This is a genomic window from Pseudomonas sp. P5_109, assembly GCF_034009455.1.
Taxonomy (GTDB): Bacteria; Pseudomonadota; Gammaproteobacteria; order Pseudomonadales; family Pseudomonadaceae; genus Aquipseudomonas.
In genome coordinates this window covers 3191394-3249064 of sequence record NZ_CP125380.1, presented here as the reverse complement: position 1 = coordinate 3249064, position 57671 = coordinate 3191394, and the positions used below count along the sequence as shown (strand labels likewise).

The window sequence follows — 57671 nt, the reverse complement described above, 5'->3', positions numbered from 1 at the left end:
CACCACGCGCCAAGGCATCGCTCGGATTGGCCTGGCGCCACCCTTCTGCGGCCTTGTACTGCGCTGGCTCGGCGGTTTGCGGGCGCTGGTAATCCGGGCCGACGGCGCAGGCACTGAGCATCGCCACGCACAGAGACAGGCTCAACAAACGCGAGCCTCGGGCCGTGATCAGCGGTGCAGCCAGGTTGAAAAGCGAACGTTCAGTCATAGCGGAGTTTCCAGAGCAGCATCGGTACGCACCCCACGCCATTTATTGAAGCGATGGCGCAGTTTGTCGAGATAGAGGTAGACCACCGGGGTGGTGTATAGCGTCAGCACCTGGCTGAAGATCAGCCCGCCGATGATCGTCAGGCCCAGCGGCTGGCGCATTTCCGCCCCTTCGGCGCGGCTGAGCAGCAGCGGCAAGGCACCGAGGATCGCCGCCAGGGTGGTCATCAGGATCGGCCGCAAACGTTGCAGGCAGGCACTGCGAATCGATTCCAGCGGTGCCATGCCCTGATGACGCTCCAGCTGCAACGCCAGGTCGATCATCAGAATGGCGTTTTTCTTCACCACGCCGATCAGCAGAAACAGCCCCAGCAACGAAATCAGGCTGAATTCGCCGCCCAGCGCATAGATCGATAGCAACGCACCGACCCCGGCCGACGGCAGCGTGGACAGAATGGTCAGCGGGTGAATGTAGCTTTCGTACAACACGCCGAGCACCAGATACACCGCCACCAGGGCACCGAGAATCATGAACGGCTGGCTCTTTTGCGTGGCGGCAAAGGCGTCGGCGGTGCCGGCCATTTTCACGATCACGTCTTCCGGCAAGCCCACCTTGGCAATCGCCCGCTCGATGGCGGCGGTGCCCTGCTCCACGGTCACGCCTTCGGCCATGTCGAAGGAAATGCTCTCCGAGGCAAACTGGCCCTCGTGGCTGACCCGGTCGTCTTCCAGGCTGTTTTCGTAATGAGCGATGGTCGACAACGGGATCCGCGCGCCGTCGGCGGTAATGACCTGGACCTGCTTGAGGGTGATCGGGTCCTGGGCGTATTTCGGATTGACCTCCATCACCACCTGATACTGGTTGAGGCTGTCGTAGATGGTCGAAATCTGCCGCTGGCTGTAGGCGTTGTTCAGCACCGCCGTGACCATGTCCATGTCGACACCCAGGCGCTTGGCCTGGTCGCGGTCGACGATCAGGGTCACTTGCCGGGCACCCCGGCCTTCACGGGCATCGATCGCCGTCAGTTCGGGCAAGGCCCTGAGCGCGGTGACGACTTTCGGATACCACTCGCGCAACGCCCCCAGATCCCCGCTCTGCAGGATGTACGAATACTGCGAGGTGGTCTGCTCGCGGCCGCCACCGAATTGCAGGTCCTGGTCCGCCATGAGCATCAGTTGCGCGCCGGGAACCTTGGGCATTTCCTTGCGCAGGCGTTCGATGACTTTCTGCGCGGAAATGTTGCGCTCCTTGATCGGCTTCAGGCGCACCAGCATGAAGGCGTTGTTGGTGCCGTTGGTGCCGCCGATGAACCCGGCAACGCTTTCCACCGCTTCGTCCTTCAACACAGCCCGGCGGAAAATTTCCATCTTCGGCTGCATCACGCTGAACGACAGGCCGTCGTCGCCGCGTACGAAACCGATCAGTTGCCCTGTATCTTGCTGAGGCATAAACGTTTTAGGAACAACAACATAGAGTGCAATGTTAACGCCAATTGTCACAAACAGACTGAGCAATGTCAGACGCTTGTGGCGCAGCACCCAGTCGAGGCTGGTGGCGTATTTGCCGACCATCCATTCATTGGCCCGTTGGCTCCAGCGTTGCAGGCGGTTCTCCTGCCCCGGCGTGTGCGGCTTGAGCCAGCGCGCGCAGAGCATCGGCGTCAGGGTCAGCGACACCACCAGCGAGACCACGATGGCCGCCGCCAGGGTGATGGAAAACTCGCGGAACAGGCTTTCGATGATCCCGCCCATGAACAGGATCGACAGGAACACCGCTACCAGCGACACGTTCATCGACAGCAAGGTAAAGCCGACTTCCTGGGCGCCCAGGTACGCCGCCTTCATCGGCCGCACGCCTGCGTCGATGTGCCGGGAAATGTTCTCCAGCACCACGATGGCATCGTCCACCACCAGCCCGGTGGCCAGGATCAGCGCCATCAGCGACAGGTTGTTCAGCGAAAAGCCGTAGAGGTACATCACGGCAAAGGTGCCGACCAGCGATACCGGCACCGCCAGGGTCGGGATCAGCGAGGCGCGGAAGTTACCGAGAAACAGGAACACCACCAGGATCACCAGTGCCACGGCGATCAGCAGGGTCATTTCCGCCTCGTGCAGTGTCGCCTTGATCACCGGCGAACGGTCCATGGCGAGGTTCAGCTTGACGCTGGCCGGCAGCACCGCCTGCAACGCCGGCAATTGCGCCTTGATCTCGTTGACCGTCTCGATGATGTTGGCACCGGCCTGGCGGTTGATCACCAGCAGCACCGCCGCGTCGTCGTTGAAGAAGCCGCTGTTGTAGCGGTCCTCGACGCCGTCGCTGACCTTGGCCACATCCTTCAGGCGCAGGGCCGCGCCGCCGTTGTAGTGGATGATCAGCGATTCGTAGTCCTTGGCTTTTTCCAGCTGGTCGTTGGCCTGGACCTGCCACAGCCGCTGGTCATCTTCGACCGAGCCCTTGGGCCGGCGCACGTTGGCATTGGCGATGGTGTTGCGCACATCGTCGAGGGCCACGCCGTACTGGTTCAGCGACTGCGGTTCGAGTTCGATACGTACCGCCGGCAGGGAACTGCCGCCGATCTGCACCTCGCCCACGCCCTGCACCTGGGACAGGCTCTGGGACAGGATCGTCGAGGCCAGGTCATAGAGCTGGCCTTTTTCCAGCACGTCCGAGGTCAGCGACAGCACCATGATCGGCGCCTGGGACGGGTTGACCTTCTTGTAGGTCGGCATGCTGCGCATCCCGCTCGGCAGCAGGGTGCGCGAGGCATTGATAGCCGCTTGCACTTCCCGCGCCGCACCATTGATGTCGCGGTCCAGGTCAAATTGCAGGATCACCCGGGTCGAACCCTGGCTGGAGCGGCTGCTCATGGTGTTGACCCCGGCGATGGTGCCGAAGGAGCGCTCCAGCGGCGTGGCCACGGTCGACGCCATGACCTCGGGGCTCGCCCCGGGCAGGCTGGCCTGGACCACGATCACCGGAAAGTCCATTTGCGGCAGCGGCGACACGGGCAGCAAACCGAAGCTCACACCGCCCAGCAGCATGATCGCCAGGCTCAGCAACATGGTCGCGACCGGGCGCTTGATGAAAGGTCCCGAAAGGTTCATCGATGGCGGCCCCCTGTGGGAGCGGGCTTGCTCGCGAAGAGGGCTTTGCATTCAACATCCCTGTCGACTGACCGGATGCCTTCGCGAGCAAGCCCGCTCCCACAGGTCACGCAGGCCGTCATACCGCCGTCTCCTGCGCACCGGTCTTGCCAAAACGACGTCCCAACCGATCGAAATACAGGTAAATCACAGGCGTAGTGAACAACGTCAGAACCTGGCTCAGCAGCAAACCGCCAACCATCACCAGACCCAGCGGCTGGCGCAGTTCCGCACCGGAACCGGTGGCCAGCATCAACGGCACGGCACCGAACAACGCCGCCAGGGTGGTCATCAGGATCGGCCGGAAACGCAGCAAGGCGGCCTGATAGATCGCCGTTTGCGGGTCCATGCCTTGGTTGCGCTCAGCGTCGAGGGCGAAGTCGATCATCATGATCGCGTTTTTCTTCACGATGCCGATCAGCAGGATGATGCCGATGATCGCGATCATGCCCAGGTCATTGCCGCTCAGGATCAACGCCAGCAAGGCGCCGACCGCCGCTGAAGGCAAAGTCGACAGAATGGTGATCGGATGGATGTAGCTCTCGTAGAGCACGCCCAGCACGATGTACATGGTCACCACCGCCGCCAGGATCAGCAGCAAGGTGCTCGACAACGAAGCCTGGAAAGCCTCCGCCGCGCCCTGGAACTGGGTCTGCACGCCAATCGGCATGCCGATGTCCTTCTGCACCTGCTCGATGATCTCGACGGCATGCCCCAGCGCCACGCCGGGTGCCAGGTTGAAGGACATCATCACCGCCGGGAACTGGCCGATGTGGGTGATCGCCAGTTGCGCCTGACGCTCCTCGACATGCGCCAGGCTGGACAGGCGTACTTGCCCGCCATCGGTGGTCTTGACGTGAATCTGGTTCAACGCATCCGGGCCGATTTTCTCGCCGGACTGCGATTGCAGCACCACGCGATATTGGCTGGCCTGGGTGTAGATCGTGGAGATCTGCCGCTGGCCGAAGGCGTCGTACAGTGCATCGGTGATGTTCGACACCGACACACCGACCCGCGACGCCGCATCGCGGTCGATCACCAGGTAGACCTGCAAGCCTTTGTCCTGCAAATCGCTGGCCACGTCGGTCAGCTCCGGCCGCTCGGCCAGGGCCTCGACCAGGCGTCCGCTCCACAGGCTGAGCAACTCCGAATCCGGCGACGACATGCTGAACTGATACTGCGTACGGCTGACCCGGTCTTCGATGGTCAGGTCCTGCACCGGCTGCATGAACAGGCGGATACCGACGAGTTTGTCCAGTTCCGGTTGCAGGCGGGCGATCACTTGCATAGCGCTCAGGTCACGGTCGTGGTGCGCCTTGAGGTTGATCAGCAAGCGACCGCTGTTGAGTGTTGAGTTGTCGCCATCGACGCCTATATAGGACGACAGGCTCTCGACGGCCGGGTCGGCCAGGATCACCTTGGCCAGTTCCTGCTGGCGTTCGCTCATGGCGGCGAAGGAAATCGATTGCGGCGCTTCGGAAATACCCTGGATAACACCGGTGTCCTGCACCGGGAAGAAGCCCTTGGGCACCACCATGTACAGGAACACCGTCAGCGCCAGAGTGCCGATGGCCACCATCAAGGTCAGCGGCTGGTGCCTGAGCACCCACTGCAACTTGCGTCCGTAGGCGGCGATCATCCAGTCGATGAACGCACCGCTGGCACGGTAGAAACGGCCCTGCTCCTCTTCCTTGGGTTCACGCTTGAGCAACCGCGCGCACATCATCGGCGTCAGGGTCAGGGAAACCACCAGGGAAATCAGGATCGCCACCGCGAGCGTAATGGCAAACTCGCGGAATAGCCGCCCGACCACGTCCGCCATGAACAGCAGCGGGATCAGCACGGCGATCAGCGACAACGTCAGGGAGATCAGGGTGAAACCGATCTGCTTGGCGCCCTTGAGCGCCGCGTTCAACGGGCTGTCGCCCTCCTCGATGAAGCGCGAAATGTTCTCCAGCATGACGATTGCATCGTCCACCACGAAACCGGTGGCGATGGTCAGGGCCATCAGGGTCAGGTTGTTGACCGAGAACCCGGCCAGGTACATCACGCCGAAGGTACCGATCAACGACAACGGCACGGCCACCGACGGAATGATCGTGGCACTGGCGCGACGCAGGAACAGGAAGGTGACCATGACCACCAGGGCGATGGCGATCAGCAATTCGTGCTGTACGTCCTTGACCGAGGCGCGGATGGTCTGGGTGCGGTCGGTCAGCACCACCACGTCGAGGCCGGCCGGCAGGTTGTCGGTGATGCTCGGCAGCAGGGCCTTGATCCGGTCCACCACCTCGATGACGTTGGCGCCGGGCTGGCGCTGGATGTTCAGCAGCACGGCCTGGTTCTCGTTGGCCCACGCCGCGAGCCGCTCGTTCTCGGCGCCGTCGACGATTTCCGCGACGTCCTTGAGCCGCAACGGCGCGCCATTGGCGTAGGCCAGGATCAGGTTGGCGTAGTCCTTGGGCGAGGTCAGTTGATCGTTTGCATCGAGCATCGAGACCCGGGTCGGGCCGTCGAAGTTGCCCTTGGGCTGATTGACGTTGGACGCGCCGATCAGCGTGCGCACGTCCGACAGGTTCAAGCCGTTGGCCGCCAGGGCCTCGGGGTTGACCTTGATGCGCACGGCCTGACGCTGGCCACCGGCAATGCTGACCATGCCGACGCCGCTGATCTGGGCAATTTTCTGCGCCATGCGCGTATCGACCAGATCGTTGAGCTTGGGCAACAGCATGGTCTTGGAGGTGATGGCCAGGGTCAGCACCGGTGTATCGGCCGGGTTGACCTTGTTGTACACCGGCGGTGCCGGCAGGTCCTTGGGCAGCAAGTTGGTCGCGGCATTGATCGCCGCCTGCACCTGTTGCTCGGCCACGTCCATGTTGATGTCGAGGCTGAACCGCAGGGTCAGCACCGACGCTCCGCCGGAACTGGTGGAAGCCATTTGCGTCAGGCCGGGCATTTGCCCGAATTGTCGTTCAAGGGGGGCGGTGACCGCGCTGGTCATCACATCCGGGCTGGCGCCGGGATACAGGGTCATGACGCGAATGGTCGGGTAATCGACCTGAGGCAGCGCCGAAACTGGCAGCAACCGATACGCGATCACACCGGCCAGAATAATGGCCAGCATGCTCAGCGTGGTGGCTACCGGGCGAAGGATGAACAGCCGCGAGAGATTCATGCGCCGCCCTTTTTCGCCTTGTCAGTGGTCGCAGGCCCTGCCGCGTTGACCGCCGATTTGCCCTGCAGGTGTTCGGTCGGCGTGGTTGGCACGTCCTGGCTATCGTTGACCACCTCCACGTCACTGCCGTCCTTCAGGCGGTCGGTTCCTTCCAATACGACCCGCTCGCCCGCCGACAGGCCTTCGGTGACCACGGTGTTCAGGCCATCGCTGGCGCCGACTTTCAACTGACGGATCTTGACCTTCTTGTCACCGTCCATGGCATAGACAAACGTGCCGTTGGTGCCGAACTGGATCGCGGCGGAAGGCGCGAGCACTACGCCTTTGAGGGTGTCGGCCAGCAGGCGCACATTGACGAACTGGTTGGGGAACAGCGACTGGTCACGGTTCTCGTAACGGGCCTTGAACTTCAGGGTGCCGGTGGTGACGTCGATCTGGTTGTCCAGGCTCTGCAATACGCCGGTGGCCTGCAGTTTGGTATCACCGCGATCCCAGGCTTCAGCCGGCAATTTGGCGCCGCTGCGATAACGCGCGAGCACGGTGTCGAGGCTGTTTTCCGGCAGGGTGAAGGCCACGCTGATCGGCTGGGTCTGGGTGATGATCGCCAGTGCCGTGGTGTCGTTGGCCGCTACCAGGTTGCCGACATCCAGTTGACGCAGGCCGACGCGACCGGTGATCGGCGCGCGGATCTTGGTGAATTCGAGGTTGAGCTTGGCATCGTTGACCGCTGCCTGATTGGTCTTGACCGTGCCCTGGAATTGACCGACCAGTGCTTCGGCGGTGTCCAGGGTCTGCTTGGCAATGCTGTCTTCGCGGTACAGGCCGCGATAGCGCTCGACGTCGACCTGGGCGTTTTTCAGCTGCGCCTGATTCTGCAGCAAGGTGCCTTCGGCCTGGAGCAAGGCGTTCTGGTACGGGCGCGGGTCGATTTCTGCCAGCAGGTCGCCCGCCTTGACCATCTGCCCTTCTTCGAAAGAGATCTTGACCAGCTCACCGCCGACGCGGCTGCGCACATTGATGGTGTTCAGTGCCGTGACCGTGCCCAGCGCCTTGAAATACAGCGGGAAGTCACCGATGACTGCCGGCGCCACGCGCACCGGTACCGGTCCGGACGCACCGCCGAACCCCGGACGCATCCCCCCCGACCGGCCGGTATGCCCGGCGACGGCTTTCTGCCCCGCAGCCTCTTTGGGTGCAGCGCTGCCGGGCCAGAATTTCCAGCACAGGGCGGCGATGACCAGCAGGACAAGCAGGCCGAACAGCCAGCGACGAGGACTACGGGAAGCGGAGGATTGCATTGAGTGATCAACCATTGGGCGCGTGGGCTTTTTTTACATGAGGCTGAACGATAAGCACTGGCGGGTCTTAAGCAAAGCGCCTTTACCGGCAATTTACCTTTGGCTTACGTAGCAGGAGTTTTGTGTAAGACACTGAAGCACAAATGAAAACGGTGTGGACAGAGAGTAATGCCGTTCAGTTGACTGTAGGAGCGAGCTTGCTCGCGATGGTCGTTAACGATAACGCGTGTCTACTGACTACACGCAGCGTTCTTGAGTCCATCGCGAGCAAGCTCGCTCCTACAACGTCTCTAACTGAACAACATTATTGACAGCGGGGGTGTTAACAATTGTAAAGCCGACTTACTTGAGAACAGCAAGGGCCGCTTCGTAGTTCGGCTCGTCAGCGATTTCGCCAACCAGTTCGCTGTGCAGCACGTTGTCGTTTTCGTCCAGCACGACCACGGCACGGGCGGTCAGGCCTTTCAGTGGGCCGTCAGCGATGGCCACGCCGTAGTTCTCGATGAACTCGGCGCCACGCAGGGTCGACAGGTTCTGGACGTTTTCCAGGCCTTCGGCGCCGCAGAAACGCGCCTGGGCGAACGGCAGGTCAGCGGAGATGCACAGTACGACAGTGTTGGTCACTTCGCTGGCCTTGGCGTTGAACTGGCGCACGGAAGTGGCGCAGGTCGGGGTGTCAATGCTTGGGAAGATGTTCAGCACTTTGCGCTTGCCGGCAAAGTCTTTGAGGGTAACGTCGGACAGATTGCCGGCAACCAGGGAAAAGGCTGGTGCCTTGGAACCGGCTTGTGGCAGTTGGCCGTTGACTTGAACAGGGTTGCCTTTAAGAGTGACTTGAGCCATGAACGGAGTCCTTCTGAACGTTGTGGTGGAGAGTTTTGACGAGGCCGAAGTTAACCACGAAATTGTCCGACGACCTATGGTCAAACATAAATTGTCATGCATCAGCGCACAAAATTGGATACACGCGCTTTCTCATTCACTCCAAGACCCTGTGGGAGAGGGCTTGCTCGCGAAAACGATGGCACATCCAGCATCGCAGTGACTGACCTATCGCATTCGCGAGCAAGCCCGCTCCCACAAGGCCAGTGCTGTCATTTGAGCAATGCCAGCATATTGCGATGCCGCGCCGCGAAAATCCGTCGCATGTAGCCGTTGACCAGCAGCCACTCCAGCGGCGCGCCTCCAATCGCCGAATACGCCACCCGGTCGGTATATAGCGTACCGCCCTCTCCTGCCTCGACCCGATGTTCATGACGAAAGGCGCGCATCGGCCCGCTGAGCATCTCGTCGATGAAATGCCGCTCGCCGACCTCGCGGATTACCACCGTCCAACTCGATGGAATCACATTGAACATCCAGTGGCGAAAGCAAAATTGCCGCCCGGCTTCAATCCGCAGGTTGCTCCGGTCGATATCGCCCAGCGGGGTAATGCGCTCGGGGAAAATCTTCGGAAAGTTGACCCCTTCCAGGCAGAAATCGAGGACCTGTTCGGGCGTGCGGCCGGGGATGAGCGTGGTGAGTTCCAGGATGGGCACGAAGGACACACTCCATGGGTCGATAATCAAGCCGGTCACAGATACCGGAGCGTGCACCGGATGTCGAAAATAAACCTACGCTTGGCGCCATCAACAACAGTTTTTTATTGGCAGTCCTGTCGATTTGCCTCGCTGCCATTCGACCAGGCAGTGAGTCACCCAATAACAACGGAGAGAACACCATGCGATTTATGATCATCATCAAGGCCAACGCCGATTCCGAAGCCGGCGTGATGCCCAGTCAGGAACTGCTGACGGCCATGGGCAACTACAACGAAGAACTGGTCAAGGCCGGCGTCATGCTCGCAGGCGAAGGCTTGCACCCCAGCAGCAAAGGCGCTCGTGTCAGGTTTTCGGGGGCGCAACGCTCGGTCATCGACGGCCCCTTCATCGAAACCAAGGAACTGATCGCCGGCTTCTGGTTGTGGAAAGTGAAATCCAGGGAAGAAGCCATCGAATGGGTCAAGCGTTGCCCTAACCCGATGCCGGGCACCGAAGCCGAAATCGAGATTCGCCAGGTGTTCGAGGCCGAAGACTTTGGCGCCGAATTCACCCCGGAACTGCGTGAACAGGAAGAACGGGTGTGGGAGCAGGCAAAGAAAAACTGACGGACAGATTCCCGTGGGAGCGGACTTGCTCGCGAAGAGGTCGTGTCAGGCAACATCAACGCTGGATGACACACCGCTTTCGCGAGCAAGCCCGCTCCCACCTTGACTAAACAGTCACTCAACTTGTTCCGGCAAGCCCTTGATCCGTATTAACTTTTTAGTACACGAAAATATCGAGAACTTGCACACAAAACGAAAGAATTAATTCATTCGACTGGCTAAGCCGTGGTTAGATGCTAACTTCATCTGACGCGTCCTACAGGCTTGATCGGAAAGGGATTACGCAGTAACGGCCTGACAAAAGTGCCGAGTAGCCAATGAGCCACCAGGGAACCGGGGGAATCATGTTGAAAAGAATGGAGATGCACGCCTTGTTATTGGTGAATCTGCGTGCGCCTGACTTTTATGCCCGGACACACCACGACTCCCCGTCAAACCTGCCGCCCGCCGCCAGGTATCCGACTGGCACGCCCTCCTTTCCCGCGCTCCATTCCGTCCGGACTGAGTGCCCGCAACATTCTCAATGTATTCGCCGAGCTACCACCGCACTACCAGCTCAGGCCATAAGGATTTTTCCATGAACGTTGCCTTTCGCGCAGCCGGCTTCAGCCTGATTGCTCTCAGCACCTGCACCTGGGCCGACTTCAGCGCCAGCCCGGAAGAAGCCCGGGCCATCGCCAGGGAGGCTTACCTGTACGGTTTCCCGGTGGTGGAGATGTACAAGACGCTCTACACCCAGGCCGTGGACAAGAAGAGCCCGAATTTCAAGGCGCCGTTCAACCAGATCGGCAATACCGCCAAGGCCTTCACCGCCAAGGACACCGCGTTTGTCACGCCGAACGCCGACACGCCCTACTCCTTTGTCTGGATGGATCTGCGCGCCGAGCCACTGGTACTGACCCTGCCGCCCATCGAAGAGCATCGTTATTACTCGGTGCAACTGATCGACGCCTATACGCAGAACTTTGCGTACCTGGGCACCCGCAGCACCGGCAACAATGGCGGGCATTTCATGATCGCCGGGCCAGGCTGGCAGGGCCAGCAGCCGCAGAACATCGATCGCTTGCTGCGCAGTGAAAGCAACATCGCCTATGCGCTGTACCGCACGCAGTTGTTTGATGAAAAGGACCTGGCCAAGGTCAAGCAGATCCAGAAGGGTTACAAGGTTGAAACCCTGAGCCATTACGTCAAACAGAAAGCGCCGCCTGCCGCAGCGAAGATCGACTGGCCAAAACCCACGCCGACCATGAGCGAAACCCCGGACCTGTTCCGCTACTTGAACTTCATGTTGTCGTTCGCCCCGACCCAGGACGTGGAAAAAGACCTGATGGCGCGCTTCGCCAAGATCGGCATCGAGGCAGGCAAGCCATTCAACGTGAACACGCTCAGCGCCGAGCAGCGCAAGGCGCTGGAAGACGGGATCAGCGACGCCAAGGCCGGGTTTGCCGAGTTCAAGAAAACCAAGGTCGATACCCACGAGGTCACCAGCGGTGATTTCTTCGGCACCCGCGATCACCTCAAGGGCAACTACCTGTACCGCTACGCCGGCGCCAACATGGGAATCTTCGGCAACTCCGCTGAAGAGGCGAACTACATCGGTTACTTCGTCGACAAGGACGGCAAACCGGTCGACGCCTCGAAAAATGACTACACCCTGCATTTCGACAAGGGCGCCCTGCCCCCGGCCGATGCGTTCTGGTCCCTGACCCTGTACGACGGCAAGAACAAGCTGCTGGTGGCCAACCCGCTCAATCGCTACCTGATCAATTCGCGCATGCTGCCTGATCTCAAGCTCGATGCCGATGGCGGCCTGACGCTTTATGTGCAGCACAAGGCGCCGGCCAAAGACCTGCAAAGCAATTGGCTGCCGGCACCGAACGGGCCGTTCTACGGGATTTTGCGCCTGTATCTGCCACAACCGGAAGTCACCAACGGTCAATGGAAAATGCCGTTGCTGACACCCGTTACCCCACAACAATAATCGGAGTCAGTCACATGATCAGGCCTTTCGTAGTGCGCCCCCTGTTGGCGCTGTGCATGGTCAGCGCTAGCCCATTGGTACTGGCGGCCGAGGGTGGTGTCGGACGGCCGATTACCGGCCAGCAAGTGTTCTCCAATGCCGGGATCGTGCCCCCGGAGCCGGGTTGGGTCATGTCCCTGACCAGCATCTGGTACGACGGCGACCTCAAGGGCAACGCCCAGATTCCTTTGGTGGGTGCCGCCAGTACCGGGCTGGACATGAAGGTTTCCTACACCATGGCCAACTTCACCCATGTCTGGGACACCGGCAAGGGCCGCTGGAACTATGCATCGGCCGTCGGCGTTCCGGTGCAGTACACCGACATATCGGCCAACATCACCGGGCCCCGCGGTCGAACGCTGGGTTCCTCCGACACCGGCACCCAGTTCGCCGACATGCTGGTGACACCGATTGCCGCCGGCTATCACTTCGACGAACTCAATCACATCGCGTTCTCCCTGCCGATCTACGTGCCGACCGGAGCCTACAACGACGATCGCCTGGCCAACCCCGGACAGAACAATTACACCTTCATGCCGACCGTGGCGTTCACTCACCTGGACGGCAAGGGCGGCGAATTCACACTGTCGAGCGGCCTGGAGTTCTACACCGAGAACGACTCCACCGATTATCGCAACGGCAATATCTACACGCTCGATGCACTGTGGACCCATGGTTTTGGCAACGGCTGGAACGCCGGTATCGCAGCCGGTTACATCCAGCAGGTCACGGATGACTCGGGGTCCGGTGCCGACAGCGGCTTCCGCGGACGTTCCGTGGGTGCCGGACCGACAGTGGGCTGGACCGGCAAGTTCGCCGACGCCCAGGCCAACTTCAATGCGCGCTGGGTGCCGGAGTTCGACACCAAGAACCGCCCTGAAGGCAACGGTATCAGCGTCAACATGACCCTGGCGTTTTTCTAGGAGACCGCATGAGCGCACTCAACGACCTCAATGCCCTGCAAGCCAGCATCGCCGAAGCGGTGCTCGGCCAGGACCAGGTGATCCGGCAGATGCTCATCGGCTTGCTGGCCAACGGGCATTTGCTGCTCGAAAGCTTGCCCGGCCTGGCCAAGACCCGCACGGTCAAGTCACTGGCCAAACACCTGGATGCGAAGATGAGTCGCATCCAGTTCACCCCCGATTTGCTGCCCTCGGACATCACTGGCGCCGAGGTGCTGCATCAGGTCGAAGGCAAGAACGAAATCCGCTTCCAGCCAGGTCCCCTGTTCGGCAACCTGATCCTCGCCGACGAAATCAACCGCGCACCGGCCAAGGTCCAGGCGGCGCTGCTCGAAGCCATGGAAGAACGCCAGATCACCGTGGCCGGCAACAGCCATGCGCTGCCGGACCTGTTCATCGTGGTCGCGACCCAGAACCCGATTGAGCAGGAAGGTACCTATCCGCTGCCGGAAGCGCAGATGGACCGTTTCCTGATGAAGGTGCTGCTCGATTACCCGAGCGCGGAAAACGAAAGCCAGGTGCTGCGCCTGTTGCGTGAAGAAGAACAGGCACTCGGCGCCAAGACGGCTGCGGTGCAGGGCTTTTCATTGTCCCAGGACGTGGTGTTCGCCGCGCGCCGGGAAGTCAGCGCGGTGCACGTATCCCCCGCCATCGACCGCTACCTGATCGACCTGATCAATGCCACCCGCCATCCCGCCGACTACGACGCCGATCTCGGCCGCTGGATCAGCATCGGCGCCAGCCCGCGCGGCGGTATCGGCCTGGATCGTTGCGCGCGGGCCGACGCCTGGTTGCAGGGCCAGGATTTCGTTTCGCCAGACAACGTCCGCGCCGTGGTGCACCCGGTGCTGCGCCATCGCCTGCAACTGAGCTACGACGCGGTGGCCGATGGCGTGAGCGCCGATCAGGTGCTCGACCGCCTGCTCGATAAAGTGGCGATTCCCGCGTGAACATTGATGGCCTGGTGTATGTCTCCCTGGCGCAGTTGATGGCCCTGGAGTTCAAGGCCCGTGACCTGAGTTTCCTGGCGCGCCAGCCCCAGGGTAGCATCCTGGCCGGCAACCACGCTTCGCGCTTGCGTGGTCGGGGCCTGAACTTCGATGAACTGCGCCGCTATCAGCCCGGAGACGATTTGCGCCATCTCGACTGGCGCGCGTCCCTGCGCACCGGCAAACCGGTGGTACGCACATTCACCGAGGAGCGCGATCGTCCGGCGCTGATCCTCGTTGACCAGCGCATGTCGATGTTCTTTGGCTCGCAACGCAGCTTCAAATCCGCCGTCGCCGCCGAGCTCGGCGCCCTGGCGGCGTGGATGGTGTTCAACGCCGGCGACCGCGTCGGTGGGCTGGTCTTCAACGATCAACGCATCGACAGCATCGCCCCGCTGCGCAGTCGCAAACGGATCGAGGCGCTGTGCAGCCGCATTGCCCAGCAGAACCAAGAGCTCAATGCCGCCAACCCGGATGCCGAAGGCGAAGACCAACTCGACAAGGTCCTGCAACACTGCCTGGCCGTGGCCGGTCACGATCACTTGATCTGTATCGTCAGCGACTTCGCCGGGGCCGGCGAACGCACCTTGCAACTGATGCGGCAACTGGCGGCCCATAACGACGTGATTGCCATGCAGGTCTATGACCCGTTGGCGCTCAACCTACCGAAAAACGGTCGTTTGCTGATCACCCAAGGGCAATTGCAGGTGGAACTGGCGGTAGATCGACGCCAGGTGCACCAGCCGCTCGGTGATTTTCTCAGCGGCAGGCTCAAGGACGTCGCGACCTTACTGCGCCGCAGCCAGGTACCGCTGATGATGTTCAGCACCGCCACCGAAGCCCACGAACAACTGCGCGCCGAACTGGGCAAGCTCAGCGGAGGGCGCCGATGAACCCCAACATCCCGAGCATCGATCAACTCAAGGAAATGGCACTGCCGGAGCCTGTCAGTTACGTGCCGCAAACCTGGGGTTGGTGGGTGTTGCTGGCGCTCTTGATCGTCGCACTGGTGGTCACAGGCGCACGGCGATACTGGCAATGGCGGCGCGATCGTTACCGGCGCGAGGCGTTGCTGCGGCTGGAGGAGTTGCAGCAGCGCAGCAATGACCTGAGCGCGCTGCGCGAGCTTCCGGAGCTGCTCAAACGCGTCGCGATCTCTATGCCGAACGCAAAACCTGTGGGAGCGGGCTTGCTCGCGAAGAGGCCATTACATTCAAAATTGATGTCGACTGAAAGGACGCCTTCGCGAGCAAGCCCGCTCCCACAGGGGTCTCCTGCTGCATTGGGGAAAGAGGACTGGCAGGCGTTTTTGCAGCGCCACAGTAAACAGCCGCTGCCCGCCGACTTCAGCCAGCAACTCTCGCTGCTCGCCTACGCCCCCGACGCAACATTGCGGGCCCTGCCCCCAGACCAGCGCCAGCAACTGTTCAACACCTGCAAAACCTGGGTGGAGCGTCATCATGTGGCAGCTTGATTACCCCTGGCTGCTGATCCTGCTGCCGCTGCCGTGGTTCGGCTATCGCTATCTGCCCGATTACCGCGAAGCGCGCAGCGCCGTGCGTGTCCCGTTTTTTGCGGCGATGAGCCGTGCGGTCGGGCAGGCCCCGAGCCAGGCCGGCACCCGCAGCAACCGCTGGCAACTACTCCTGAACCTGCTGCTCTGGACGCTGTTGCTGGTGGCGGCGAGCCGGCCGGTGCTGGTGGAAAAGCCAATCGAACGCCAGCAACCGGTGCGCGACCTGATGTTGGCCATCGACATTTCCCAGTCGATGGAAACCACTGATTTCACCGACGCCAACGGCCAGAAAATCAATCGCCTGGCCGCAGTCAAGGAAGTGGTGCACGGGTTCATCGACAAGCGTAAAGAAGATCGAATCGGACTGATCGTGTTCGGCACCGGGGCTTATCCGCAGGCGCCGTTGACCCTCGATCACGCCAGCCTGTCGCTGCTGCTGGACGACACCGGCATCGGCATGGCCGGCCCTAACACGGCCATCGGCGACGCCATCGGCTTGAGCCTGAAACTGTTGGATCAGGCCCACGAACAGGAGAAAGTGCTGATCCTGCTCACCGACGGCAACGATACCAGCAGCGCTATCACCCCGGACCACGCCGCCGCCATGGCCGCGGCCAAAGGCGTGGTGATTCACACCATCGGCATTGGCGACCCGAATGCCGAAGGCGAAGCCAAGGTCAACCTGCAAGGCTTGCAGGACATCGCCCAAGCCACGGGCGGACGCTTCTTTCGCGCCGAGGACCGCAACGCCCTGGATCAGGTCTACAGCACCCTGGACAAACTCACCCCGCATGAGGTCAAAACCCTCAGCCACCAGCCCAAACGCGACCTGTTCTGGTGGCCGCTGGGCGCTGCCATTGCCCTGCTGGCGATTTATCACCTGGGCGCCCTGCTGCTTCCTCGCCTGATGCTCGCCCGTCAACGGCAGGAGGCCTGAGATGGACATCAACCTCAGCGACTTCCATTTCCTGCGCCCGCTGTGGCTGTTGCTCGCGATCTTCGGTGCGTTACTGCCGCTGCTATGGCGGCGCAACCAGGACCTGCAACGGCGCTTGCGCAGCAACATCGCCGCGCATCTGCTACCGCACCTGCTGATCACTCCGCAAGACCAACAACGCCTGCGTCCGGTGCACCTGGTGTGCGCGCTGCTGGTGCTGGGTGCCGTTGCGGCTGCCGGGCCGACCTGGGAACAGGACCGCCCGGACTTTCTGCAAAACCGCGCGCCGCTGATCATTGCCGTCGACCTGTCGCCGTCCATGGACGCCAGCGATGTTCCGCCCAGTCGCCTGGAAGCGGTCAAGCACAAGCTCCACGACCTGATCCAGCGCCGGGCCGGTTCGCGCAACGCCTTGATTGCCTACGCCGGCAGCGCGCACCTGGTATTGCCCGCCACCGACGATCCGGCGCTGCTCGACACCTTCATCCAGGCCCTGGCCACCGACCTGATCAGCAAACCGGGAAAAAATGTCAGTGCGGTCATCGATCAGGCCAAGCGCCTGCTCGCCGCCGAGAAAACGCCCGGCACCCTGCTGCTGATCACCGATGGCGCCGACACCTCGGCACTGGCCGGGCTGGACAAACAACTGGCCGACAGCGCACTGCAAGTCCTGGTATTGGCGGCTGGCAGCACAGACGGCGGGATCATTCGCGATGCCAGCGGTCAGCCGCGCACCGACAGCAACGGTCGCCCGCAACTGGGCAGTTTCGATCAGGACGCCCTCAAGCAGCTTGCATCGACGCTGGATGCGCCACTGGGCAGCTTGACCCTCAACGATGACGATCTGGACTGGATCGAACTGCACGCCGAGCAACATTTCCAGTCAGCCAGTGACGAGCAGCGCGAATTGCACTGGAAAGACGCCGGTTACTGGCTGTGCTGGCCGCTGTTGCTGATCGCTTTCTTCAGCGTACGCAGGGGCTGGAGCGTGAACTGGATGGCTGGCTTGCTGCTGGCGCTGGGCCTGGGTCTGCAACCGGCGCCGGCACAGGCCAACGCACTGACCGATGCCTTCTTCACCCGCGACCAGCAAGGTCGCTGGGCCTTTGAACATCAGCACTACCCTCAGGCGGCGGCGCTGTTTGTCGATCCCTACTGGAAAGGCGTTGCCGCCTACAACGCGGCCGACTTCGATCTGGCCCTGGCCAGTTTCGCGCGCCTGGACACACCGCAGGCTTATTTCTACCTGGGCAACATCTACGTGCGCCGGTTCAAGTTCGATCAGGCCATCGCGGCCTATCAGCAGGCGCTGAAGTTGCAACCACAGTTCCCCGAAGCCACGGCCAACCTGGCCTTGGCTATCGCCTTGGAGAAAGACACCGAAAGCGCCGAGAAAAACGCGCCGGAGGTCAAGCCCGACGAAATCAAGATGGACAAGGCACCGGGTAAAGGTCAAAGCAAAAAGGTCGAGACCCAGCAAGCGGCATCGGATGAGCAGTGGTTGCAGAACCTGACTACATCGCCGGCGAAATTTCTCAAGCAGAAGTTCAGCTTGCAGGATCAGGCGGGGGCTAAACCATGATCAGCCTGAAAGTCCGTGTCGCGGCCTTCGCGAGCAAGCCCGCTCCCACACTGGATGTGTTTGAGCCACAGATCCCCTGTGGGAGCGGGCTTGCTCGCGAAAGGGCCCGACCACTCACCACAACACTCAGCGCCCTGCTCATTGGCCTGATCAGCCTCAACACCTTCGCCGCCGACCCTCAACTGAAAGTCCAGGCCACCCTGCAACCCGCCGACCCCGTCATGGTCGGCAGCCTGGTCGAGTTGCAGCTCGATGTCTTCACCGACACCTGGTTCACCAGCGCCCCTACCCTGCCCGACCTGAAACTGCCCGGCGCGTTGGTGATGCCGCCGGACGGCCATGCCGAGCACATCAACCAGACCTTCGACGGCCAATCCTTCAGCGGCATGCGCTACAGCTACCTGATCACTCCGAACCTGGCCCAGGGCTTCGACATTCCGGCGCTGACGGTTCAAGTCACACCGGGTCAGGCCAGCCACGCACTCAGCGCCCAGAGCCAGCCTTTGCATTTCAACGCCGCGCAACCACCAGGGTTCCAGCCCGGTGAGGCGGTGCTGGTGGCGCAAGGACTGCGGTTTACCCAGAAGACCATGAATTCGGCCACGCCGCTGAAGGTCGGCGACAGCATCACCCGGGAACTGACCTTGCAGGCCGACGGTGCCCTGGCCATGTCACTGCCGACACCGACGCTGGACGCCATCAAGGGCCTGAGCCGCTACCCGAAAGCGCCGCAGATCCGCAATCTGGATGACGGTCGCGGCAACTTCAATGGCGGCCAGCGCATCGACAGCGTGACCTACCGCATCGACCAGCAAGGCCACTACAGCCTGCCAGCCGTCGAACTGAAATGGTGGGACGCCAGCAGTCAGAAAACCCGCACGGCCATGGTGCCTGCCGTGACCTTCGACGCGGCGGCCAACAGCGCCTACAAGCCGGTGTTTTCCATCACCGAGGACCTGAAAAAACTCGGCCAGCAGAATCGCCTGCACCTTTCCGGGCACTGGTTCGGGCTATTGGCACTGGTGTTGGCCGTGGTGGCACTGGGCTGGTTCAGTCGTCCCCTCGTGCATCGCACCTACCTCAACTGGCAAGCCCGACGCCGCGCCCGACACGCCGCCTGGCTCGAGTCCGCCGACTACGCGTGGCGGCAGATTCCGGCGCAAATCGAGGATAAACCGGCGCAACTCAGCGCCTTGTACCTGTGGACCCGACGCAGCCGCCAGGGCCTGAAGCTGACGAACCTCGGCCCACGCCTGCAAACGTTCCTGCGCGCTTGCTACGGCCGTGAGCCGACCAAAGATCAGGCCCTGCGCCAAATCAAGGATTCTTTGTCTACGCTGCATAGTCAGGCCGGGCGCAACAGAGAATCAGTCTCTTGTGCACTGCATCCGCTCAACCCCGTTCACGAGAAGGACTTCCCATGACGCATTCGATATCGCTACGCCGTCATCGCGCACTCGGTTTCCTGCTGACCCTGGCCCTGAGCCTGCCGTTGCTGGTGCAGGCCGCCGAGCCACTGCCCTCGTGGAACGATGGCCCGTCGAAAAAGCAGATCATCGAATTCGTCCAGGCTGTCACCGACCAGAAAAGCAAGGACTTCGTCAAACCCGAGGACCGCATTGCCGTTTTCGATAACGACGGCACCTTGTGGAGCGAGCAGCCGATGTACTTCGAACTGCTGTTCGCCCTCGAGGAAGTCAAGCGCACCGCGCCGCAGCACCCTGAATGGAAAACCACCCAACCGTTCCAGGCAGTGCTGGAAAACGATCAAAAGGCCCTGGCCGCCACCGGCATGGAAGGCCTGCTGAAAATCGTCGCTGCCACCCACTCCGGCATGACCACCGAAGCCTTCGAGGACTACGCCAAGACCTGGCTGAGCCAGGCCCGCCATCCGAAAACCGGCAAGCCGTACACCGAGATGATCTTCCAGCCGATGCTGGAGATGCTCGACTACCTGCGCGGCCAGGACTTCAAGACCTACATCGTTTCCGGCGGCGACACCGGCTTCATGCGCGCATTCGCCGAGAAGGTCTACGGCATTCCACCCGAGCAGGTCATCGGCACCACATTCGTCACAACGTTTGACTACAAGGATGGCAAGGCCTCGATCATGCGCACGCCAAAACTGGCGCACAACGACGATGGCCCGGGTAAACCGGTCAGCATCGACGCGGTGATCGGTCGGCGGCCCATCCTCGCCTTCGGCAACTCCGACGGCGACCTGCAAATGCTCCAGTGGACCGCCGCCGGTCCCGGCAAACGCTTCATGGGCCTGGTGCATCACACCGACGCCAAACGCGAATGGGCCTATGACCGGCAGTCGCAGATCGGTCGCCTGGACAAAGCCCTGGACGAAGCAAACAAACGTGGCTGGACGGTCGTCGACATGGCGTCCGAATGGCGTCGGATCTACCCGTTCGATGCCGCCACACCCGAGCAAGTGCAATAAAAAGACGTAATGCAGGACCGCAATAAACGTTTGTCGCAGAACGCGACGCAAGTGAGCATAAGGAGCCAGTCAGATGACTCGCATACGTAAATGGATACCGAAACTCGCCCTGGTGGCAGCGTCGGTCATGGCAATTTCGGCAACTGCCGGGGCTGCCGAAAAACCCAACATTCTCGTGATCTTCGGCGACGATATCGGCCAGACCAACATCAGCGCCTACTCCATGGGTGTGGTCGGCTACAAGACTCCAAACATCGACCGCATCGCCAAAGAAGGCATGATGTTCACCGACTATTACGCGGAGAACAGCTGCACCGCCGGCCGATCGACATTCATCACCGGACAGTCGGCGCTGCGTACCGGGCTGTCGAAAGTCGGGATGCCGGGTGCACCGGTCGGCCTGCAAAAACGCGACATCACCATCGCCCAGGCACTCAAGTCCCAGGGTTACGCCACCGGTCAGTTCGGTAAGAACCACTTGGGCGACAAGGATGAGTACCTGCCGACCAACCATGGTTTCGACGAATTCTTCGGCAACCTCTATCACCTCAACGCCGAAGAAGAACCCGAGCGTCCGTACTGGCCCAAGGACGATCCTGCGTTCGTCAAGGCCTACTCGCCGCGCGGCGTGATTCACAGCTTTGCCGATGGCAAGATTGAAGACACCGGACCGCTGAACACCAAGCGCATGGAAACCATCGACGACGAAACCACCGCCGCCGCGCAAGCGTTCATCGAGAAACAGGCCAAGGCGGACAAACCGTTCTTCGTCTGGATGAACACCACGCGCATGCACCTGTTTACTCACGTGCGCGAGTCGATGAAAGGCCAGAGCGGCATGCCCGGCAACGATTACGCCGATGGCATGATCGAGCACGACGGCGACGTCGGCAAACTGCTGAAAACCCTTGATGACCTGAAAATCACCGACAACACCATCGTCGTCTACACCACCGACAACGGCCCGAACCAGTTCTCCTGGCCGGACGCGGCAACCACGCCGTTCCGTAACGAGAAGAACTCCAACTGGGAAGGTGCCTACCGCGTGCCGGCAATGGTCCGCTGGCCAGGCAAGATCAAGCCGGGTGAAGTGTCCAACGAGATGTTCTCGGGCATGGACTGGTTCCCGACCTTGCTGGCCGCCGCTGGCGATGCCGACGTGAAAAACAAGCTGCTCAAGGGTTGGGCACCGACTTCCGGCGGCAACAACTTCAAGGTGCATCTGGACGGTTACAACCAACTGCCCTACCTGACCGGCCAGGCACCCAAGGGTGAGCGCAAGGAGTTCTACTACTTCAACGATGACGGCGTGCTGGTGTCGATGCGTTTCGACAACTGGAAAGCGGTGTTCTGCGAACAGCGTGCACCGGGCGGCTTCAAGGTCTGGAGCGAACCCTTCGTATGCTTGCGCGTACCGAAGATCTTCAACCTGCGCATGGACCCGTATGAACGTGCCGACGTGGTGTCCGATCAGTATTACGATTGGCAAACCAAGAACGTCTACCTGGCGGCTGTAGCCGTTGAAAAATCGGCGACGTTCCTGCAGACCTTCATCGAGTATCCACCTAGCCAGAGACCGGCCAGCTTCAGCATCGACCAGATCCGTGCTGCGGTAGACGCCAAAATCGCTGAAAAAATGAAAGCGCAACAACCTGCACAGTAAGACCGCTGGACCGCCGCTCGCCCTCACCGGCGAGCGGACCTATTTTCGACTTGCGACCGCATCGACTTCATTCGCGAGCAAGCCCGCTCCCACAGGAGTTCGCATTCCAAGTGTGGGAGCGGGCTTGCTCGCGAAGGGGTTCACAAGGTCGCAGGCTTATTCGAATTGGAACAAGGCAATCCGCAATGACCTCACGTGTCGCCAGCAAGTCGTCGGCCATACCTGCCCCCCATGTCGCCTCCCCGGCGCTGTTGATCCCCGCCTTGTTGCTGTTCGTCTCCGGTGCCGCGGCGCTGGTGTATCAGGTGCTGTGGATCAAGCAACTGTCGCTGGTGGTGGGCGTCGAGGTCTATGCCATCACCACCGGGATCAGTGCGTTCTTCGCCGGGCTGGCCCTGGGCGGCTTGCTGTTCGGGCGCTGTGCTGACCGGGAGGCGCAACCGGTGCTGTTGTACGCCGGGCTGGAAGTGTTGGTGGCCGTGCTCGGCGTCGCTGCGACCTTCGCCATGAGCCAGGCGGCCAGCCCGTTTGCCTGGCTGGAAGAACATGCAGGCCTGCTGGCCTGGGTACTGCCCTTCGCGCTAGTGGGCATTCCCGCGCTGTTGATGGGCGGTACGTTGCCGGTGCTGGTTCGTTCATTGGCCAGCGACCCACAGCACCTGGGCAAGGCCGGCGGACAGCTTTATGCGGCGAACACTGCCGGGGCCATCGCCGGCACCCTGCTCGCCGCGTTCCTGCTGATTGCCACCCTCGGTGTGCGCGGCAGCGCGCTGGCCGCCGCCATGCTCAATCTGCTGGCCGCTGCGGGGGCCTTGTGGTTCCAGCGCCAGCGCGTGGCCCCCGTCGATGCCCCGGCGAAACATCACAGCGAAAAAGCCCCCGACCGCCTGGCCCTGTGGCTGTATTCCATCGCCGGCGGCGTGGCACTGGGCTACGAAGTGGTGTGGTCGCAATCGATCGTGCAATTCATGAGCACCCGCACCTATGCCTTCGCCGTGGTGCTGGCGACCTACCTCACCGGGCTGTTCCTGGGCAGCATGCTGCTGGCCCGCCGGGTCGATCGCCTGCGCGATCCCTGGGGTGTGTTCGGCTTGTTGATCGCCGGGGCCGGGATGGTTGCATTGCTGGAAATCGCCTTGCTGGGACGCTGGCTGGTACTCGCCCAGTCCCTGGCCGAATCCTGGGTACTGGCATTGGGCGGCAGTGAACTGGCAGGCATGAGCACACGCTTTGCCGTGGCTGCCTTGAGCATCGTGTTTGTACCGACCCTGCTGCTGGGCGCGGCATTCCCGTTGGCCCTACGCTTGAGCGTCGGCGGCGAACAGGTGGGGCGTAATGTCGGCGAAGTCGTCGCGTTCAATACCCTTGGCGGGATTGTCGGCGTGATGCTCTGCGGCTTTGTCCTGATCCCGATGCTGGGGCTGGTACGGACCCTGGGCCTGCTGGCGATGATTGCCGCCACCATCGCGTACCTCGCCGTGCGCAAGGGCCATGGGGTGAAGAAAGGCCGACGCCAGGCAGTGGTTGCCATCGGTCTGGTGTCGCTGGCACTTGCCCTGTTCACGCCGGTGAACAAGCTCGCCAGCCTGCTGCCGGGGGCGCGCAATGGCACGCTGACGTTCTATGAAGAAGGCCGTGGCGGCACGGTCGCCGTTGTCACCCAGGGCAGGGGCGAAAGAGCCTTCCAGCGCCTGTACATTCAAGGCGTGTCCAATACCGGCGATGCCATGCCGTCCCTGCGCTACATGCGGATTCAGGCGCTGCTGCCCCTGTTGATCCACAACGGTGAGCCGCGCTCGGCACTGGTGATCGGTTTCGGAACCGGCATCACCGCCGGCGCCCTGACCCGCTACCCGGGCCTGGAGCATCGCGTGGTCGCCGAGCTGCTGCCTTCGGTGGTCAAGGCGGCCCCCTTGTTCAAGGGCAATTTCAATGCCGCGACCGATCCGGGTGTCGATGTGCGGCTGCGCGATGGCCGCCAGGAACTGCTGCGCAACCCGCAGCGCTACGACCTGATCACCCTCGAACCGCCACCGCCCTCCGCTGCCGGCGTGGTCAACCTGTATTCCCGGGACTTCTACCAACTGGCTGCCAGTCGTTTGCAGAAACAGGGCCTGGTCGCCCAATGGCTGCCGCTGCCGACGCAGAACATCGACGATTCGCGCTCACTGGTGCAAAGCTTCCTTGATGTGTTCCCTTACGCGACCCTGTGGACCAGCGAGTTCCACGAGATGCTGCTGGTGGGGTCGATGGAGCCGATCGAGCTGGACGCGGCGAAGATCAACGCGCGCTTCCAGCAGGACAACGTACGCAACGCCCTGCAGGATGTGGGCGTTGGTTCGGCCGCAGCGTTGCTCGCCACCTGGGTGACTGACCGCGCGGGGCTGGAGCGCTTCGCCGCCGATGCGCAACCGGTGACTGACGATCAACCGCGCATCGAGTACGCGCCCTGGGTTCGCTCAAAAGAGATCAGCCGTGTGCTCCCGGCCCTGCTGGACCTGCATCAGCCGCCCGTGCTGCTCAATGCCGATGTCGGGTTCACCGAGCGCATGAACGTCCACCAGCAACGCCTGATGCAGTTCTACCGGGCCAGCCTGCATGCGTACGACGGCGACCGTGATGCCTGGGGCAGGGATATTCGCGAGGTGATGCGCGGGGATGCGGGGAATCCGTATTATCGGTGGTTTGTCGGGGAGTGATGCAGCGCCTTGGCGGCCGCCTTCGCGAGCAAGGCCGCTCCCACACTGGATCTGTGAGCGCCACAAGTCCCCTGTGGGAGCGGCCTTGCTCGCGAAGGGGCCGTCAGCTTCACAGCATCTGCCATTTGACAGACGCCGACCATCCGGCAAAGCTGCACCGAGCTTCAACGCGCGCCGCAAGGCAATCGCACCTGGACCATGGAAGTCGTAATGCCGAAACATAAAAATAAAGCTGCAACCACAACCCCTGATTCGCAACCGACCCTGATCAACCGTTATCTGTTCCCTGTCACCATCGGCATCTTGCTGCTCGCTGTGGCGGGTATTGGCTGGTTTTTGCTGAGCAGCACACCCACGCCGCTCAAGCCTGCCCCTGTCAGCGCTCCGGTCGTTGAACCGGCCAAGCCGCAACCGGTCGCTGTCGCACCGGCGAAAATGGTCGACGAGCAACAATGCCAGGGCTGCCACGGCGAACAGGTCAAGGACTGGCAAGGCTCCCATCACCAATTGGCGATGCAGGTAGCCAACGCCGACACCCTGCTCGGCGACTTCAACAATGTCACCTTCAAGGCCGAAAAAGAGACCACGGTGTTCTCGCGCAAAGGTGACGAGTTCTGGGTCAATACCCCGGGCATCGACGGCAAGAACGCCGACTTCAAGGTGGCCTATGCCTTTGGCATCGCCCCGTTGCAGCAATACCTGATCGAGGTCGGCGAAGGCCGCTTGCAAGCCCTTGGCATCGCCTGGGATACCGAGAAACAGCGCTGGTTTCACCTGTATCCGGGCCAGGGTGTGAACTTCAAGAACCCGCTGCACTGGAGCAAACCGAGCCAGAACGCCAACTTCATGTGCGTCGAGTGCCACACCACCGGTTTCAAACGCAATTTCGATGCGGCAAAAAACACCTTCGACAGCCACTGGAACAGCCTGGGTGTCGGCTGTCAGGCCTGCCACGGTCCGGCATCCAGTCACCTGGAATGGACGGCTAAGAAAACCGACCTGATCCATGCCGGCTTCGCCGTCGACCTCAAGGACAAGAACGCCACCGTCGAAATCGAGACCTGCGCCCGCTGTCACTCGCGCCGCGCACCGCTGGACGACGGCTTTACGGTCGGCAAGCGCCTGATGGACGACTACCTGCCGAGTGTCCTGACCCGTGAGCTGTACGCGCTGGACGGCAAGATCCAGGACGAAGTGTTCGAACACGGCTCCTTCGCCCAGAGCAAAATGTTCGACAAGGGCGTGCGCTGCAGCAACTGCCACAACCCGCACAGCACGCAGTTGAAAGCGCCGGGCAACGGCGTCTGCCTGCAATGCCATAACACCGCCGGCAAAACCACCGTGGAAGGCGTCGACGGCAAGGGCCTGCAAGCGAAAAACTACGACTCCATCGAACACACTCGCCACACCATGGGCCAACCGGGTTCGCAGTGCGTGGATTGCCACATGCCCGGCAAGTTCTACATGGGCAACGACTTCCGGCATGACCACAGCTTCAGCATCCCCAACCCCGAGCGGGCGAAAAAACTCGGTACACCGGACGCTTGCCTGACCTGCCACCAGGGCAAGGCCGGCGACAAGGTCACCGAGCAGTTCAAACTGTGGAACACCGCCAATGCCAGCGCGGTCCAGGCCCCTCGCTACGACGAAAGCCTGTGGCTGATTCGCAATGGGCAGGCCGGCGCCGCGCAGGCATTGTTCGAGCAACTGCAACGCAGCAACCTGCCAGCGATTCAACGGGCGACGCTGCTGGCCGAACTGCCGGCGTACCCGAGCGAACAGGCGTTGAAACTGGCGACCAAGGACCTGGGCAACCCGGCGCCGCAAGTCCGCGAGAGCGCCATCCGCGCGATCAGCGCATTCCTGCCGCCAGCGGAACGCGCGCCGCTGCTGACCCCCTTGTTGAATGACCCGGTGAGAGCCGTGCGCATCGCCGCCGCCCGGGATTTGCTCAGTGTCGCGCGCAACGGCCTGGGCACGGCCCAGGACAGCTGGAATGCCGCCATCGGCGAATACGAGACGGTACAGAAAAACCTGCTCGAACGCGCCGAAGCGAACCTCAACCTGGCGATGCTGTACCAGGCCAGCGGTCGCAATGCCGAAGTCGAAGGTTTCCTGCGCGCAGCCCTGCAACGCGACCCGGATTTCTTCCCGGCGCTGGTGACGCTGGTGCAGTGGCTGGAGGCCAACGGGCGCAGTCAGGAAGGCCATGCCCTGCTGGCGCAAAGCCTCAAGGACCACCCCGACTCAGGCCTGCTGCAACACACCCAGGGCCTCGCGCTGATTCGTGCGGGCCAGGCGGCTCAAGCCATGCCGTACCTGCGCCAGGCCGCGAAACTGGAACCACAGAGCGGGCAATTCGGCTACGTGCTGGCGGTGGCCCTGCATGACAGCGGCAAAATTGATGAAGCGTGCGAGGAGCTGGAACGGCTGTTGAAGGTGCAACCGGCCAACCGCAATGCCCGCTTGTCGTTGATGCAGTACTACCTGGACAACGGGCAGGAACCCAAGGCGCAGGTGCTGTTGCAGGGCTGGAAGAAAATGAACATGGGGGATCCGGCGTTGAAATGATGCGGGGCTCAAAGCGCTGTCTGATCAGCGCTTTCTATCGGCAAGCCAATGTGGGAGCGGGCTTGCTCGCGAAGGCAATCTGCCTGCAAATGATGATGATGTGGGGCTGACGGCCCCTTCGCGAGCAAGCCCGCTCCCACAGGATTTCTTGTCTCAGCCACGATCCCGGGGAATCAAGACCTGCAACTGCTGCGCGAGAAAATTCGCATCGAACGGGAACACATCCGGGTCCTTCAACCCATTGGTCTTGCGCCACTGCCAGCTATTGGAAGGCGGTTGGCAAACCAGCGAGACACTGCCGAAACGCGCAGCGGTCAATCCCATCACCGCCAATGAAATCTGCCCACCCGCCCCCATCACTTCCGGGACAAATTCCACCGGTTTGCCGGCAATCACAATGGACAGCTTCTCGGTCTTGAATGTCGAAGTCTCCACAGGAATGCTGGGGCCCGAGGCGACATACGCTTCGCGGTTCACCTCCAGCAGATTAGGCGCCTGCACCGGCTCCAGCCATTGCCCGATCTGATCGAACAGCTCACTGATACGCGCCCCCCAATTAGCCGACTGGGATTCAAACAGTTGCTTCTTGTGCGCTTCGCTTTCTGCATAGTGGCGAAGCATTTCGCCCAGTTGCTGTACGTCGTCCATTGCGGTGTTCCTTTGGTTGGAGCGATGCTGCGGACATTGAGCATGGCAGATGCGTGCCCCCGGTGTGCGACTAATAGCCAAGAGGTACGCCAGGGGTTTGCGCAATGGCGTGTTCGCGGGCACTGTAGGCACCCGTCAGCCCTGAACAGGAGCACAGCATGCGCACCATCGGCCTAATCGGCGGCATGAGCTGGGAGTCCAGCGCCGAGTATTACCGCCTGATCAACCAGCAGGTCCGCGAGCGCCTCGGGCCGTTGCGTTCGGCAACGTTGCTCATGTACAGCGTCGACTTCGGCCCTGTCGAACAGGCTCAGCACGCCGGTCGCTGGGACGATGCGGCGTTGATCCTGGTGGATGCCGCGCAGCGCCTGCAGGCCGGAGGCGCCGATTGCGTGGTGTTGTGCACCAACACCATGCACAAGGTCGCCGGGCAAATTCAGGCCGCCATCGACATTCCTTTCCTGCACATCGCCGATCCGGCCGCCCAGGCTGCGGTCGAGGCCGGGGCATTGAAGGTGGGCTTGCTGGGCACCGCGTTCACCATGGAGCAGGAGTTCCTCAAGGAACGCCTTGCCGCCCGGGGCTTGACCGTGTTGGTGCCGCAAGCCGATGAGCGCCAGGCCGTGCACCGGATCATCTACGACGAGTTGTGCGTCGGCGTGATCAGCGAAGCCTCACGCCGGGAGTATCAACAGGTCATCGCGTCGCTGGAGCAGCGCGGCGCCCAGGCGATCATCCTGGGCTGCACGGAAATCGGTTTGCTGATCAAACCCGAACACAGCGCCCTGCCCTTGCTCGACACCACCGAGCTGCATGCCCGAGCTGCGGTGGCGTTCGCCCTGGGCGACTGACTCAACCGGCCTTGGGCGGGCGACGCAGGCGCGCCATGCTCAAGGTGTCCACCAGGACGCCGTCGCGCACGGCGTAATCACGCAACAGGCCCTCGGTTTCGAAGCCGAACTTGCGATACAGCGCAATGGCCGCTTCGTTATCGGCAAATACCGAAAGCTCGACGCGTTGCAGGTTCATCCAGTTGTCGGCGATATCCAGTGCCGCCGCGAGCAGCTTCGAGCCCACGCCCTTGCCCTGCCACTCGACCGCAACGCCCATGCCGAAACTGCCGGCATGGTTGCGACGAATGCGTGAGAACTGCTCCAGGCCAATGTTGCCGATGACCGTGCCCTGATGCAGGGCCACCACTTTCACCAGGCGCTCGTTATCCAGCGCCAGGCGACTGCGCCAGAGCTCGGTGGACTGAAACGGCATTTGCAGGGTCTGCCGGGCGATTGCCGGATCGTTGTACAGCGCCGTGATGCCTTCGATATGGGATTCGTTGAAGCGTTCGAGGGTGAAAACGGGTTCGGTGGTCGGCATGGGTGAATCATCCTTGAAGCAGACATGGCCGTTCACTGTATCCCGAACGAAACCTTTGTGGGATTGCAGCTTGCCAAAACATCTTCACTCGAACCAATCGCGACGCTCGGCGAAGGTGTTTTCGATCAACTCGACGATCATCTTTACCTGCGCTTGACCCTGTGACTCGGCATTGACCGCCATCCACACCTGACGCCGCATCGGCTGGCCAAACAAACCCGGCAAGGCGATCAGTCCGCGGTCGAAGTGGCTCATGTAGTGCGGTAGCAGGCCGATGCAGGCACTGCAACGGATCATCTCCAGCATCAGCTCCCAGGATTGCAATTGCACCGCGCCGGCCAGACGCTGATCCACCAGTGCATTCCATGGCCGGAAGCTTTCTATCTGGCAATCCTGTCGCCATTGCACCAGGAGAAAGTCAGCCAGCTCATCCAGGCATTCCGGCCTGGCAGCCACCCGCGAGTAGCGCTTGGCAATGTGCGGCAGGTAATCGAGTTGCGCCAGGCGCCGCGGTTCGGTGGTGGCAAAGCTCGGCCCCGGTAACGGCGATTCAGTCTCGCCCAGCCACACCACCACGTCGGCGCTGACCGCCTGCAATGACAATTCACTGTCGAGCGTGATGATGTCCAGGCGCACGCTGGCGTTGCGCCGCAGCAGTGCAACCAGGTCACGTCCGAGAATGTCATGCAGGATGGAATCCGCCACGGCCAACCGAATCAGCGGCTGCTCGATCACTGGCAAATCACGCTCATGGGCCAGGGCGATCAATTGTGCGTGCAAGCGCAAGCCATCGCGGCTGAGACTCAAACCATTGTCGGACTGGTTGAACAGCGAGCACTGCAGTTGCGTTTCCAGCAGCACCAGTTGCCGGCGCAGACGGGTGGCCTTGATGTTGAGACTGCGGGCGGCCTGCATGAAACAACCGCAACGGGCACTGGCGGTGAAACACAGCGCCAGTTCGGGGTCGATTGCCGCCGCCATCTGGCGCCAGGACGCGTTTTTATCAATGGCTACGCGATACTCGGTAACCCCCTGGTGGGCGCTGGTTTGCATGACTGACATCGCGGACTCCCTGTCGACCAGACTGACAGTTCCATCCTGCGCATCGTTCATGAACCTGATATGACAAGGACTCAGGCGCTGGGCGTTTGCCGAAAGCTCACGGCCAGGCGATTCCAGCTGTTGATGGTGGTGACGGCGATGGTCAGGTCGACCATTTCGCATTCGCTGAACTGCTCACGGGCCTGGGCGTAGACATCGTCCGGCACGTGGCTTTCGGAGAGCAAGGTGACCGCCTCGGTCCAGGCCAGCGCGGCTCTTTCGCGCGGATTGAAAAAGTTGCTGTCGCGCCAGACCACAATGGAATACAGACGCCGGTCGCTTTCGCCCAGGCGCCTTGAATCCACCGAGTGCATGTCGGTGCAAAAGGCACAGCCATTGAGCTGGGAGGCACGAATCTTGATCAGGTGCAGCAGGCCCTGCTCGATGCTCAAGCTGCTGGTCAGGGCCTCCATGGCGATCATGGCTTTCATCGCCTTGGGGGACGCACTGTAGTAATCCAGGCGAAGGGTCATGGAGCGATCTCGTGCAGCTGTGATGTGATTCTTACGGTAATCGCAAGCGCAAAAGCAGGACAGATCCAATTACGCGATTTCCCCGTGGACCACCGCCGCCAGACCAATTGACGGTTTTTCCACTGCACAACTTCTGCACGACAAGCGGATAAGGGTAATCTTGCGCGACGCACACGCGCCTCAACATTCCCGGAGCCTCGCCGGTATGGAACTACATGTTGTCATCAATGGCCGCAAGGACCTGGCCGGCCAGTTGTACAACCAACTGCGCAGCGCCATCGAATCCGGTCGCCTGGCCGCCGGGACACAACTGCCGCCCAGCCGTCTGCTGGCCGAACAACTGGGCATTTCGCGCAAGACCATTTCCGACACCTACGCTCAACTGACCTATGAAAACTTCCTCACCGGGGTGGTCGGCAAAGGCACCTACGTCAACGCGCGCACGTCGAAGGTGTTGCGCAAACAAAGCCATGACGAGCTTGCCGGTTTCGACGTGATCGAGTCCTGGCGCAACCTGCCGGTGTTCCTGCGTCATCCGACCCTGGAAGGCTCGTTGCGCTACGACTTCATTGGCGGCGCCACCAGCAAGGGCCAGTTTCCCCAGGATGACTGGCGGCGCTGCACCTCTCACGCACTGCGCCAGATAGCCGGCTCCAAGGGCTACTACAGCCTGCCCGAGGGCTTGCCGGCCCTGCGCAATGCCATTGCGCGGCACATCGCGTTCTCCCGCGGGGTCAATTGCCAGGACGAGGATGTCGTGGTGTGCAATGGTGCGCAGCAGGCGCTGGACCTGATTGCCAGGGTGCTGATCAGCCCGGGCAGCCTGGTCGCCATGGAGGACCCCGGTTACCCGCCGGCGCGGCTGCTGTTCGGCTCCCATGGCGCCACGGTGATTGGCGTACCGGTGGACGCCGAAGGCATTGTGGTGGACAAGATTCCTCGCGGCACACGGCTGATCTACGTCACCCCTTCGCACCAGTTTCCGCTGGGCATCGCCATGAGTCAGGCGCGCCGTGTCGCATTGCTGGCCAAGGCCCATGAGTTGGGCGCGATCATTATCGAGGACGACTACGACAGCGAATTTCGCTATGAAGGCCGCCCCACCGATTCCCTGCAAAGCATGGACGAACGGGGGATCGTCGCTTACGTCGGGACCTTTTCCAAAACCCTGCTGCCGGAACTGCGGCTCGGCTATGCGATCCTGCCGCCAGCGATCCTGGAGGCCGTGGTGCGCGCCAAACAGCTCACCGACCTGCACACGTCGACCCTGCCGCAATGGGCACTGGCCAAGTTCATCGCCGAAGGCTGCCTGCTCAAGCACATCCGCCGCTGCCATACGATCTACGCCGGGCGTCGCGAGCGGATCCTGACGCGCATGGCCGACGACCTCTCGCCCTGGTTTGAGGCGGTGCCATCCACTGCCGGATTCCACATGGTGGTGATGTGCAAAGTGCCGATGGATATTCCATTAGTGATCGAACTGGCGAAAAAAGTCGAAGTCGGACTCTATGCCATCGACAGCTTTTTCTATCAGGAAGCGCCCAAGGCCGGGCTTTTCCTGGGTTTTGGCGCCATCGAAACCCTCGACATCGACACTGCCCTGGACCGTTTGCGCGACATTCTGCAGCAGGTCGCCTGACGGATTGGCCTGCGGCTTTATCCGGTGATTGGCTATTGGCGGTCCCCGGAGGCAGGCCTATCCTGCATAGGCGTTATCCCTCAATGAGCAGGATTCGTCCGGCCTGATTCAGGAGTGTGAGCAATGTCCTATGAAGTGATCAATACAGTACAGGTGCAGGCCGCCGCCGGGCGCTCGGATGAACTGGGCAAGCAACTGCAAAAAATTGTCGAAACCCTGCGTGAACTACCGGGCTGCGATACCTATATGGTCGACCGCTGCCCCGAGGACACCAATCGCTGGACCGTCAGCGCCCGCTGGCAATCGGAAGCGGCCATGCGGTCGCACTTCAACTGCCCGGAAGTCCAGGGTTTTATCAGCCTGATCGACAGCCAACTGGCCAATTCGGTGGACTTCAACAGCTTCCCGATCGTCTGACCCATTCCTGTGGCGAGGGCGATTCCCGATCCCCTGACCCACTCCTGTGGCGAGGGAGCTTGCTCCCGCTCGTCTGCGCAGCCGACGCAAAACCGGCAAACGCGGTCTGCCTGACCCAATGCGCAGGCTGGATTTGGGGCCGCTTCGCGGCCCAGCGGGAGCAAGCTCCCTCGCCACAATATTTTCCACCCTCCCCCGCTATCGCCTGTCATTGGTCCCCTCGCCTTCCCGAGTATTGGCTGTTTGATCGCTACCGCTTGCGGACTACTGTTGTTTTCAACAACTAACCCACCGCAGGTAAAGAACCATGAACGTGTTGCGCTTCCGTGCTGCCCCCCTTGCCGCCTTGGCCCTGATGTTTTGTGCATCGGCCTTTGCCCATGACCCGTCGGAAAAAGTCACTGTCCTGCAGGACGAAATGTTGAAAAACGCCCCTGGTAAAAAAGCGCTGATGATCGAAGTCGATTACCAACCCGGCCAGTCGTCCATCGCCCATAAACACGATGGCACCGCCATGGCCTATGTCCTCTCGGGCGCGATCGTTTCCCAGGTCAAAGGCGAGCCTGCGAAGACCTACAAGGCCGGTGAGTTCTGGTACGAGCCGGCCGGATCGGAACACTTGGTGTCGAAAAACGCCAGCGCGACCCTGCCGGCCAAGCTGCTGGTGTTCATGGTATTGGCCCCGGATGAAAAAGTGTTGATCCCCTTGGAACACTGATGGCTGAACCTACAGCTATAAATAAAAAGGCTCGAATCGCGAATTCGGGCTTTTTTATTTCCCGAGGCAATTAACCGCAAAGGGTTAAACCAAACAAAACTATTGGCCACCGGAGAAGCGCGAACATTGGCTATTTAATTAAATCATTCCGGGTTTAGTCTTGAGTCACCGCCGGTACAACACCGGCAACTTCAACTTTCGACTGAATTGTTTCACTGGAGAAACACCATGAAACTTGCGCTTGCCAGTACGCTGACACTAGCGGTTGTTTTAACCGGCTGCTCCGTACCCACCGCCCCGAAAGCAGTCACTTCCCTGAACAGCATCTTCACCGAACCGGTCGGTCGCAGCGGCGCCACCCTCATCACCAACGGTCGTCATGTTTCCTTGGGCGTGATCTACAGCCAATCCACTCAGACCAATCGTGCCTACCTTCAGGATTATCAAGCCAATGCCGGCACCGGCTTCGGCCAGAGCTTGCTGGTGCAGCCGATTCATGACGCCTACGTAGCCACCTCCAGGCCAGACCAGGCGGTGGATTGGGTCAAGGCCTCCCTGGAGCGGCAGTTCGGCTCGGTTATCGTATACCCGGACATGCAGAGCCTCAGGGCGGCAAAGCCGGATGTAATGGCGGTGGTCGACACCCGCAGTCAACTGATGACGTCGCGCAGTTCGGACATCCAGGCGGACGTCAGTGCGGACTTTTATGACAAAAACTTCAACTACATCGGCACTGCACAAGGGCATGACGCCAAAGCACTTAGTCCGGTATGGGCCGACTATAAACGCAGCGAAGAGATAGTTGCGGACATTAACGAACAACAGAGCGTGCAAGTAAGGGCCCTGCAAAAGTTTGACCAGTCGCTCAGCAATTTGCTGACCAGCCCGACAAGTAATGTGTCGATGATCAACAACATGCCGGACAAGAAATTGTATTAAGACGAATGGCCTCATCGCCAGCAAGCCGGCTCCTACAAGTTTTGCGTCGGTCGCATAGCGTATGAACAACACATCTCTGTAGGAGCCGGCTTGCTGGCGAAGTGGCCCGCCCAGACACCTCAAAACCTGCAGACCAAAAAAAACCCCGCATCTCTCGATGCGGGGTTTTTTCATTCAACGCCTGATCAGGCAGCCGGTTCCAGCTCGGCGGCGACAGCGGCAGGCACTACCGCCTGACCGCTCAACGCCAGGTCGAGCAGTTCGCGGTTGGCTACCGCGTACATGGCGTAGTCGGTGCCGCTGGCGGCACGGATTTCCACCAGCATGGCGCGCCAGCGTTCGATCATGCTTTCGTGCTGCGCCATCCACAGGGAGAGCCGTGTTTCCACGTCCTGGGTACCGTCGCCCTGTTGCAGGACCGAGATGGTGATTGCACGTTGCTGCCAGTCGACGTCATCACGGAACGCTTCACGGGCCAGGGCCTGCCAGTTGTTTTCAACCGGCAGAGCGCTGATCTGTTGCAGGTACCAGGTGATGTCCAGCGCGCTGCCCACCGCGAAGTAGGCCTTGGCCACGTCCGCTGCGTTCTGGCCGGTCACGTCGGAAGCCTCGATGATCGGCAGCAGGGTGTACAGGTGAGTGGTGCCTGCAACCATGCGCGCCAGCAACTCAGGCACGCCAGCCGCGACGTAGGCCTGGTAACGGGTCTGCCAGCCTTCGCGGGTCGGACCTTCCAGCAGTTCGTCGAGCTTGAGGCCCAGCGCTGCCAGGTGCGGACCGAAGTGCGCGACGTCACGGGCAGCGTTCTGCTCGTTGCGACGGGTACGCAGGAACCAGCGCGTGGCGCGACGGCCCAGGCGCATCAGCTCGTCCATCAGCTCCAGCTGAACGTCGGCGGAAACCTGGTAGTCCAGGTTCTCGATCTGACGGAACCAGTGCGGGAGGTGGAAAATGTCGCGCACGATCACGTAGGCGCCGGCCACGTTCGCCGGGCTCATGCCGGTCGACTCTTTGAGTCGTTGAACGAAGGTGATGCCCATGTGGTTGACCAGGTCGTTGGCGATCTGGGTGCTGACGATTTCGCGCTTCAGACGGTGACGACGCATGGCCGCGGAGAACTTGCTCACCAGGGTTGGCGGGAAAGCGGTTTCCATGTCGCGGGTCAGGTAATCGTCGTCCGGTACCAGGGAGCCCAGCAGCTGCTCCTTGAGGTCGATCTTGCTGTACGAGATCAGCACCGACAGCTCGGCACGGGTCAGGCCATGGCCTTCAGCGACGCGCTCGTTGATGGCTTCTTCGGCCGGCAGGAACTCGATGGCGCGATCCAGCTTGCCGCGACCTTCCAGATCGTTCATCAGGCGCTTGTACTCGGCAATCCGCGGCAAGGCACGACGGGCTGCCAGGGACAGGGCCTGGGTCTGCTTGTAGTTGTTGCCCAGCACCAGACCACCGACTTCGTCGGTCATGCTCGCCAGCAACTCATTACGTTGCTTGTCGGTCATGTCGCCGGCCTGAACCACTTCGTTCAGCAGGATCTTGATGTTCACTTCGTGGTCGGAGCAGTCCACGCCACCGGCGTTGTCGATGAAGTCGGTGTTGGAACCGCCGCCATTGAGGCCGAACTCGACGCGACCCAGCTGGGTCATGCCCAGGTTACCGCCCTCGCCCACGACTTTGCAGCGCAGTTCGTTGCCGTTCACGCGCAGTGCATCGTTGGCCTTGTCGCCGACATCGGCGTGGCTTTCAGTGCTGGCCTTGACGTAAGTACCGATACCGCCGTTCCACAGCAGATCCACTGGAGCCTTGAGCAAGGCGTTCAGCAGTTCGGTCGGGGTCAGCTTGTCGGCCTGGATGTCGAAGCGCTCTTTCATCTGCTCGGAAATCGCGATGCTCTTCGCGCTGCGCGAGAAGATACCGCCGCCTTCGGACATGATGCTGGTGTCGTAGTCCGACCAGGCCGAACGCGGCAGGTCGAACAGGCGCTGACGCTCGGCGAAGCTATTCGCAGGCTCAGGGTTCGGGTCGATGAAGATGTGCAGGTGGTTGAAGGCCGCGACCAGTTGCAGCTTGTCGGACATCAACAAGCCGTTGCCGAACACGTCGCCGGCCATGTCGCCGACGCCAACCACGGTGATGCTGTCTTCCTGGACATTGATGCCGCGCTCGCGGAAGTGGCGCTGTACGCCGACCCACGCGCCCTTGGCGGTGATGCCCATCTTCTTGTGGTCGTAACCGGCCGAACCACCGGACGCAAACGCGTCACCCAGCCAGAAGCCGTAGTCGATGGCAATGCCGTTGGCGATGTCGGAGAAGGTCGCAGTGCCCTTGTCCGCCGCCACTACCAGGTACGGGTCATCGTCGTCATGACGCACGACGTTGGCCGGTGGCACCAGCGCGCCGTCCTTCAGGTTGTCGGTGATGTCCAGCAGACCGGAAATGAAAATGCGGTAGCAGGCGATACCCTCGGCCGCGATCTCGTCACGGCTGCCGCCCAGTGGCAGGCGACGCGGCAGGAAGCCGCCCTTCGCACCCACCGGCACGATCACCGAGTTCTTCACTTGCTGGGCTTTTACCAGGCCGAGGACTTCGGTACGGAAGTCTTCTTCACGGTCGGACCAGCGCAGACCGCCACGGGCCACGTTGCCGAAGCGCAGGTGCACGCCTTCGACGCGCGGCGAGTAAACGAAGATTTCGAATTTCGGAACAGGCTTCGGCAGTTCAGGAATCAAGTGCGGGTTGAACTTGAAGCTGAAGTACGACTTGTTATGGCCGTTGGCATCGGTCTGGTAGAAGTTGGTACGCAGGGTGGCCTTGATCAGGTCCAGGTAGCGACGCAGGATGCGGTCTTCGTTCAGGACTGCAACGTCGTCCAGGGCAGCCAGAATCGCGTGCTCCAGGCGTTGTTGCTTGTCTTCCAGATCGTCGCCGGTCAGCTTGCGCGCCAGGTAGAAACGGGTCTTGAACAACCGGGTCAGCTCGCGAGCGATGTCGGTGTGGTTGTTCAGGGTGCTGGCGATGTAGCCCAGGTCGAAGCCCAGACGAATCTGCTTCATGTAGCGGGCGTAGGCACGCAGCAGCGCCACGTCGCGCCATGGCAGGCCGGCAGTCAGCACCAGACGGTTGAACGCGTCGTTCTCGGCTTCGCCACGCACGATGTGGACGAAGGCGTCCTGCAGCGTGTCGTTGAGTTGCTGGATGTCGAGTTCCAGGCCTTCGGCGGCGGTGAACGCGAAATCGTGAATCCAGAACTCGCGGCCGTTGTTGTGACGCAGGCGATACGGGAACTCACCCAGCACGCGCAGGCCGAGGTTTTCCAGGATCGGCAGCACGTCGGACAGCGCCAGCGGGGTATCGGCGTGGTACAGCTTGCAGTGCAGCATGCGCTGGCCGGACACCCCGCCCAGCGGCTGGTAGAAGCTCATCACCAGCGGATTTTTTTCGTTCAGGCTCAGCAGGTGCTGCATGTCGACCACAGCCGAGTGGGCTGCGAAGCGCTCGCGGTAACCGGCCGGGAAGCCTTTCGGGAAGTCGGCCAGCACGTTGGTGCCGTGGGCTTCGCCGAAGCTTTCGACGGTCAGGGCGGCGTAGTCGTCCTGCCAGCTGCGGCAGGCCTGCACCACTTCTTTTTCCAGCAGCAGCGGGTCGATGTCGAGACGGTTTTTCGGGTCGACGCGCAGGATCAGTTGCACGCGGGCCAGCACGGACTCGGAGAAGAAGGTCCAGAACTCGCAATCGGTCGCTTTCAGGCGATCCATCAGCACTTGCTGGATCTTCTGGCGCACTTCGGTGGAGTAGATGTCACGCGGCACGTAGGCCAGGCAGTAGCAGAAGCGGCCGTACGGGTCTTTGCGCAGGAACACGCGAATCTTGTTGCGTTCCTGGATCTGCACGATCGACATCACGGTGCTGAACAGCTCGTCCACCGGGGTCTGGAACAGATCGTCGCGCGGCAGCACTTCGAGCACCTGCGCCAGTTCCTTGCCCAGGTGAGCCTTGGCCTGGAAGCCGGAGCGGTGTTCGATTTCCTCGACCTTGCGGCGGATGTACGGGATCACCCGCACGCTCTCGCCATACACCGACGAGGTGTACAGGCCCATGAAACGGCATTCCTTGATGACCTTGCCGTTGGCATCGATTTCGCGGATCGATACGTAGTCCGGGTAAGCCGGACGGTGTACACGGCTTGGGTGCGCGGCCTTGGCGAACGACAGCAGGGTCGGTTCGCGCAGGTAGTTCACGGCGTAGTCTTCGATGCGCAGGTCATCGTAGGTCAGGCCGGCACGCAGCAGCTTGGTCAGGCCAAGGAAAGAATCCTTGTCATAGACGATGTGGCCGCCATCGGCTTCGTCGCTGACCACGAACTCTTCGTAGCCGAGGAAGGTGAAGTGGTTGCCCACCAGCCATTCCAGGAAGCTCTTGATTTCGCTCTTCTCGTCACCATCGACGGCGAACTGGCTATTGTCCAGCTTGGTCAGGATGTCCTGGACCTTGGCCTTCATCGGCTCGAAATCGCCAACGGCCACGCGGACTTCACCGAGCACCTGCTCCAGTTCCTTGCTCAGCACATTGAGCTCGGCGGTGTTGGCGCAGCGGTCGATTTCCAGGTACATCAACGACTCTTGCAGAATGTCGTCGCCCTGGGTGCCTTTTGGCAGGATTTCCAGCAACTCGCCCTTGCTGCCACGACGCACGCTCAGCACGGTGGTTTGCAGGGTATGGATGCTGTAGCCACGACGGTTCAGCTCGGTACGCACCGAGTCCACCAGGAATGGCAGGTCGTGGTGCAGCACTTCGACCGCGGTGTGGGTCGACTGCCAGCCGTGACGTTCGTAATCAGGGTTGTAGACGCGCACTTGCGGTTGCGCGTGATCAAAGCGCTCAAGCAGGCGCCATGCAGAAAGGGTGCAGCCAGCGAGGTCGGACAACCGACGCTGGGTCAGCTCGTCAAGGGAAATGATGCCGAAGAATTGTTCAGCGAACAGCGCCACTTGTGGCAGTGCCTGTTCACTGATGTGCTGCGCCAGTGCCGCTTGCAGTTGGTGCTGGAAGTCGGCTTTGCTGGCTGCGGTGAAGAACGCCATCTGTGGTACTCCGCTTGGGCTTGTTATTGATGAAAGCGTCGCGCGAAACCCCTTTCGGGGCTACGTTTCAAAGCTAGCCGTCACCCGGCTCCTGATTCTCGGGCAGAGGAAACAGGGTGACAGGTGGGTGAAGCTGGACGAGACACTCAGGTCACATTCACCTTCCGTGAATGGGCATCTGCAAAAACGACTGGGCCGGGTGCGGCGCAATGTCTTTACGGGTGCTCATCCGTTGCGCAGCTTAACGAGTGCGGCAAGGCCCATGCTTGCGGTGCTGCGACATATTCGGTCATCGGTACGCTGCTCAAGGCATGCGCATCGAACAACACTAGCATTCGCACAGAAAAATGACGGTTTTCCGTCCGGTTTTACGGGACATGCGTACCAGAAATGACCAGTAACACTCTGCCCGTTCACGACACGATCTCAGAACTCGGATGAGCAGCTTGGGGAGGGAAGAGAAACTAACCGACCGCTTCTGGAGCGGTGGCGAACGATGCCGTGTTTAACGACGATGACTTGATCACGCTTGCTGGTGGGTTCACTGAACCTCAGCGCTCCCCGCCAGTTGAAAATTTCGGTATAGGCAACAACACAAATCCGCCAATGACCTTGTTACGGGCAATCAACCCCGAGCTGCCACTCCTTGCCAAACGCAGCTGAATGGAGATCCGGTTGCTTATTGAGGTTGTGGAAGTTTTGTTTGTATTTCTTCTCCTTGTACGCCACCTCCTCTGCGTAGACGGCATAAACCTTGCCGGCATCCCACACCGGGATGTCGCCACACTCCCCCGCCCCGACAGGCGCTTTGATGGTCACATGTTCCGCCAGATTGAGGGTATGAGTGCCGTCGGAAACATCCACGGAAAGGGTGCCTGTGGTATCGGCAGTGACTGTTGGCGCGGTGAAAGACATCGACTCCCCATTCCCTATCGGCGGCAAAAACCTGGTGGCGGTCCAACGATAAGTCAGTGGTTTGTTTGAGGGAGACTCCGCATAGACATGTGCGCTAAACGTCTCGCCCGATGCTACTTCCTCTGGCAAGGCAAGCCGTCCTGTAGGTGGTTTGTCGGCCCCGTCTGCCAGCATTTTCTTGATGGCGGCATCGAGATCGGGCTGAACCCCGATTTCTGTCCGATTGCCGTTGATCTGCGGGTAGCCCGTTTCAACGAGGAGTTCACGGAGTACTTTCGGTGGGATATTGCCCAGGCCATTGGCACGGGCGACCCCTTGCAAAGAGGCAATGACACCGGCAAGGATCGGGTTGGCTGAAGAAGTACCGGCATAAGTATGGGTATATGCCGTCGTAGGATTACTTCTACGCCATGAAGTAGTTGTTACATTCTCCCCCCAACTGAACATATCCACGCGGCTACCATATTCAGAGTACCAGGCTCTAAGACCCGTCTTAGGCTCGACAGCACCAGCATAAATTGCGCCGGAATCAAAAATATTTCGGTCAAAGTAACCCTGGAAGTAATCGTGATCCAAATTTATATCACCATTCGCCGCCGCCAAAACTACATGCGCGCCCTTTTCTTCAGTGATATAGGCAACCGTATCGCGCACTACCTTATTGTACTCCAACGGCATCATACAATTTTCCGTGCAATCTATTTGTTTAAATGGCGTGTAATCATATTGCACACCCAACTGCACAACATCACCTTCGCCCAACTGCTCTGCCAGCTGGACCAATCTCTCCGACCCCCACTGCAGATAGCCTAATTTGGCGTAAGGCACGATACCGGTAGTACCAAAGCCATTTTCCTGCGAGACAATTGTGCCAGCGCTCGATGTGTCATGGGAGCCGGTCACCGCATCGACGTTAATCTCCAAATAAGGCTTTGGCAAATCAACATGATCGTAGGCCCAGTGATCAATTTCCGCAGAGACCACCTGCATTTCCTCGCCTTTCCCGCCTGAAACCTTCCAAGGTTCTACTGCATTGACACCCCCGATTTTATAGGGGGAAACGGCAGCTCTCCCTTGCAGGTAATTTTGGCGGCCCGTGTGATCAGGAATGTCTTCACGAGCAACCTCAATACCGTTATCGTTGTGCATGCCATTTACCCGCGGCTCAAAGTCAGCCTCTTCCACAACCGGATTTTGCTTGATTTTCAGCAGTAACGCCTCCGCCTGCTTTTTAGTGAGGGTGCGAGTATCAACGATGAAATAACGATCCAATCTATGTCTTTGCAGCGCCTGTAACTGGGCATTAGATCTCTTTCCGGAAACTGGAACCATCGCCCGCATATGGGGCGCAAGAAGCTTGAGCGCCTTTAGTGAATCATTACTGACACCTGCCCGCCCCTGACTTTCCGAAAATGAAACATCGCGCTTAACCAATATCATCACATGTGAATAATCAGGAGTGGCCGCACTCACCAACAAAGGCAACGAAGCAACACAGAAAACCATGGCACCCTGCCATTTACTCATCGACTTCATGTCTACACCTCACAGCTGCTGCAAATATCAAGGTCTACAGCTAATGCTTCAAACCGAAGAATGGCTACTGTCAAAAATTACAGTGCCGACGACTGGTCACACTTCCAGCCCTTGGCAATTACACTGAAAACAATTGCACAGTGATGTCTCGCTGTTGTTGCTATCGCAACGCGACACGGCCTATAGCCGAGCAGTTTTTTTTAAAGACTGGCAGAATTGCGCCCCTGTCTTTATTCGCAGCGCTCGTCGAGCCAGGAATTTCCCATGAAAATGAAAACCGCCCTCTTGATCGTCAACCCATGCGACGACGAGGAAGACAACATGGCCATGCTCTGCTGCCACAGCGACCAGGGCGAAATGTTCCTGATGAGCCGCTATCCGGATGAGGACGAGCTGGAAATCACCCTCGACGGCGAGCCTTCGACCCTCGACGGCGTGAAGATCACCCTTAGCCCTTCCCTGTTGAAGATCGAAATTGCTGCCGCCGATGCCGATGCGCTGAATGGGGATGATGTGCTGGAAATTACTCACAGCACCGATCCGAGCGATCTGGCGGAAGTGGAAGAAACCTTGCAGAACATTCTTAAGGGCACCGGCACTTATATCAGCCAGCTCTGAAATATCAGCGCACTGACTGACGCCTTCGCGAGCAAGCCCGCTCCCACAGTCGACCGCGCTCTTCCAGTAAGAATGCGATCAAATGTGGGAGCGGGCTTGCTCGCGAAGAGGCCCTGAAGAACACCGCCATTCTGTGACCTATAGAAAATCCCTACAGCTATTGCCACCCATTTCCCGCACTTTGCGCAAAATGCCGTTAGTCGCCGCCCCCCGCGATGGATTAAAGTAACGCCCCCAGCCCTGGCGTCATTCAAACGTCCTCGGCCACCCTTTTGCAGGAACAGTCATCGATGGAACATCGTGAAGCGCTGCTCGCGCTGCGAACCTTTCTTTCAACGCAGATTCTCGGCCAGGAAAAGCTCGTTGAGCGCTTGCTCATCGCCCTGCTCGCCGACGGCCACATGCTGGTCGAAGGCGCCCCTGGCCTGGCCAAGACCAAGGCCATCAAAGAACTCGCCGAAGGCATCGAAGCTCAGTTCCACCGCATCCAGTTCACCCCCGACCTGCTGCCGGCCGACATTACCGGTACGGAAATCTATCGACCGGAAACCGGCAGTTTCGTGTTCCAACAGGGCCCGATCTTCCACAACCTGGTACTGGCGGACGAAATCAACCGCGCCCCGGCCAAGGTGCAGTCGGCGCTGCTCGAAGCCATGGGCGAGCGGCAAGTCAGTGTCGGACGCAGCACCTATGAGCTGTCGCCGCTGTTTCTGGTGATGGCCACGCAGAACCCGATCGAGCAGGAAGGCACCTACCCGCTGCCGGAAGCCCAGCTCGACCGTTTCCTGATGCACGTGAAGATCGGTTTCCCGGACGCGACCGTTGAACGCAAGATCCTGCAACAGGCCCGCGGCGAAGCCCTGAACGGTGAAGCCAAGCCTGAGCGTCGGGTTACCCAGCAGACGATCTTCGCCGCGCGCAAGGAAATCCTCGGTCTGTACATGGCCGACGCCGTGGAGGAATACCTGGTGCAACTGGTCATGGCCACCCGCATCCCGGCCAAGTTCGACCCGGAGATGGCCGAGTGGATCGCCTACGGCGCCAGCCCGCGCGGCTCGATTGCCCTGGACCGCTGCGCCCGTGCCCACGCCTGGCTGGCCGGCCGCGACTTCGTCAGCCCGGAAGATATCCAGGCCGTGCTGTTCGACGTGCTGCGCCATCGCATCATTCTTTCTTTTGAAGCCGAAGCCGCTGGCATCGATCAGGACCGGGTGGTCCAGCGGATTCTCGACGTCGTAGCCGTCGCTTGACCCCGATGAACGCCAGCCTGCCGCCCGAGCCGGGCATCCGTGTCAGCCTCGCCGACCTGATCGAGATGCGCCATCGCGTGCGCGAAGTGCAGCTGTTTTCCACGCCGAGCCAGCGCAGCCCGCTGATCGGCCTGCACCATTCCAAATTGCGCGGGCGTGGCGTCGACTTCGATCAGGTGCGGGTCTATCAGGCTGGTGACGACGTGCGCACCATTGACTGGCGCGTGACCGCGCGCACCCAGGAGCCTCACACCAAACTGTTCCACGAAGAACGCGAGCGGCCGATTTTCATCATGGTCGAACAAAGTCGGCGGCTGTTTTTCGGCTCGGGCCTGATGTTCAAGTCGGTGCTCGCCGCCCAGGCTGCGAGCCTGATCGGCTGGGCTGCCCTGGGGCACAACGACCGGGTCGGCGGGCTGGTGTATGGCGACAACGAGCATTACGAAATCAAGCCTCGGCGTAGCAAGCAAAGCCTGCTGCAGTTGCTCAACCGACTGGTGCGGGTCAACCAGTCGCTGAATACCGAAAGCGAACCAGACCGCGACGCCTTTGGCATTGCCTTGCGCCGAGCGCGGGAGGTGTCACGTCCGGGCAGCCTTGTCATTGTGATTTGCGATGAACGCGCGCTATCGGAAAGCGCCGAGCAACAGCTGAGCCTGTTATCGCGTCATTGCGACCTGTTGTTGCTCCCGGTGTCCGATCCACTGGATCATGCCCTGCCCGCCGCCGGCCTTCTACGTTTCGCCGAACGCGGTGCGCAACTGGAACTCGACACGCTGAATTTCGACCTGCGCCAGACTTACCGGGCCCAGGCCGAAGCACGCATCGCTCGCTGGGAGCTGCTCGCGCAGAAACTGCGGGTGCTGATGATGCCTTTGAGCACTCAGAGCGAAATGGTCGAACAACTGCGCGAGTACCTGAACCCACAGAAACCGGGGAAAGGTCGATGAGCAGCCTTGATCAACTGCAACCCCTGATATCCCCGCCTCCGGTGGAATTCTGGCCTCCGGCACCGGGTTGGTGGTTGCTGCTTTTGTTGGTGCCGCTGATCGGCCTGGGCCTGTGGAAGCTGCGTAGCTTTATTCCGAGAAAACGCCCCGTGGTGCGTGCCGAGCAGCCGCTTGACCCGGTGCGCCTTGCCGCCCTGGCGGAGCTGGCGCTGATGCCCAAGCCTTACGATGGCGCCCCCGCCGGTGCCTGGCTGCAGCAACTCAACGGCTTGCTCAAACGCCTGTGCCGCAACCACTACCCCTACAGCCAGAGCCATACCCTCAACGGCCGCAAATGGCTGGCGTTCCTCGACAATCGCTGCCCGGCGGCCGGTCTGACCCGCTGGATGGTGCTGGTCGAAGGCGCCTACAAACCCGAATGCAAACTCGACGACAAGGCCATCGCAGGCCTGACCCAGGCCATCGACACATGGATTCGCAAGCATGTTTGAATTCGCCTGGCCGTGGATATTCGCCCTTCTGCCGCTGCCGTGGCTGATGCGGATCGTATTGCCAGTGGCCGACAGTGGCGAACCGGCGCTCAAGGTCAGCTTCCTCAGCGATCTCGAAGGCCTCGCCGGGCGTCGCGCCCGGGCCAACCTGCCGGCATGGCGCCAGCAGGCACCGTTCATTTTGCTGTGGCTGTTGCTGCTGGTCGCGGCGGCGCGTCCGCAGTGGCTCGGCGACCCGTTGCCGATCGCCGCCAGCGGCCGCGATCTGCTGGTGGCGGTGGACGTTTCCGGCTCCATGGATTTCCCTGACATGCAGTGGCAGGACGAAGAGGTGAGTCGCCTCTCACTGGTCCAGCATCTGCTCGGAGACTTTCTCGAAAGCCGCGAAGGTGACCGTGTCGGCCTGATCCTGTTCGGCAGCCAGGCCTATCTGCAGGCACCGCTGACATTCGACCGGCACACCGTGCGCGTCTGGCTCGACGAAGCGCGCATCGGCATTGCCGGCAAAAACACCGCCATCGGCGATGCCATTGGCCTGGCCCTCAAACGCCTGCGTTTGCGTCCGGCCACAAGCCGCGTACTGATACTGGTCACCGACGGCGCCAACAATGGCGGTGAAATCGCCCCCCTCACTGCCGCACGGCTGGCAGCCAAGGAAGGCGTGAGAATCTACCCGATCGGCATCGGGGCCGATCCGGAGCAAAGTGGCACGGTCGGTTTTCTCGGCGTCAATCCAAGCCTGGACCTCGACGAACCCGCCCTGCGGGCCATTGCCGTGGCCACCGGCGGCCAGTACTTCCGCGCTCACGATGGCAAGGAACTGCAGGCAATCAAGGACACCCTTGACCAACTGGAGCCAGTGGCCCAGCAACCCACCCAGGCCCGCCCGACCCAAGCACTGTATCACTGGCCACTGGCCCTGGCGCTGTGGTTGAGCATGCTGCTGGTGGCCCCCGTACTCTGGCCGGACAACCCCTTGCAACGCCTGTTTACCAAGGATCTGTTCTTGCAAACCCAACTGCTGCCTGACTGGCGCCAGCGCCTCAAGCGTCTGCGCCTGCGGAGGCGTCGATGAGTGTGCTGTGGCCCTACTGGTTCCGCCCCTGGTGGCTGCTGTTGCTGCCGGTGCTTGGCTGGTTGCTCTGGCAACTCTGGCACCGCAAGAAGCGCGCCGGGCGCTGGCAGATGATTCTGCCGCCGGCCTTTCACGCAGCACTGCTCAGCGGTGGTAGCGGACGTGACAGCAAATTGCCCTGGATCGCCCTCGGTCTCGCGTGGCTGTTGACCGTGCTCGCCCTGCTGGGTCCGAGCTGGCAGCGTGTCGAGCAGACCAGTCAAAAGCCCGCCGACCCGCTGGTGGTGATTTTCGAGCTGACCCCGGAAATGCTCGCCACCGACGTCATGCCCAACCGACTCGAACAGGCGCGACGCAAGTTGTTCGATCTGCTGCAGATTCGCAGCGACGCGCAAACCGCCATCGTAGTCTACGCCGGCAGTGCCCACACGCTGGTACCGCTGTCGGATGATCTTTCCACCAGCCGCAATCTGCTGGATGCACTGAAACCGTCGTTGATGCCAGAGGCTGGCCATCGCGCCGACCTGGCGGTGATCAAGGCCCTGGCGCTGCTCAAGCAAGCGGCTCTGGGTGACGGCCGGATCCTGCTGATGGGTTCGTCCCTGACCGAACAGGAGCGGCTGGGCATCCGTCACGCACTGAACGGCAAATCGACTCAATTTCTGATGCTCGGCATCGGCACCGCCGAAGGCTCGCCCATCACCCAGGAAGACGGCAGTTTCCTCAAGGATGAACAAGGCGCCATTCTCGTGCCGCGCCTCGACGAGCCAGGCTTGAAAAGCTTTGCCAGCGACCTCGATGGACGCTTTCGCCAGGCCCGCCTGGACGATAGCGACCTGCATGCCCTCGGCCTGTTCGACGGCCCACGCAACGTGCGCAACGACGGTCAGACCCTGCGCCTGGACACCTGGGCCGATCAAGGTTACTGGCTGCTGCTACCGCTCCTGTTGCTCGCGGCCTGCGCCGGACGTCGCGGCTGGCTGCTCTGCCTGCCGCTGCTCTTGGCGCTGCCACAGCCAAGCTACGCCTTCGACCTCGCAGACCTGTGGCTGCGTCCTGATCAACAAGGCCTGCACTTACTCAAGCAAAAGCGCCCGGCCGAAGCCGCCCGGCGTTTCGAAGACCATCAGTGGCAAGGCGTGGCGCTCTATGAAGCCGGGGACTACACCGGCGCCGCCGAGCGGTTTGCCGAAGGCAACGATGCCCACGCCCACTACAATCGAGGCAATGCCCTGGCCAAAGGCGGTGAGCTGGAGGCAGCCTTGGACGCGTACGAACAGGCACTGGAACGACAACCGGATTTACGCCCGGCGCTGACCAACAAAGCGCTGGTGGAACGTCTGCTCAAGGAAAAAAACACGCCCCCCCCTGCCGAGCCAGACAAAGCCGCCGACGCCCGGCCCGAAGCCCAATCACAGGAACCACCGCCCGGTGTTGCTGCCCAACCCGAGAGCAGCGGCGAACCGAACACCAGTGAGCAACCGGCCAGGCCAGGCGAGGCGCAACCGCCCACCACACCGCCAAAACCGGGGGCCAACGAAGTACCGGGCAGCGAATTGGGTGACGAACAACACACGACACCGCCCTTGCGCCCGGCCACCGACAGCATCGAAGGCGAGCAGCGCCAGGCACTGGAACAGTGGCTGCGGCAAATCCCGGATGACCCTGGTGAATTGCTGCGGCGCAAATTCTGGTACGAACAGCAACAACATCAGGATCAGGAAGAAACACGATGACCCGCTTCACCGTTTTATTGCTCGCGCTGCTGCATGGCCTGTTGTTCTGCACCGCCCAGGCGCAGGCGGCAGAGCTGGTCGCCAGTGTCGACCGCAGTCGCCTGAGTTCAGGCGAGACGGTCGAGCTGACCCTGGAATCCACCGATGTCACGCAGTTCGGCAAACCTGACCTGACGCCGCTGGAGCCGCTATTCGAAGTGCGCGGCACACGCCAGGTCAACCAGTTGAACACCCTCAGCGGCGATAACCAGGCCGCCACGCGGTGGATCGTCACGCTCCTGCCCCGGCAAAACGGCAGCGTGGTGATTCCGCCCCTGCAACTGGGCGAACTGCAAAGCCAACCGATCACCCTGCAAGTGGTCGAGAGCGAAACACCGGACAACCCGAACAAACGCGCCGCGGTGTTCATTGATGCCAGCCTCGATCAAACCAGTGTGTACGTTCAGGCTCAGGCCGTGCTGACCCTGCGCATCTACCATTCGGTGTCGCTGTATGACGACAGCAGCCTGCCACCCTTGCAGATCCCTGATGCGCGCATCGAACAATTGGGCGACTCACGCACCTACGAAAAAGACATCGATGGCCTGCGCCACGGCGTGATCGAAATGCGCTACGCGATCTACCCGCAACACAGCGGCGAACTGATCATTCCGCCTCAGATCTTCAACGCCGCGCTGGTTGATGCGCAGCCAACACAGGACGCCGTCCAGGGGCCGAAATCCGGCAAGCTGATGCGCGTCACCTCGACCGAACTGCTGTTGACGGTCAAGGCCAAACCCATCACCTACCCGGCCGACGCGCCCTGGTTGCCTGCGCGCAGCCTGACCCTGAGCGAAAGCTGGAACCCGGAGCCGGATCACGCCCAGGTCGGCGATTCATTGACCCGCAGCCTGACGGTGAAGGCCGAAGGCCTGTCCAGCACCCAACTGCCACCGCTGCCCGGTACCGATGTCGGCGGTCTGCGTCGCTACCCGGATCAACCAGTGCTCGGCAACCAGAACAGCGAACGCGGCCTGGTCGGCAGTCGTGAAGACCGCGAGGCGCTGGTGCCGACACGGACCGGTGCCATCGAGTTGCCCACGGTCGACGTGGTCTGGTGGAACACCTTCGAAGACCACCTGGAACACAGCAGCCTGCCCGCCCGCACGCTGCATGTGTCGGCCAATCCGAGCCTGGTGGTCGACACCCCGGCCGGCGCCTTGCCGGTCGATGCCAGTGCCGACAGCGAAGCACTCTGGCGCTGGAAGCTCAGCACCTTGATCCTGGCCTGCACCACCCTGCTCGGCTTCGGCCTCTGGTGGCGCGGCCGCTGGCAACCGGCGGTGGCGCGTGTCGCCCAAACCGGCCCGAGCCCGCGCACCGTGCTCGACGAGCTCAAGCGTGCCTGCCAGGCCAACGATACCCACGCCACCCGCCAGGCCCTCGACGCCTGGGCCCGCCAACAACCGGAAACCCTGGCCGACATGGCTGCCCGCTTCGTGCCGCTGTCCAACGCCCTCGACGGCCTGAACGGCGCGCTGTACAGCGAAACCGGCCAGTACTGGCAAGGTGACGAGTTGTGGCGGGCGATCAAGGCGATCCCGATGGCCGAACGGGTCCAGGACCCGGTGGGTGACAGCGGGTTGCCGCCGCTTTATCCGAAGTAAACACCAACCGTTGAGGCAAGGATGCATTTGTGGCGAGGGGGCTTGCCCCCGTTCGGTCGCGAAGCGGCCGTAAGTCCGGGCAGCTCGGTATGCCTGAAGGAATTAGGGGGCCGCTTCGCAGCCCAACGGGGGCAAGCCCCCTCGCCACAGAACAATCCATCGCGCGATCGGGCCTTTTTGCCAGTAAACTCTCCCCCCTTTCGCCGCCTTCATTTTTCCCGCGGCCATCACCTATTTTCTCGCGGAGTCCGCCTTGCGCTTGTTTCACACCTCCGACTGGCACCTTGGGCAGAACCTGCACGGCCAGGATCGCGATTTCGAACACGGCTGTTTTCTTGAGTGGCTGTTGCGCCAGCTGAAACTGGATCAACCGGACGTGCTGTTGATCGCCGGCGACATCTTCGACACGGTCAATCCGCCGGTCAAAGCGCAGGAACGCCTCTACGACTTCATCGTCAGCGCCCACGAACAGCAGCCCTTGCTGACCATCGTGATGATCGCCGGCAACCACGATTCCGGCTCGCGGATCGAACTGCCTGCGCCGTTGATGCGGCGCTTGCGCACTCATGCGCTCGGTCGTGTGTTGTGGCTGGATGACGGGCAACTGGACGCCGAGCGCCTGTTGTTACCGCTGCCCAACGCCAAGGGTAAAACGGTCGCCTGGTGCCTGGCGTTGCCGTTCCTGCGCCCTGCCGAAGTCACCGGCGCGCATCTGGGTGACAACTACCTGCGCGGCATTGGACAGGTCCACGAGTGGCTGATCGAGGCCGCCAACGCCAAGCGCAAGAAAGGCCAGGCGCTGATCGCCATCAGCCACGCGCACATGGCCGGCGGCTCGGTGTCGGAAGACTCCGAGCGCAGCCTGATCATCGGCAACGCCGAAGCCCTGCCCGCCAGCCTGTTCGGGCCGAGCATCAGCTATGTGGCCCTCGGTCATCTGCACAAGCCGCAGAAGGTCAACGGCGAGGAGCGCATTCGCTACTGCGGTTCGCCAATTCCCCTGTCGTTTTCCGAAATCAGCTATCAGCACCAGATTCTCGACATCAAGCTCGACGGCGAAACCCTGGTCAGCGTCGAGCCGAAACTGATCCCCCGCGCGGTCAACCTGCAACGCATCGGCCCGGCGCCATTGAGCGAGATCCTGCTGCAACTGGCGGACCTGCCGAACGTCGACCTGTTGGCCGACATCCAGCGTCAGCCATGGCTGGAGGTGCGGGTGCGCCTCGATGAACCGCAGCCCGACCTGCGCAATCAAGTGGAAACCGCCCTGCAAGGCAAGGCCGTGCGCCTGGTGCGCATCGCCGCCGAGTACGCCGGCAACGGCGGCCGGGACGGTGCCGACGAAGGCAGCACGCTGATCGAACTGGACCAGCTCACGCCGCAGGAACTGTTCAGCCGTGCCTGGCAGGACAACTACGGCAGCGAGGTCGACGAGCAGACCCTCAAGGACTTTGCCGAGCTGTTGCAAGACGTGCAGATGGAGAGCGAACAACCATGAAGATCCTCGCGATCCGCCTGAAAAACCTCGCCTCCCTGGCCGGGCCGTTTGAAATCGACTTCACCGCCGAACCCCTGGCCAGTGCCGGACTGTTCGCCATCACCGGCCCCACCGGCGCCGGTAAAAGCACCCTGCTCGATGCCCTGTGCCTGGCGCTGTTTGGCGCCGTACCACGCCTGAACAACACCGGCCGTGACGCCAAGGTGCCGGACGCCGATGGCGAAATCGGCACCGGCGACCCGCGCACCCTGCTGCGTCGCGGCACGGGCGAAGGCTATGCGGAGGTGGATTTCGTCGGTGTCGACGGCCGTCGTTACCGCGCCCGCTGGGAAGCCAATCGCGCCCGGGACAAGGCCGGCGGCAAGCTGCAGGCCAGCCGCCAGAGCTTGCGCGACATCGATCAGGATCAATTGCTCGCCAGCCAGAAAGGCGAGTACAAGACTCAACTCGAAGCCGCGCTGGGCCTGAATTTCGAACAGTTCACCCGTGCCGTGCTGCTGGCGCAGAGCGAGTTCAGCGCGTTCCTCAAGGCCGACGACAACGACCGCAGCGAACTGCTGGAAAAACTCACCGACACGGCGCTCTATACCCGTCTCGGTCGTCGCGCCTTCGACAAGACCAAGGAGGCTCGCGAGGCGCACAAGCTGCTGCAGGATCAGGCCAGCGGGGTGACGCCGCTGTCGCCCGAGGCCCGTGCGGAACTGGATGAGCGCTTCAGCCAGGCGCAGCAGCAGCTCAAGACCCAACAGGCGCAACTCAAGCAGCTTGAACTGCAGGACACCTGGCTCAAGGACCTGCGTCGCTTGCAGGACGAACATCTGGCCGCGACCGAGCAACTGCAATCGGCGCAGAGCCACTGGGAAGCCCTGGCCAGCGAGCGCTTGCGGCTCACCCGCCTCGAACAGCTGGCCCCGCAACGGCACCAGTTCGCCCGTAAAACCGAAGTCGATGCGCTGCTTACACCCTTGGCGGCGCACATTGCCTTGCATACGCAGCAACATGGCGAACTCGGCGAGCGCCAGACGCAGCTTGAGCAACAACTCAGTGCCGCCCGGATCGCCCTAAGCGAAACGCAACAGCGGCAAGCCGATAGCACGCCGTTGCTGCGTCAGGCCTTCGAAGCGCAAAGCACCCTCGCCCGCCTGGCCAAGGATGCCGCCCGCAGTGCCGAAGCCAAGCAACAGGCGCAACAGGCCTGCACCCAGGGCCAGAACACGATTCAGACCTTGCTCGATCAGCAGACCCGTGGCGCCGGGGACTTGCAGCGCATCGCCACCGAGCTGGAACAAAGCGCTCACCTGGCACCGTTGAGCGATGCCTGGAATGCCTACCGTGATCGCCTGCAACAGTTGATGTTGATCGGCAACCGCCTGAATCAGGGCCAGGCCGAACTGGCCAGCCTCGAACAAAACGCCACGAACGCCGAACAAACCCTCAGCGCGCAGAAGCAGCAACTGGAGGTGCTGTTCAAGGAGGCCGGCGCCGAACCGGATGCCGTCGCCGAGCAGATCGGCATCCTCGGCAGCCTGTTGCAGGACAACCGCAAGCAACTGCGTGCCATCGAAGACCTGACGCGTTTGTGGGCCAGTCAGCAGGAACTGGACCAGCGCGGCGCCGAGCTGCAACAGCGCCAGCTCACCGCGCAGCTGGAGCGTGAGCGCCTGACCCAGGACGGAGTCAAGGCCAAGGCCGATCTGAGCGTTGCCGAACAAACCCTCAACGTCACGCGCGAACTGCTGGAGCGCCAGCGTCTGGCGCGCAGTGCCAGTGTCGAAGAGCTGCGCGCGCAGTTGCAGGACGATCAGCCATGCCCGGTCTGCGGCAGCAACGAGCATCCCTATCATCAGCCGGAAGCCCTGCTGCAAAGCCTCGGGCGTTTTGATGAAAGCGAACAGGCCAATGCGCAGAAGGCCGTCGACCTGCTCAAGGAAAAACTCACCGACTTGCGCGCCGAAGTCGGCGGGCTGATCGCCCAGCAAAAGGAACTGCTGCAACAGCAGGAGCAACTGGCGACCCGTCAGCAAGCCCTCGCACCGAGCCTGGAAGCTCATCCGCTCACCGCCCAACTGCTGAATCAGGACGCCGCCAAACGCGACGCCTGGCTCAACCAGCAAAACAGCCAGCTCAACCAGAGCATCAGCCAGGACGAGCAACGGCAAAGCGCCCTGCTCACCCTGCAACAGGATGCCGCGCGCCTGACCCAGCAACTGCGTCATGCCGAAACGGCGTACCAGCAAGCGGCCCAGCACCTGAGCAACCAACAGCGCGAACTGGGCAACGACCGCCAGCGCCTGGACGAAGAGCTCAGTGCATTCGCCAATCTGCTGCCAGCCGAGACCCTGCAAGCGCTGCGCGTCGAGCCGGCCGCGACCTTCATGCAGCTCGACCGGCAGATCGCCGAGCGCCTGGCGCAGCTCGAGCAACAAAAGGAAGAACTGGCCGAGCAGCAACAGCGCCAGCAACACCTGGAGAAGGAGCAGGATCGCCAGCAAAGCCGCGTGCAGCAATTGCAGGCCGCCGAACTGCAGTTCACCGGCCTGGCCGAGCAGCAACAGGCGAGCCAGCACACGCTCGGGCAACTGCTCGGCGAACACAGCAGCGCCGAGCATTGGCAGCAGCAACTGGAACAGGCCGTGGAGCAGGCGCGCAGCACCGAAACCAGCACCGCGCAGACGCTGCAAAGCGTGCACACGCAGTCAGTGCAACTCGCCGCCGAGCTCAAGGCCCAGCAGGAACGCCTGCACGCACTGGAAGGCGAAGAACATGAGCTCGCCGGCAAGATCGGCGACTGGCGCGCCCGCCATCCCGAGCTGGATGACGGCGGCCTCGAAGACCTGCTGCGCGTCGACGACACCCAGGTCAGCGAACTGCGCCAGCGCTTGCAGCACAGCGAGAAAGCCATCGAACAGGCCAGCGTCCTGGTGCAGGAACGCGACAAGCGCTTGCTCGCTCACCAGGCACAACACAACGGCAACCTCGATGCCGAGCAGTTGGCCACGGCAGTGGTCGACCTGCAAAACCTCGCCGCCACCTGCGAGCAACACTGCGCCGAATTGCGCGCCGAACAGGCCGAGGACCAGCGCCGGCAGAACGCCAACCAGGCCCTCGCGCAGCAGATTGCCGACGCTTACAACGAGTATCAGCGCTGGGCACGCCTGAATGCCTTGATCGGCTCCGCCACCGGCGACACCTTCCGCAAGATCGCCCAGGCCTACAACCTCGACCTGCTGGTGCATCACGCCAACGTGCAATTGCGCCAACTGGTGCGCCGCTATCGCCTCAAACGCGGCGGCAGCATGCTCGGGTTGCTGGTGATGGACACCGAAATGGGCGACGAACTGCGTTCGGTGCATTCGCTGTCCGGTGGCGAGACGTTCCTGGTCTCGCTGGCGTTGGCTCTCGGCCTGGCGTCGATGGCATCGAGCACGCTGAAAATCGAGTCGCTGTTCATCGACGAAGGCTTCGGCAGCCTCGATCCGGAATCCCTGCAACTGGCCATGGACGCCCTCGACGGCTTGCAGGCCCAGGGCCGCAAGGTCGCGGTGATTTCCCACGTACAGGAAATGCATGAACGGATTCCGGTGCAGATCCAGGTCCGTCGCCAGGGCAACGGCCTGAGCACCCTGGAGGTGAAATGAACACGCTGTACTCCTTCCGCCGCTGCCCATACGCCATCCGCGCACGCATGGCCCTGCGTTATTCGGGCGTGGCCGTGGACATCGTCGAAGTCAGCCTGAAAGCCAAGCCCGCCGAGATGCTCGCGCTGTCGGGCAAAGGCACGGTGCCGGTGCTGAGCGCAGATGGCCGGGTGATCGACGAAAGCCTCGACATCATGCGCTGGGCGCTGGCACAGAATGATCCGCAGGACTGGCTGCTCAAGGATGATCCTGACGCAGCGGCGCAAATCGCCCCGCTGATCGAGCAGAACGACCAGGTGTTCAAGCTGCACTTGAATCGCTACAAGTACGCCGAGCGTTATCCCGAGCAACCGATGGAGGTTTATCGCGGCGAAGGCGAGGTGATTCTGCAAAGGCTGGAGGTGTTGCTGGAGGGACGCGACTACTTGCTGGCCGATCATCCCAGCCTGGCTGATGTGGCGTTGATGCCGTTCGTACGGCAGTTCGCCCACGTCGACCGCGACTGGTTCGCGCAGACGCCTTACCTGCGTTTGCAGGCATGGCTACAGCGGCTTTTGGAGTCGGAACTGTTCACATCGATCATGAAGAAATAACTCCCCCTGTAGGAGCCGGCTTGCTGGCGATGGAGTGTCAGTTGACGTTGTGGTGCCTGACACACCATCGCCAGCAAGCCGGCTCCTACAAGGGTCAGCGGTGTGTCGAAGATTCAGGCCAGCACCCCACACATTCCGATCGCCGAGCAATCCACCTGGAACGGTCCGAACACCACCCCTTCACTCCTGATCGGCGGGTTGCCTGCCAACAGCCCCATGGCCTTGGCGGTCTCGATATTGCGTGCAATGTTGTGGTTGGCCTCCATGGCACGGGCCACGCCGCCTATCGAGCCTTGCCCGATCCCCAGCAAGGAAAAGCCATTGGAGATGAATGCCAGGAAGGCGATGATCAAAAGCTTGCACCCTTTCATGCGCCGGCGACTCCTGCGAGTTCAGCCTGATCGACGCTCGTGTTTTGCGCACGGTGCTCAAACTGGATGCCGGGATGAGCGACCTGGATCGGTGCTTCGAAGGTGGCTTGCGACTGGGCCGAGAGGCTGACCAACAGCACCATGGCGAGGTAAAGACCGATCGCCACATAGGCGCCGTGTTTGGCAGAAGTGAGAATTGCGCTGGCCATGATGTTCTCCGCAGGCATGTTTCAATGCCCACAGAATCGATCAAAAAAGCCTGGGTAACCACTCAGGGTTATCCATAGTGACCATCAGCTTCGTTGATCATTAAGCCAGACTATTTCAGTCTTCAATAAAACTCATCAAGCGCTCGCGGGCAGCCTCCGGCTCACCTGGAACAGGGTCGGCTGCCGACAGAATGGGGGTGGAATAGAGAAACAGAAGAACCAATGCCAGACGCGTCACCATGCTGCCGATCCTTGCCGTGAGGAGGAGTCAAAAAATCAGCGTCAATTTAAGCGTATGGCAATGTGATATCAAGCGCAACATTGATGGCAAACTGATACTGTCGCAAATGCGTTATGCAGGAGCGACATCACTCTGATCGTTTTCAACACAAGTGCTGTCGATCATCAGTGACTTCGCTCCTGCATAAAGGCAGGGATAACCGCTCAGGCTTGGGTTTTGTGATCCAGTGCGGCGTAGAAGTTGGCGCTTTGTTGCAGGTATTTCTGGGTGTAGCTCTGGGTGTGGGCTTTTTTGTCGCTGATTTCAGTGTTGGCACTGGCTGGCAGCGCAACAGTGGCAGAGATGGCGGAAGCGGCGATGACAGAGAAGATGTTGAAGTTCATGGCGGTATTCCTCGATTCAGTTGGCTTGCTTGCCCGGTGGGGCCGTGAAGCAAACTTAACCCTCGAGGGTCCGTACCTTGAAATGCTTTGTAGCATTACCAAATATCAGCGTCATTGATAAAAGCAGGCAGGCCCCATGAACCGGGGCCTGCGGCTTATTGACGCAGCAAAAACCTGAGGTCGCTCGGGGCGTCCATCGCTAGTTTTTGCACGGTCTTGCCCAGCAGACCGGTCTTGGCGTCGCGTTCGACGACGACAATCTGGTTGCTCTTCTGGTTGGCGATCAACAGGAATTTACCGCTCGGATCGAGGCTGAATTCCCGCGGATGATCGCCCTCCACCGCCCGGCGTTGCAGCTCGCTGAGGTGGCCGGTCGCCGGATCGATGGCAAACACCAGCAGTTGATTGGCCGTGCCACGGTTGCTGACGTAGAGGAACTTGCCATCAGCCGAGGCATGCAACGCCGCCGCCGCCTTGTCGGAGACCGGTTGCCCGGCCGCCAGATCGACCATCTGCGTCTGCTTGAGTTGGCCGTCGTGGTAATCGAACACCGCTACTTGCGCGCTCATTTCCATGCTCAGCCAGGCGTGTTTGCCATCAGCGCTGAACAACAGGTGACGCGGCCCACTGCCGGGCGGCAGTTGCACGAATGCCGGGGTGGCCGGAGTCAACGGCAGTTCCGGGTTGGCCTTGGGGTCGAAGCGGTAGGCAAACACCTTGTCGGCGCCCAGGTCATTGGAGAACACGTATCTGCCATCCGGCGACGGAATCGT

At 61.3% G+C, this 57671-nt stretch carries 45 protein-coding genes (2 of these 45 cut by a window edge); 28 read left to right on the top strand and 17 right to left on the bottom strand.

The window, feature by feature from the left end; genetic code table 11:
• The 6 genes from QMK54_RS14740 to QMK54_RS14715 form a co-directional block, all read right to left on the bottom strand.
• Positions 1 to 208, bottom strand: the 5' portion of a protein-coding gene (locus tag QMK54_RS14740) for an efflux transporter outer membrane subunit (protein ID WP_320402801.1). 1274 nt of this gene lie to the left of the window's left edge; 208 of the gene's 1482 nt are visible here — the first part of the coding sequence; its start codon is at positions 206 to 208; its stop codon lies off the left edge, out of view.
• On the bottom strand, positions 205 to 3312 hold the full coding sequence (locus QMK54_RS14735) for an efflux RND transporter permease subunit (RefSeq protein ID WP_223596354.1): 3108 nt from the start codon (positions 3310 to 3312) through the stop codon (positions 205 to 207). Before QMK54_RS14735 ends, QMK54_RS14740 begins: the two co-directional genes overlap by 4 nt.
• A gap of 118 nt (positions 3313 to 3430) precedes the next feature.
• Positions 3431 to 6526 carry an MdtB/MuxB family multidrug efflux RND transporter permease subunit gene (locus QMK54_RS14730; RefSeq protein ID WP_110657740.1) on the bottom strand — a complete coding sequence of 1032 codons (3096 nt, stop codon included), beginning with the start codon at positions 6524 to 6526 and terminating at the stop codon, positions 3431 to 3433.
• Positions 6523 to 7839 carry an MdtA/MuxA family multidrug efflux RND transporter periplasmic adaptor subunit gene (locus QMK54_RS14725; protein WP_223596298.1) on the bottom strand — a complete coding sequence of 439 codons (1317 nt, stop codon included), beginning with the start codon at positions 7837 to 7839 and terminating at the stop codon, positions 6523 to 6525. Before QMK54_RS14725 ends, QMK54_RS14730 begins: the two co-directional genes overlap by 4 nt.
• A gap of 327 nt (positions 7840 to 8166) precedes the next feature.
• Positions 8167 to 8667, bottom strand: a complete 501-nt coding sequence (gene tpx / locus QMK54_RS14720) for a thiol peroxidase (RefSeq protein WP_110657735.1) — start codon at positions 8665 to 8667, stop codon at positions 8167 to 8169.
• Positions 8668 to 8918: 251 nt separating this feature from the next.
• Positions 8919 to 9362, bottom strand: coding sequence for an SRPBCC family protein (locus QMK54_RS14715; protein WP_223596302.1), 444 nt, complete (start codon positions 9360 to 9362; stop codon positions 8919 to 8921).
• A gap of 182 nt (positions 9363 to 9544) precedes the next feature.
• Here QMK54_RS14715 and QMK54_RS14710 point away from each other — a divergent pair, with 182 nt between their 5' ends.
• The 13 genes from QMK54_RS14710 (at position 9545) to QMK54_RS14650 (ending at position 27358) form a co-directional block, all read left to right on the top strand.
• On the top strand, positions 9545 to 9970 hold the full coding sequence (locus QMK54_RS14710; RefSeq protein ID WP_320402800.1) for a YciI family protein: 426 nt from the start codon (positions 9545 to 9547) through the stop codon (positions 9968 to 9970).
• Between the two features lie 577 nt (positions 9971 to 10547).
• Positions 10548 to 11951, top strand: coding sequence for a DUF1254 domain-containing protein (locus QMK54_RS14705; RefSeq protein WP_320402799.1), 1404 nt, complete (start codon positions 10548 to 10550; stop codon positions 11949 to 11951).
• A gap of 14 nt (positions 11952 to 11965) precedes the next feature.
• A complete protein-coding gene (locus QMK54_RS14700; protein WP_110661945.1) occupies positions 11966 to 12913 on the top strand; it encodes a transporter in 948 nt (315 codons plus the stop codon).
• Positions 12914 to 12921: 8 nt separating this feature from the next.
• Complete coding sequence (locus tag QMK54_RS14695) at positions 12922 to 13902, top strand: MoxR family ATPase (protein ID WP_320402798.1); 981 nt, start codon at positions 12922 to 12924, stop codon at positions 13900 to 13902.
• Positions 13899 to 14834 (top strand): DUF58 domain-containing protein, encoded by a 936-nt coding sequence (locus QMK54_RS14690; protein WP_320402797.1) that lies wholly within the window; start codon positions 13899 to 13901, stop codon positions 14832 to 14834. The genes QMK54_RS14695 and QMK54_RS14690 overlap by 4 nt, the downstream gene beginning before the upstream one ends.
• Positions 14831 to 15415 (top strand): DUF4381 domain-containing protein, encoded by a 585-nt coding sequence (locus QMK54_RS14685; protein WP_320402796.1) that lies wholly within the window; start codon positions 14831 to 14833, stop codon positions 15413 to 15415. The genes QMK54_RS14690 and QMK54_RS14685 overlap by 4 nt, the downstream gene beginning before the upstream one ends.
• On the top strand, positions 15402 to 16394 hold the full coding sequence (locus QMK54_RS14680) for a vWA domain-containing protein (RefSeq protein ID WP_110663162.1): 993 nt from the start codon (positions 15402 to 15404) through the stop codon (positions 16392 to 16394). The genes QMK54_RS14685 and QMK54_RS14680 overlap by 14 nt, the downstream gene beginning before the upstream one ends.
• Position 16395: 1 nt before the next feature.
• A complete protein-coding gene (locus QMK54_RS14675; RefSeq protein WP_223596311.1) occupies positions 16396 to 17976 on the top strand; it encodes a VWA domain-containing protein in 1581 nt (526 codons plus the stop codon).
• Complete coding sequence (locus tag QMK54_RS14670; RefSeq protein WP_320402795.1) at positions 17973 to 19400, top strand: hypothetical protein; 1428 nt, start codon at positions 17973 to 17975, stop codon at positions 19398 to 19400. The genes QMK54_RS14675 and QMK54_RS14670 overlap by 4 nt, the downstream gene beginning before the upstream one ends.
• Positions 19397 to 20425 carry an HAD family hydrolase gene (locus tag QMK54_RS14665; RefSeq protein WP_320402794.1) on the top strand — a complete coding sequence of 343 codons (1029 nt, stop codon included), beginning with the start codon at positions 19397 to 19399 and terminating at the stop codon, positions 20423 to 20425. The genes QMK54_RS14670 and QMK54_RS14665 overlap by 4 nt, the downstream gene beginning before the upstream one ends.
• Positions 20426 to 20498: 73 nt before the next feature.
• A complete protein-coding gene (locus tag QMK54_RS14660; RefSeq protein WP_223596317.1) occupies positions 20499 to 22088 on the top strand; it encodes an arylsulfatase in 1590 nt (529 codons plus the stop codon).
• Between the two features lie 185 nt (positions 22089 to 22273).
• Complete coding sequence (locus QMK54_RS14655; protein ID WP_320402793.1) at positions 22274 to 24787, top strand: fused MFS/spermidine synthase; 2514 nt, start codon at positions 22274 to 22276, stop codon at positions 24785 to 24787.
• Positions 24788 to 24997: 210 nt separating this feature from the next.
• Positions 24998 to 27358, top strand: a complete 2361-nt coding sequence (locus QMK54_RS14650; protein ID WP_320402792.1) for a tetratricopeptide repeat protein — start codon at positions 24998 to 25000, stop codon at positions 27356 to 27358.
• Positions 27359 to 27511: 153 nt separating this feature from the next.
• On the opposite strand, the gene QMK54_RS14645 is transcribed toward QMK54_RS14650, so the two are convergent.
• Complete coding sequence (locus QMK54_RS14645; RefSeq protein WP_110660526.1) at positions 27512 to 28006, bottom strand: hypothetical protein; 495 nt, start codon at positions 28004 to 28006, stop codon at positions 27512 to 27514.
• 158 nt (positions 28007 to 28164) lie between these two features.
• Here QMK54_RS14645 and QMK54_RS14640 point away from each other — a divergent pair, with 158 nt between their 5' ends.
• Positions 28165 to 28857, top strand: a complete 693-nt coding sequence (locus QMK54_RS14640; protein ID WP_223596330.1) for an aspartate/glutamate racemase family protein — start codon at positions 28165 to 28167, stop codon at positions 28855 to 28857.
• Between the two features lies 1 nt (position 28858).
• Here QMK54_RS14640 and QMK54_RS14635 read toward each other — a convergent pair whose 3' ends face one another.
• The 3 genes from QMK54_RS14635 to QMK54_RS14625 all read right to left on the bottom strand — a co-directional run bounded on the left by QMK54_RS14635 (position 28859) and on the right by QMK54_RS14625 (position 30954).
• A complete protein-coding gene (locus tag QMK54_RS14635; protein WP_223596332.1) occupies positions 28859 to 29380 on the bottom strand; it encodes a GNAT family N-acetyltransferase in 522 nt (173 codons plus the stop codon).
• An 84-nt stretch (positions 29381 to 29464) separates the two neighbouring features.
• Positions 29465 to 30442, bottom strand: a complete 978-nt coding sequence (locus tag QMK54_RS14630; RefSeq protein WP_223596334.1) for a LysR family transcriptional regulator — start codon at positions 30440 to 30442, stop codon at positions 29465 to 29467.
• A 71-nt stretch (positions 30443 to 30513) separates the two neighbouring features.
• Positions 30514 to 30954, bottom strand: coding sequence for a carboxymuconolactone decarboxylase family protein (locus QMK54_RS14625; protein ID WP_320402791.1), 441 nt, complete (start codon positions 30952 to 30954; stop codon positions 30514 to 30516).
• 205 nt (positions 30955 to 31159) lie between these two features.
• Here QMK54_RS14625 and QMK54_RS14620 point away from each other — a divergent pair, with 205 nt between their 5' ends.
• From QMK54_RS14620 to QMK54_RS14605, 4 genes are all read left to right on the top strand, one after another.
• The gene (locus QMK54_RS14620) at positions 31160 to 32593 is read left to right on the top strand and encodes a PLP-dependent aminotransferase family protein (protein ID WP_110660531.1); all 1434 of its coding nucleotides are present in this window, start codon (positions 31160 to 31162) and stop codon (positions 32591 to 32593) included.
• A 123-nt stretch (positions 32594 to 32716) separates the two neighbouring features.
• Positions 32717 to 33010, top strand: coding sequence for an antibiotic biosynthesis monooxygenase family protein (locus tag QMK54_RS14615; RefSeq protein ID WP_110660532.1), 294 nt, complete (start codon positions 32717 to 32719; stop codon positions 33008 to 33010).
• Positions 33011 to 33317: 307 nt separating this feature from the next.
• Positions 33318 to 33728, top strand: a complete 411-nt coding sequence (locus tag QMK54_RS14610; RefSeq protein ID WP_223596339.1) for a cupin domain-containing protein — start codon at positions 33318 to 33320, stop codon at positions 33726 to 33728.
• 228 nt (positions 33729 to 33956) lie between these two features.
• Positions 33957 to 34667, top strand: a complete 711-nt coding sequence (locus QMK54_RS14605) for an ATPase (protein WP_110659611.1) — start codon at positions 33957 to 33959, stop codon at positions 34665 to 34667.
• A 185-nt stretch (positions 34668 to 34852) separates the two neighbouring features.
• Here QMK54_RS14605 and QMK54_RS14600 read toward each other — a convergent pair whose 3' ends face one another.
• On the bottom strand, positions 34853 to 39748 hold the full coding sequence (locus QMK54_RS14600; protein ID WP_110659610.1) for an NAD-glutamate dehydrogenase: 4896 nt from the start codon (positions 39746 to 39748) through the stop codon (positions 34853 to 34855).
• A gap of 615 nt (positions 39749 to 40363) precedes the next feature.
• Positions 40364 to 42199, bottom strand: a complete 1836-nt coding sequence (locus QMK54_RS14595; protein WP_320402790.1) for a S8 family serine peptidase — start codon at positions 42197 to 42199, stop codon at positions 40364 to 40366.
• A 264-nt stretch (positions 42200 to 42463) separates the two neighbouring features.
• Between QMK54_RS14595 and QMK54_RS14590 the strand changes: the two genes are divergently transcribed.
• From QMK54_RS14590 to QMK54_RS14545, 10 genes are all read left to right on the top strand, one after another.
• Entirely contained in the window at positions 42464 to 42817 is a 354-nt protein-coding gene (locus QMK54_RS14590) for a hypothetical protein (RefSeq protein WP_223596345.1), read from the top strand.
• 290 nt (positions 42818 to 43107) lie between these two features.
• A complete protein-coding gene (locus tag QMK54_RS14585; protein WP_110659607.1) occupies positions 43108 to 44067 on the top strand; it encodes an AAA family ATPase in 960 nt (319 codons plus the stop codon).
• Positions 44068 to 44072: 5 nt separating this feature from the next.
• Positions 44073 to 45017 (top strand): DUF58 domain-containing protein, encoded by a 945-nt coding sequence (locus QMK54_RS14580; protein ID WP_110659606.1) that lies wholly within the window; start codon positions 44073 to 44075, stop codon positions 45015 to 45017.
• On the top strand, positions 45014 to 45508 hold the full coding sequence (locus QMK54_RS14575) for a DUF4381 domain-containing protein (RefSeq protein WP_320402789.1): 495 nt from the start codon (positions 45014 to 45016) through the stop codon (positions 45506 to 45508). Before QMK54_RS14580 ends, QMK54_RS14575 begins: the two co-directional genes overlap by 4 nt.
• The gene (locus tag QMK54_RS14570) at positions 45501 to 46583 is read left to right on the top strand and encodes a VWA domain-containing protein (RefSeq protein WP_320402788.1); all 1083 of its coding nucleotides are present in this window, start codon (positions 45501 to 45503) and stop codon (positions 46581 to 46583) included. Before QMK54_RS14575 ends, QMK54_RS14570 begins: the two co-directional genes overlap by 8 nt.
• Entirely contained in the window at positions 46580 to 48319 is a 1740-nt protein-coding gene (locus QMK54_RS14565) for a tetratricopeptide repeat protein (protein ID WP_320402787.1), read from the top strand. Before QMK54_RS14570 ends, QMK54_RS14565 begins: the two co-directional genes overlap by 4 nt.
• On the top strand, positions 48316 to 49965 hold the full coding sequence (locus QMK54_RS14560) for a BatD family protein (protein ID WP_110663146.1): 1650 nt from the start codon (positions 48316 to 48318) through the stop codon (positions 49963 to 49965). The genes QMK54_RS14565 and QMK54_RS14560 overlap by 4 nt, the downstream gene beginning before the upstream one ends.
• Positions 49966 to 50218: 253 nt before the next feature.
• Positions 50219 to 51463, top strand: coding sequence for an exonuclease SbcCD subunit D C-terminal domain-containing protein (locus QMK54_RS14555; protein ID WP_320402786.1), 1245 nt, complete (start codon positions 50219 to 50221; stop codon positions 51461 to 51463).
• Complete coding sequence (locus QMK54_RS14550) at positions 51460 to 55101, top strand: AAA family ATPase (RefSeq protein ID WP_320402785.1); 3642 nt, start codon at positions 51460 to 51462, stop codon at positions 55099 to 55101. The genes QMK54_RS14555 and QMK54_RS14550 overlap by 4 nt, the downstream gene beginning before the upstream one ends.
• Complete coding sequence (locus QMK54_RS14545) at positions 55098 to 55694, top strand: glutathione S-transferase (protein ID WP_320402784.1); 597 nt, start codon at positions 55098 to 55100, stop codon at positions 55692 to 55694. Before QMK54_RS14550 ends, QMK54_RS14545 begins: the two co-directional genes overlap by 4 nt.
• Positions 55695 to 55807: 113 nt before the next feature.
• On the opposite strand, the gene QMK54_RS14540 is transcribed toward QMK54_RS14545, so the two are convergent.
• The 5 genes from QMK54_RS14540 to QMK54_RS14520 form a co-directional block, all read right to left on the bottom strand.
• Complete coding sequence (locus tag QMK54_RS14540) at positions 55808 to 56065, bottom strand: hypothetical protein (protein WP_320402783.1); 258 nt, start codon at positions 56063 to 56065, stop codon at positions 55808 to 55810.
• A complete protein-coding gene (locus QMK54_RS14535; RefSeq protein WP_110661147.1) occupies positions 56062 to 56274 on the bottom strand; it encodes a hypothetical protein in 213 nt (70 codons plus the stop codon). Before QMK54_RS14535 ends, QMK54_RS14540 begins: the two co-directional genes overlap by 4 nt.
• A gap of 115 nt (positions 56275 to 56389) precedes the next feature.
• Positions 56390 to 56515, bottom strand: coding sequence for a hypothetical protein (locus QMK54_RS14530; RefSeq protein WP_263296299.1), 126 nt, complete (start codon positions 56513 to 56515; stop codon positions 56390 to 56392).
• A 203-nt stretch (positions 56516 to 56718) separates the two neighbouring features.
• A complete protein-coding gene (locus QMK54_RS14525; RefSeq protein WP_110661146.1) occupies positions 56719 to 56898 on the bottom strand; it encodes a hypothetical protein in 180 nt (59 codons plus the stop codon).
• A 155-nt stretch (positions 56899 to 57053) separates the two neighbouring features.
• Positions 57054 to 57671: the 3' portion of a lactonase family protein gene (locus QMK54_RS14520; RefSeq protein WP_320402782.1), read on the bottom strand. It continues 552 nt past the right edge of the window; only the last 618 of its 1170 coding nucleotides appear in the window; its start codon lies off the right edge, out of view; its stop codon occupies positions 57054 to 57056.

Bases quoted from the DNA above. Each gene is read 5' to 3' on its own strand.
- QMK54_RS14580 (WP_110659606.1), top strand. From the start codon at position 44,073: ATGAACGCCAGCCTGCCGCCCGAGCCGGGCATCCGTGTCAGCCTCGCC.
- QMK54_RS14560 (WP_110663146.1), top strand. From the start codon at position 48,316: ATGACCCGCTTCACCGTTTTATTGCTCGCGCTGCTGCATGGCCTGTTG.
- QMK54_RS14665 (WP_320402794.1), top strand. From the start codon at position 19,397: ATGACGCATTCGATATCGCTACGCCGTCATCGCGCACTCGGTTTCCTG.
- QMK54_RS14600 (WP_110659610.1), bottom strand. From the start codon at position 39,748: ATGGCGTTCTTCACCGCAGCCAGCAAAGCCGACTTCCAGCACCAACTG.
- QMK54_RS14535 (WP_110661147.1), bottom strand. From the start codon at position 56,274: ATGGCCAGCGCAATTCTCACTTCTGCCAAACACGGCGCCTATGTGGCG.
- QMK54_RS14615 (WP_110660532.1), top strand. From the start codon at position 32,717: ATGTCCTATGAAGTGATCAATACAGTACAGGTGCAGGCCGCCGCCGGG.
- QMK54_RS14625 (WP_320402791.1), bottom strand. From the start codon at position 30,954: ATGACCCTTCGCCTGGATTACTACAGTGCGTCCCCCAAGGCGATGAAA.
- QMK54_RS14725 (WP_223596298.1), bottom strand. From the start codon at position 7,839: ATGGTTGATCACTCAATGCAATCCTCCGCTTCCCGTAGTCCTCGTCGC.
- QMK54_RS14645 (WP_110660526.1), bottom strand. From the start codon at position 28,006: ATGGACGACGTACAGCAACTGGGCGAAATGCTTCGCCACTATGCAGAA.
- QMK54_RS14610 (WP_223596339.1), top strand. From the start codon at position 33,318: ATGAACGTGTTGCGCTTCCGTGCTGCCCCCCTTGCCGCCTTGGCCCTG.
- QMK54_RS14695 (WP_320402798.1), top strand. From the start codon at position 12,922: ATGAGCGCACTCAACGACCTCAATGCCCTGCAAGCCAGCATCGCCGAA.
- QMK54_RS14640 (WP_223596330.1), top strand. From the start codon at position 28,165: ATGCGCACCATCGGCCTAATCGGCGGCATGAGCTGGGAGTCCAGCGCC.
- QMK54_RS14540 (WP_320402783.1), bottom strand. From the start codon at position 56,065: ATGAAAGGGTGCAAGCTTTTGATCATCGCCTTCCTGGCATTCATCTCC.
- QMK54_RS14585 (WP_110659607.1), top strand. From the start codon at position 43,108: ATGGAACATCGTGAAGCGCTGCTCGCGCTGCGAACCTTTCTTTCAACG.
- QMK54_RS14630 (WP_223596334.1), bottom strand. From the start codon at position 30,442: ATGTCAGTCATGCAAACCAGCGCCCACCAGGGGGTTACCGAGTATCGC.
- QMK54_RS14635 (WP_223596332.1), bottom strand. From the start codon at position 29,380: ATGCCGACCACCGAACCCGTTTTCACCCTCGAACGCTTCAACGAATCC.
- QMK54_RS14525 (WP_110661146.1), bottom strand. From the start codon at position 56,898: ATGAACTTCAACATCTTCTCTGTCATCGCCGCTTCCGCCATCTCTGCC.
- QMK54_RS14570 (WP_320402788.1), top strand. From the start codon at position 45,501: ATGTTTGAATTCGCCTGGCCGTGGATATTCGCCCTTCTGCCGCTGCCG.
- QMK54_RS14575 (WP_320402789.1), top strand. From the start codon at position 45,014: ATGAGCAGCCTTGATCAACTGCAACCCCTGATATCCCCGCCTCCGGTG.
- QMK54_RS14655 (WP_320402793.1), top strand. From the start codon at position 22,274: ATGACCTCACGTGTCGCCAGCAAGTCGTCGGCCATACCTGCCCCCCAT.
- QMK54_RS14530 (WP_263296299.1), bottom strand. From the start codon at position 56,515: ATGGTGACGCGTCTGGCATTGGTTCTTCTGTTTCTCTATTCCACCCCC.
- QMK54_RS14605 (WP_110659611.1), top strand. From the start codon at position 33,957: ATGAAACTTGCGCTTGCCAGTACGCTGACACTAGCGGTTGTTTTAACC.
- QMK54_RS14650 (WP_320402792.1), top strand. From the start codon at position 24,998: ATGCCGAAACATAAAAATAAAGCTGCAACCACAACCCCTGATTCGCAA.
- QMK54_RS14660 (WP_223596317.1), top strand. From the start codon at position 20,499: ATGACTCGCATACGTAAATGGATACCGAAACTCGCCCTGGTGGCAGCG.
- QMK54_RS14675 (WP_223596311.1), top strand. From the start codon at position 16,396: ATGGACATCAACCTCAGCGACTTCCATTTCCTGCGCCCGCTGTGGCTG.
- QMK54_RS14565 (WP_320402787.1), top strand. From the start codon at position 46,580: ATGAGTGTGCTGTGGCCCTACTGGTTCCGCCCCTGGTGGCTGCTGTTG.
- QMK54_RS14620 (WP_110660531.1), top strand. From the start codon at position 31,160: ATGGAACTACATGTTGTCATCAATGGCCGCAAGGACCTGGCCGGCCAG.
- QMK54_RS14700 (WP_110661945.1), top strand. From the start codon at position 11,966: ATGATCAGGCCTTTCGTAGTGCGCCCCCTGTTGGCGCTGTGCATGGTC.
- QMK54_RS14590 (WP_223596345.1), top strand. From the start codon at position 42,464: ATGAAAATGAAAACCGCCCTCTTGATCGTCAACCCATGCGACGACGAG.
- QMK54_RS14545 (WP_320402784.1), top strand. From the start codon at position 55,098: ATGAACACGCTGTACTCCTTCCGCCGCTGCCCATACGCCATCCGCGCA.
- QMK54_RS14705 (WP_320402799.1), top strand. From the start codon at position 10,548: ATGAACGTTGCCTTTCGCGCAGCCGGCTTCAGCCTGATTGCTCTCAGC.
- QMK54_RS14550 (WP_320402785.1), top strand. From the start codon at position 51,460: ATGAAGATCCTCGCGATCCGCCTGAAAAACCTCGCCTCCCTGGCCGGG.
- QMK54_RS14670 (WP_320402795.1), top strand. From the start codon at position 17,973: ATGATCAGCCTGAAAGTCCGTGTCGCGGCCTTCGCGAGCAAGCCCGCT.
- tpx (WP_110657735.1), bottom strand. From the start codon at position 8,667: ATGGCTCAAGTCACTCTTAAAGGCAACCCTGTTCAAGTCAACGGCCAA.
- QMK54_RS14735 (WP_223596354.1), bottom strand. From the start codon at position 3,312: ATGAACCTTTCGGGACCTTTCATCAAGCGCCCGGTCGCGACCATGTTG.
- QMK54_RS14595 (WP_320402790.1), bottom strand. From the start codon at position 42,199: ATGAAGTCGATGAGTAAATGGCAGGGTGCCATGGTTTTCTGTGTTGCT.
- QMK54_RS14710 (WP_320402800.1), top strand. From the start codon at position 9,545: ATGCGATTTATGATCATCATCAAGGCCAACGCCGATTCCGAAGCCGGC.
- QMK54_RS14680 (WP_110663162.1), top strand. From the start codon at position 15,402: ATGTGGCAGCTTGATTACCCCTGGCTGCTGATCCTGCTGCCGCTGCCG.
- QMK54_RS14685 (WP_320402796.1), top strand. From the start codon at position 14,831: ATGAACCCCAACATCCCGAGCATCGATCAACTCAAGGAAATGGCACTG.
- QMK54_RS14730 (WP_110657740.1), bottom strand. From the start codon at position 6,526: ATGAATCTCTCGCGGCTGTTCATCCTTCGCCCGGTAGCCACCACGCTG.